The sequence below is a fragment of the Oceanobacillus sp. E9 genome, from assembly GCF_001741975.1.
GTDB lineage: Bacteria > Bacillota > Bacilli > Bacillales > Amphibacillaceae > Oceanobacillus > Oceanobacillus kimchii.
This window is the reverse complement of sequence record NZ_LSNA01000007.1, coordinates 576,716-634,386: the sequence shown is the minus strand read 5'-3', so window position 1 is coordinate 634,386 and position 57,671 is coordinate 576,716. Positions and strand designations below refer to the sequence as shown.

At 34.6% G+C, this 57,671-nt stretch carries 61 protein-coding genes (2 of these 61 running past the window's edge); 10 read left to right on the top strand and 51 right to left on the bottom strand.

What is annotated here, in order from left to right; all coding sequences use genetic code 11:
- The 20 genes from pgeF to AQ616_RS12625 all read right to left on the bottom strand — a co-directional run.
- On the bottom strand, nt 1-732 hold the 5' portion of the coding sequence (gene pgeF, locus AQ616_RS12720) for a peptidoglycan editing factor PgeF (RefSeq protein WP_069685939.1). Its footprint begins 87 nt before the window's first position; the window shows 732 of its 819 coding nt (coding positions 1-732); its start codon is at nt 730-732; its stop codon lies beyond the left edge, outside the window.
- A gap of 62 nt (nt 733-794) precedes the next feature.
- The gene (locus AQ616_RS12715) at nt 795-1,055 is read right to left on the bottom strand and encodes a YlmC/YmxH family sporulation protein (RefSeq protein WP_017796594.1); all 261 of its coding nucleotides are present in this window, start codon (nt 1,053-1,055) and stop codon (nt 795-797) included.
- 128 nt (nt 1,056-1,183) lie between these two features.
- On the bottom strand, nt 1,184-1,966 hold the full coding sequence (sigG, locus tag AQ616_RS12710; protein WP_017796593.1) for an RNA polymerase sporulation sigma factor SigG: 783 nt from the start codon (nt 1,964-1,966) through the stop codon (nt 1,184-1,186).
- Nucleotides 1,967-2,089: 123 nt separating this feature from the next.
- Nucleotides 2,090-2,809, bottom strand: a complete 720-nt coding sequence (gene sigE, locus AQ616_RS12705) for an RNA polymerase sporulation sigma factor SigE (protein ID WP_011065876.1) — start codon at nt 2,807-2,809, stop codon at nt 2,090-2,092.
- Nucleotides 2,810-2,822: 13 nt separating this feature from the next.
- Nucleotides 2,823-3,743: a sigma-E processing peptidase SpoIIGA gene (gene spoIIGA / locus AQ616_RS12700; protein WP_069685938.1), complete on the bottom strand. Its 921-nt coding sequence runs from the start codon at nt 3,741-3,743 to the stop codon at nt 2,823-2,825.
- Between the two features lie 550 nt (nt 3,744-4,293).
- Entirely contained in the window at nt 4,294-5,454 is a 1,161-nt protein-coding gene (gene ftsZ / locus AQ616_RS12695) for a cell division protein FtsZ (RefSeq protein ID WP_017796591.1), read from the bottom strand.
- Nucleotides 5,455-5,518: 64 nt separating this feature from the next.
- Nucleotides 5,519-6,805 (bottom strand): cell division protein FtsA, encoded by a 1,287-nt coding sequence (gene ftsA / locus AQ616_RS12690; RefSeq protein WP_069685937.1) that lies wholly within the window; start codon nt 6,803-6,805, stop codon nt 5,519-5,521.
- A 215-nt stretch (nt 6,806-7,020) separates the two neighbouring features.
- Nucleotides 7,021-7,836 carry a cell division protein FtsQ/DivIB gene (locus AQ616_RS12685; RefSeq protein ID WP_017796589.1) on the bottom strand — a complete coding sequence of 272 codons (816 nt, stop codon included), beginning with the start codon at nt 7,834-7,836 and terminating at the stop codon, nt 7,021-7,023.
- Nucleotides 7,837-7,991: 155 nt separating this feature from the next.
- Complete coding sequence (spoVE, locus tag AQ616_RS12680) at nt 7,992-9,113, bottom strand: stage V sporulation protein E (protein WP_017796588.1); 1,122 nt, start codon at nt 9,111-9,113, stop codon at nt 7,992-7,994.
- 73 nt (nt 9,114-9,186) lie between these two features.
- The gene (gene murD / locus AQ616_RS12675) at nt 9,187-10,536 is read right to left on the bottom strand and encodes a UDP-N-acetylmuramoyl-L-alanine--D-glutamate ligase (protein WP_017796587.1); all 1,350 of its coding nucleotides are present in this window, start codon (nt 10,534-10,536) and stop codon (nt 9,187-9,189) included.
- A complete protein-coding gene (gene mraY / locus AQ616_RS12670) occupies nt 10,536-11,516 on the bottom strand; it encodes a phospho-N-acetylmuramoyl-pentapeptide-transferase (RefSeq protein WP_017796586.1) in 981 nt (326 codons plus the stop codon). Before mraY ends, murD begins: the two co-directional genes overlap by 1 nt.
- Nucleotides 11,517-11,568: 52 nt before the next feature.
- On the bottom strand, nt 11,569-12,936 hold the full coding sequence (locus AQ616_RS12665) for a UDP-N-acetylmuramoyl-tripeptide--D-alanyl-D-alanine ligase (protein WP_069685936.1): 1,368 nt from the start codon (nt 12,934-12,936) through the stop codon (nt 11,569-11,571).
- A 5-nt stretch (nt 12,937-12,941) separates the two neighbouring features.
- Nucleotides 12,942-14,423, bottom strand: coding sequence for a UDP-N-acetylmuramoyl-L-alanyl-D-glutamate--2,6-diaminopimelate ligase (locus AQ616_RS12660; RefSeq protein WP_017796584.1), 1,482 nt, complete (start codon nt 14,421-14,423; stop codon nt 12,942-12,944).
- Between the two features lie 138 nt (nt 14,424-14,561).
- Nucleotides 14,562-16,493: a stage V sporulation protein D gene (locus AQ616_RS12655; protein ID WP_069685935.1), complete on the bottom strand. Its 1,932-nt coding sequence runs from the start codon at nt 16,491-16,493 to the stop codon at nt 14,562-14,564.
- Nucleotides 16,494-16,575: 82 nt separating this feature from the next.
- The gene (locus tag AQ616_RS12650; RefSeq protein WP_069685934.1) at nt 16,576-18,816 is read right to left on the bottom strand and encodes a penicillin-binding protein; all 2,241 of its coding nucleotides are present in this window, start codon (nt 18,814-18,816) and stop codon (nt 16,576-16,578) included.
- 16 nt (nt 18,817-18,832) lie between these two features.
- Nucleotides 18,833-19,207, bottom strand: a complete 375-nt coding sequence (ftsL, locus tag AQ616_RS12645; protein WP_017796581.1) for a cell division protein FtsL — start codon at nt 19,205-19,207, stop codon at nt 18,833-18,835.
- Entirely contained in the window at nt 19,207-20,184 is a 978-nt protein-coding gene (gene rsmH, locus AQ616_RS12640; protein WP_205634386.1) for a 16S rRNA (cytosine(1402)-N(4))-methyltransferase RsmH, read from the bottom strand. The genes ftsL and rsmH overlap by 1 nt, the downstream gene beginning before the upstream one ends.
- 42 nt (nt 20,185-20,226) lie before the next feature.
- Nucleotides 20,227-20,658, bottom strand: coding sequence for a division/cell wall cluster transcriptional repressor MraZ (mraZ, locus tag AQ616_RS12635; RefSeq protein ID WP_017796579.1), 432 nt, complete (start codon nt 20,656-20,658; stop codon nt 20,227-20,229).
- A 196-nt stretch (nt 20,659-20,854) separates the two neighbouring features.
- Nucleotides 20,855-22,486 carry a bacillithiol biosynthesis cysteine-adding enzyme BshC gene (gene bshC / locus AQ616_RS12630; RefSeq protein ID WP_069685932.1) on the bottom strand — a complete coding sequence of 544 codons (1,632 nt, stop codon included), beginning with the start codon at nt 22,484-22,486 and terminating at the stop codon, nt 20,855-20,857.
- A 108-nt stretch (nt 22,487-22,594) separates the two neighbouring features.
- Nucleotides 22,595-22,978: a DUF3397 family protein gene (locus tag AQ616_RS12625; protein WP_017796577.1), complete on the bottom strand. Its 384-nt coding sequence runs from the start codon at nt 22,976-22,978 to the stop codon at nt 22,595-22,597.
- A 217-nt stretch (nt 22,979-23,195) separates the two neighbouring features.
- Between AQ616_RS12625 and AQ616_RS12620 the strand changes: the two genes are divergently transcribed.
- A complete protein-coding gene (locus tag AQ616_RS12620) occupies nt 23,196-23,678 on the top strand; it encodes an N-acetyltransferase (RefSeq protein WP_017796576.1) in 483 nt (160 codons plus the stop codon).
- 40 nt (nt 23,679-23,718) lie between these two features.
- On the opposite strand, the gene AQ616_RS12615 is transcribed toward AQ616_RS12620, so the two are convergent.
- The 3 genes from AQ616_RS12615 to AQ616_RS12605 all read right to left on the bottom strand — a co-directional run bounded on the left by AQ616_RS12615 (nt 23,719) and on the right by AQ616_RS12605 (nt 25,050).
- On the bottom strand, nt 23,719-24,186 hold the full coding sequence (locus tag AQ616_RS12615) for an RsfA family transcriptional regulator (protein WP_017796575.1): 468 nt from the start codon (nt 24,184-24,186) through the stop codon (nt 23,719-23,721).
- A 114-nt stretch (nt 24,187-24,300) separates the two neighbouring features.
- The gene (rpmF, locus tag AQ616_RS12610) at nt 24,301-24,474 is read right to left on the bottom strand and encodes a 50S ribosomal protein L32 (protein WP_017796574.1); all 174 of its coding nucleotides are present in this window, start codon (nt 24,472-24,474) and stop codon (nt 24,301-24,303) included.
- Nucleotides 24,475-24,519: 45 nt separating this feature from the next.
- The gene (locus tag AQ616_RS12605; RefSeq protein ID WP_069685931.1) at nt 24,520-25,050 is read right to left on the bottom strand and encodes a YceD family protein; all 531 of its coding nucleotides are present in this window, start codon (nt 25,048-25,050) and stop codon (nt 24,520-24,522) included.
- Nucleotides 25,051-25,224: 174 nt separating this feature from the next.
- Between AQ616_RS12605 and AQ616_RS12600 the strand changes: the two genes are divergently transcribed.
- Nucleotides 25,225-26,427 (top strand): nucleotidyltransferase, encoded by a 1,203-nt coding sequence (locus AQ616_RS12600; RefSeq protein ID WP_069685930.1) that lies wholly within the window; start codon nt 25,225-25,227, stop codon nt 26,425-26,427.
- 219 nt (nt 26,428-26,646) lie between these two features.
- Here AQ616_RS12600 and AQ616_RS12595 read toward each other — a convergent pair whose 3' ends face one another.
- Complete coding sequence (locus AQ616_RS12595) at nt 26,647-27,663, bottom strand: SepM family pheromone-processing serine protease (RefSeq protein ID WP_069685929.1); 1,017 nt, start codon at nt 27,661-27,663, stop codon at nt 26,647-26,649.
- A 199-nt stretch (nt 27,664-27,862) separates the two neighbouring features.
- Here AQ616_RS12595 and ylbJ point away from each other — a divergent pair, with 199 nt between their 5' ends.
- Nucleotides 27,863-29,071, top strand: a complete 1,209-nt coding sequence (ylbJ, locus tag AQ616_RS12590; protein WP_017796570.1) for a sporulation integral membrane protein YlbJ — start codon at nt 27,863-27,865, stop codon at nt 29,069-29,071.
- Nucleotides 29,072-29,103: 32 nt separating this feature from the next.
- Here the strand turns inward: ylbJ and coaD are convergent, their stop codons facing one another.
- From coaD to AQ616_RS12555, 7 genes are all read right to left on the bottom strand, one after another.
- Nucleotides 29,104-29,589 (bottom strand): pantetheine-phosphate adenylyltransferase, encoded by a 486-nt coding sequence (gene coaD / locus AQ616_RS12585; protein ID WP_017796569.1) that lies wholly within the window; start codon nt 29,587-29,589, stop codon nt 29,104-29,106.
- A 2-nt stretch (nt 29,590-29,591) separates the two neighbouring features.
- Nucleotides 29,592-30,158, bottom strand: a complete 567-nt coding sequence (gene rsmD, locus AQ616_RS12580; RefSeq protein WP_017796568.1) for a 16S rRNA (guanine(966)-N(2))-methyltransferase RsmD — start codon at nt 30,156-30,158, stop codon at nt 29,592-29,594.
- Between the two features lie 332 nt (nt 30,159-30,490).
- The gene (locus AQ616_RS12575) at nt 30,491-30,766 is read right to left on the bottom strand and encodes a YlbG family protein (RefSeq protein WP_017796567.1); all 276 of its coding nucleotides are present in this window, start codon (nt 30,764-30,766) and stop codon (nt 30,491-30,493) included.
- Between the two features lie 81 nt (nt 30,767-30,847).
- On the bottom strand, nt 30,848-31,285 hold the full coding sequence (locus tag AQ616_RS12570; RefSeq protein ID WP_017796566.1) for a YlbF/YmcA family competence regulator: 438 nt from the start codon (nt 31,283-31,285) through the stop codon (nt 30,848-30,850).
- 60 nt (nt 31,286-31,345) lie between these two features.
- Nucleotides 31,346-31,579 carry a YlbE-like family protein gene (locus AQ616_RS12565; protein WP_017796565.1) on the bottom strand — a complete coding sequence of 78 codons (234 nt, stop codon included), beginning with the start codon at nt 31,577-31,579 and terminating at the stop codon, nt 31,346-31,348.
- A 12-nt stretch (nt 31,580-31,591) separates the two neighbouring features.
- Nucleotides 31,592-31,984, bottom strand: a complete 393-nt coding sequence (gene ylbD, locus AQ616_RS12560) for a YlbD family protein (RefSeq protein ID WP_017796564.1) — start codon at nt 31,982-31,984, stop codon at nt 31,592-31,594.
- A gap of 226 nt (nt 31,985-32,210) precedes the next feature.
- A complete protein-coding gene (locus AQ616_RS12555) occupies nt 32,211-33,278 on the bottom strand; it encodes a CAP domain-containing protein (RefSeq protein WP_017796563.1) in 1,068 nt (355 codons plus the stop codon).
- 185 nt (nt 33,279-33,463) lie between these two features.
- On the opposite strand from AQ616_RS12555, the gene AQ616_RS12550 reads away from it, so the two are divergent.
- Complete coding sequence (locus AQ616_RS12550) at nt 33,464-33,829, top strand: YugN family protein (protein WP_017796562.1); 366 nt, start codon at nt 33,464-33,466, stop codon at nt 33,827-33,829.
- Between the two features lie 125 nt (nt 33,830-33,954).
- Here AQ616_RS12550 and AQ616_RS12545 read toward each other — a convergent pair whose 3' ends face one another.
- From AQ616_RS12545 to cyoE, 7 genes are all read right to left on the bottom strand, one after another.
- Nucleotides 33,955-34,410, bottom strand: coding sequence for a DUF420 domain-containing protein (locus tag AQ616_RS12545; RefSeq protein ID WP_017796561.1), 456 nt, complete (start codon nt 34,408-34,410; stop codon nt 33,955-33,957).
- Nucleotides 34,411-34,443: 33 nt separating this feature from the next.
- Nucleotides 34,444-35,343: a cytochrome c oxidase assembly factor CtaG gene (ctaG, locus tag AQ616_RS12540; RefSeq protein ID WP_017796560.1), complete on the bottom strand. Its 900-nt coding sequence runs from the start codon at nt 35,341-35,343 to the stop codon at nt 34,444-34,446.
- Between the two features lie 246 nt (nt 35,344-35,589).
- The gene (gene ctaF, locus AQ616_RS12535; RefSeq protein WP_017796559.1) at nt 35,590-35,910 is read right to left on the bottom strand and encodes a cytochrome c oxidase subunit IVB; all 321 of its coding nucleotides are present in this window, start codon (nt 35,908-35,910) and stop codon (nt 35,590-35,592) included.
- Between the two features lie 3 nt (nt 35,911-35,913).
- The gene (locus AQ616_RS12530; RefSeq protein WP_017796558.1) at nt 35,914-36,540 is read right to left on the bottom strand and encodes a cytochrome (ubi)quinol oxidase subunit III; all 627 of its coding nucleotides are present in this window, start codon (nt 36,538-36,540) and stop codon (nt 35,914-35,916) included.
- A 1-nt stretch (nt 36,541) separates the two neighbouring features.
- Entirely contained in the window at nt 36,542-38,395 is a 1,854-nt protein-coding gene (ctaD, locus tag AQ616_RS12525; RefSeq protein ID WP_017796557.1) for a cytochrome c oxidase subunit I, read from the bottom strand.
- A 37-nt stretch (nt 38,396-38,432) separates the two neighbouring features.
- Nucleotides 38,433-39,485 carry a cytochrome c oxidase subunit II gene (gene coxB / locus AQ616_RS12520; protein ID WP_017796556.1) on the bottom strand — a complete coding sequence of 351 codons (1,053 nt, stop codon included), beginning with the start codon at nt 39,483-39,485 and terminating at the stop codon, nt 38,433-38,435.
- A gap of 65 nt (nt 39,486-39,550) precedes the next feature.
- Entirely contained in the window at nt 39,551-40,495 is a 945-nt protein-coding gene (cyoE, locus tag AQ616_RS12515; protein WP_017796555.1) for a heme o synthase, read from the bottom strand.
- 472 nt (nt 40,496-40,967) lie between these two features.
- On the opposite strand from cyoE, the gene AQ616_RS12510 reads away from it, so the two are divergent.
- Entirely contained in the window at nt 40,968-41,912 is a 945-nt protein-coding gene (locus tag AQ616_RS12510; RefSeq protein ID WP_069685928.1) for a COX15/CtaA family protein, read from the top strand.
- A 349-nt stretch (nt 41,913-42,261) separates the two neighbouring features.
- Here AQ616_RS12510 and pyc read toward each other — a convergent pair whose 3' ends face one another.
- From pyc to AQ616_RS12495, 3 genes are all read right to left on the bottom strand, one after another.
- Nucleotides 42,262-45,705: a pyruvate carboxylase gene (pyc, locus tag AQ616_RS12505; protein WP_069685927.1), complete on the bottom strand. Its 3,444-nt coding sequence runs from the start codon at nt 45,703-45,705 to the stop codon at nt 42,262-42,264.
- The gene (gene ftsW / locus AQ616_RS12500) at nt 45,693-46,886 is read right to left on the bottom strand and encodes a putative lipid II flippase FtsW (RefSeq protein ID WP_017796552.1); all 1,194 of its coding nucleotides are present in this window, start codon (nt 46,884-46,886) and stop codon (nt 45,693-45,695) included. Before ftsW ends, pyc begins: the two co-directional genes overlap by 13 nt.
- 186 nt (nt 46,887-47,072) lie before the next feature.
- On the bottom strand, nt 47,073-47,354 hold the full coding sequence (locus tag AQ616_RS12495; RefSeq protein ID WP_017796551.1) for an Fpa/YlaN family protein: 282 nt from the start codon (nt 47,352-47,354) through the stop codon (nt 47,073-47,075).
- Nucleotides 47,355-47,520: 166 nt separating this feature from the next.
- Here AQ616_RS12495 and AQ616_RS12490 point away from each other — a divergent pair, with 166 nt between their 5' ends.
- Nucleotides 47,521-47,970: a hypothetical protein gene (locus AQ616_RS12490; RefSeq protein ID WP_017796550.1), complete on the top strand. Its 450-nt coding sequence runs from the start codon at nt 47,521-47,523 to the stop codon at nt 47,968-47,970.
- 97 nt (nt 47,971-48,067) lie between these two features.
- Here the strand turns inward: AQ616_RS12490 and AQ616_RS12485 are convergent, their stop codons facing one another.
- The gene (locus tag AQ616_RS12485; protein WP_069685926.1) at nt 48,068-48,358 is read right to left on the bottom strand and encodes a hypothetical protein; all 291 of its coding nucleotides are present in this window, start codon (nt 48,356-48,358) and stop codon (nt 48,068-48,070) included.
- A 319-nt stretch (nt 48,359-48,677) separates the two neighbouring features.
- Between AQ616_RS12485 and AQ616_RS12480 the strand changes: the two genes are divergently transcribed.
- Nucleotides 48,678-48,881, top strand: a complete 204-nt coding sequence (locus AQ616_RS12480) for a YlaI family protein (RefSeq protein ID WP_017796548.1) — start codon at nt 48,678-48,680, stop codon at nt 48,879-48,881.
- A gap of 81 nt (nt 48,882-48,962) precedes the next feature.
- On the opposite strand, the gene AQ616_RS12475 is transcribed toward AQ616_RS12480, so the two are convergent.
- On the bottom strand, nt 48,963-49,250 hold the full coding sequence (locus AQ616_RS12475) for a YlaH-like family protein (RefSeq protein ID WP_017796547.1): 288 nt from the start codon (nt 49,248-49,250) through the stop codon (nt 48,963-48,965).
- Between the two features lie 152 nt (nt 49,251-49,402).
- Here AQ616_RS12475 and AQ616_RS19635 point away from each other — a divergent pair, with 152 nt between their 5' ends.
- Nucleotides 49,403-49,573 (top strand): DUF5325 family protein, encoded by a 171-nt coding sequence (locus AQ616_RS19635; RefSeq protein WP_017796546.1) that lies wholly within the window; start codon nt 49,403-49,405, stop codon nt 49,571-49,573.
- A gap of 6 nt (nt 49,574-49,579) precedes the next feature.
- Here AQ616_RS19635 and AQ616_RS12470 read toward each other — a convergent pair whose 3' ends face one another.
- Nucleotides 49,580-50,386, bottom strand: coding sequence for an inositol monophosphatase family protein (locus AQ616_RS12470; protein ID WP_017796545.1), 807 nt, complete (start codon nt 50,384-50,386; stop codon nt 49,580-49,582).
- Between the two features lie 112 nt (nt 50,387-50,498).
- Nucleotides 50,499-50,699 (bottom strand): hypothetical protein, encoded by a 201-nt coding sequence (locus AQ616_RS12465; protein WP_017796544.1) that lies wholly within the window; start codon nt 50,697-50,699, stop codon nt 50,499-50,501.
- Nucleotides 50,700-50,937: 238 nt separating this feature from the next.
- Here AQ616_RS12465 and AQ616_RS12460 point away from each other — a divergent pair, with 238 nt between their 5' ends.
- A complete protein-coding gene (locus tag AQ616_RS12460) occupies nt 50,938-51,555 on the top strand; it encodes a YktB family protein (RefSeq protein WP_069685925.1) in 618 nt (205 codons plus the stop codon).
- A 269-nt stretch (nt 51,556-51,824) separates the two neighbouring features.
- Here the strand turns inward: AQ616_RS12460 and AQ616_RS12455 are convergent, their stop codons facing one another.
- The 3 genes from AQ616_RS12455 to AQ616_RS12450 all read right to left on the bottom strand — a co-directional run bounded on the left by AQ616_RS12455 (nt 51,825) and on the right by AQ616_RS12450 (nt 53,560).
- A complete protein-coding gene (locus tag AQ616_RS12455; RefSeq protein WP_017796542.1) occupies nt 51,825-52,091 on the bottom strand; it encodes a UPF0223 family protein in 267 nt (88 codons plus the stop codon).
- A gap of 333 nt (nt 52,092-52,424) precedes the next feature.
- Nucleotides 52,425-52,541 (bottom strand): GapA-binding peptide SR1P, encoded by a 117-nt coding sequence (locus AQ616_RS19275; protein ID WP_017796541.1) that lies wholly within the window; start codon nt 52,539-52,541, stop codon nt 52,425-52,427.
- Nucleotides 52,542-52,684: 143 nt separating this feature from the next.
- Nucleotides 52,685-53,560: a polysaccharide deacetylase family protein gene (locus tag AQ616_RS12450; RefSeq protein WP_069685924.1), complete on the bottom strand. Its 876-nt coding sequence runs from the start codon at nt 53,558-53,560 to the stop codon at nt 52,685-52,687.
- A 327-nt stretch (nt 53,561-53,887) separates the two neighbouring features.
- On the opposite strand from AQ616_RS12450, the gene AQ616_RS12445 reads away from it, so the two are divergent.
- Entirely contained in the window at nt 53,888-54,250 is a 363-nt protein-coding gene (locus tag AQ616_RS12445) for a hypothetical protein (RefSeq protein WP_017796539.1), read from the top strand.
- Nucleotides 54,251-54,312: 62 nt separating this feature from the next.
- Here the strand turns inward: AQ616_RS12445 and lpdA are convergent, their stop codons facing one another.
- The 3 genes in view from lpdA to AQ616_RS12430 are tightly spaced (at most 23 nt apart) and all read right to left on the bottom strand, a layout consistent with a single transcriptional unit that may run on beyond the window.
- The gene (gene lpdA, locus AQ616_RS12440; protein WP_017796538.1) at nt 54,313-55,719 is read right to left on the bottom strand and encodes a dihydrolipoyl dehydrogenase; all 1,407 of its coding nucleotides are present in this window, start codon (nt 55,717-55,719) and stop codon (nt 54,313-54,315) included.
- A 3-nt stretch (nt 55,720-55,722) separates the two neighbouring features.
- Nucleotides 55,723-57,003 (bottom strand): dihydrolipoamide acetyltransferase family protein, encoded by a 1,281-nt coding sequence (locus AQ616_RS12435; protein WP_069685923.1) that lies wholly within the window; start codon nt 57,001-57,003, stop codon nt 55,723-55,725.
- A 23-nt stretch (nt 57,004-57,026) separates the two neighbouring features.
- A protein-coding gene (locus AQ616_RS12430; RefSeq protein ID WP_069685922.1) for an alpha-ketoacid dehydrogenase subunit beta crosses the window boundary here: on the bottom strand, nt 57,027-57,671 show its 3' portion. It continues 333 nt past the right edge of the window; only the last 645 of its 978 coding nucleotides appear in the window; its start codon lies beyond the right edge, outside the window — the gene reads right to left on this strand; it ends in the stop codon at nt 57,027-57,029.

Genomic DNA, 57,671 nt, shown 5'->3' with positions numbered 1-57,671 from the left:
TGTACAATATTTGGTTACTTCTATATTATGACGAAAAATACCAGATTGTAAAAGAATTTCTCTATTTAACTCCTTTAAATCTAATAAAAATTGATTATCGGATACTTGTTTCGTACATATTTGCATTTCCGTTTCAGTTAAATGCTCAATAACATTTAGATCCACTTGGTAATTCTCCACTGAAATCGATGGTCCAATAATTACTTTAATATTTTTCTTATCAGATCCTAGGTTTACAAATGACTGTACCATTTCAGTTGCAATTCTCCCTACTGTACCTTTCCAACCTGCATGCGCAATTCCAACAAATTTCGTCACCGGATCAAAAAAATACAATGGAACACAATCAGCATATAGTGATACAGCTAAGGCATTTACATTAGCAGGGATAATTAATCCATCTACCCCAGATAATGATGTTTTATTTGTATTACTTCCACAACCAACATCTTTTGGCTGGATAAGTGCCACCTTCGTATCATGTACTTGTTCACCAGCTACCCAATTAGATAAATTTACTTGCAATTGGTTACTCAGTACTTTTCTATTTTGTAGTACATTACTCTCGTCATCATTTACATGAAATCCCATATTTAAAGAACTGTATTCATCTATACTTGTACCACCATTTTTCGTAGTAAAGCCTACCAATAGTCCAGGATATTCTCTTTCCCACTCTTCCACATGAAAATAACTCGCTTCTTTTTGTATAAATATATCTTTCACTCTCATATCCCCCCGGAAAATACTATTTCATCTTGTCATAATGGTATCATATTTATGAAATATTTTCCTTATGCACTACCATAGATACCAGGTCCGTAAATCTCTTTTACTAAAATTACTTCCTCACCAATCCGAACGATCTTTTCCCAAGCAATCAAAAGTTCATCTGCTTTTGCAAACATTCCTTGTTTTTTTTCTTTGCCTTCTACAATGATCGCAAGAATCCTCCCATTATTCCCGTCTATTTCTAAATCAATTATATGACCTAACCTACTCCCATCATCTACTGCTATAATTTCTTTCATCTGTAGTTCCGATAATTTAACCATAGCTATCATCCTTTCTTTATACAATATATGCAAGCAAGCCTAATTTTTTCGTAAAATAAGTTTTCAATACAAAAAAACCTGACCTATCTACCGCGGTCAGGTTTTCTAACTGTAACATCGCCTATTTCTTATTCGAACATTTGCTTATTCATTTGACTTATTGCTGCTTTTTCTAAGCGAGATACTTGAGCTTGTGAGATACCAATTTCATCTGCTACTTCCATCTGAGTTTTTCCTTGAAAGAAACGTTTGTTTAATATCATTTTTTCACGCTCATTGAGTTGATGCATACCTTCTTTCAAAGATAGTTTATCTACCCAGCTTGAGTCTTTATCTTTTTCATCACTAATTTGGTCCATAACAAAGATTGGATCTCCTCCATCATTGTAAATTGGTTCAAAAAGTGAAACGGGGTCTTGTATAGCATCTAAAGCAAATACAACATCTGTTTGAGGTATATCCATTTCCTTCGCAATATCTGCCGGAGATGGTTCTTTTGAAGTTTTACTAATTAATTTTTCACGAACTTGCAATGCTTTATATGCAATATCTCGTAAAGAACGTGACACTCGAATTGGATTATTATCACGAAGATAACGTCTTATTTCACCAATAATCATTGGAACAGCATACGTGGAAAAACGCACATTATGTGATAAATCAAAGTTATCAATAGATTTCATTAGGCCAATACAACCTACTTGGAACAAATCATCTACATATTCACCACGATTATTAAATCGTTGTATAACACTCAACACGAGACGTAGATTACCATTTACTAATTCCTCTCGTGCAGTAAGGTCTCCTTCTTCTTGCATTCGAACAAATAGTTTCTTCATTTCGTCGTTCTTAAGTACGGGTAGCTTTGATGTATCAACCCCACATATTTCTACTTTATGTCTTGTCATTATAGTCAACCCTCCCAGTCGTTGATGCTGTTCATGGACAGTATCTCCCCTGGAAGGATTTTTTATGCAACCGACAAATGGACCCCCTATTATAAAAAATGGAAAAATCCTTAGTACATCAAGCTATACCATTTTATTAAATTCTTTTTTTAATCGACGAATTATTTTTTTCTCTAAACGAGATATATAAGACTGAGAAATTCCTAACATATCAGCTACATCTTTTTGTGTTTTTTCTTCTTCGCCTATGAGTCCAAAGCGCAATTCCATTATTTGTTTTTCTCGTGCATTGAGCTTTTCTAATGCGGATTTTAATAAAGTTTTATCTACGGTCGATTCCAAATTTTTCGTGATTATATCCTCTTCTGTACCCATTACGTCTGATAATAGTAACTCATTTCCATCCCAGTCAATATTTAATGGTTCATCAAATGAAACTTCAGATTTCAGCTTATTGTTTCGACGTAAATACATTAATATTTCGTTTTCTATACAACGTGATGCATACGTAGCTAGTTTAATTTTTTTCTCAGGGTTAAATGTATTCACTGCTTTTATTAATCCAATCGTACCAATACTGATTAAATCCTCAATATTTATGCCGGTATTTTCGAATTTTCTTGCAATGTAAACGACTAATCGTAAGTTTCGCTCGATTAACATCGCCCTAGCTGCCTTGTCTCCTTTAGGCAAACGAATTAACAGTTCTTGTTCCTCCTGTTTGGAAAGAGGCGGTGGTAGTGCTTCACTTCCTCCAATATAATAAATTTCAGTTGACTTTAAACCTAATTTCATTAACAGCTGATACCAACGCAATTTTAGTTTAACTTTCCAAACGCGCACAACCTTCACTCCTTTATGCTGAATGTATAATTGACTGTTTCATAATTTGTGGATGTAATAAACAGTGATAGCTATTATCTCGCACTAAATTTCCAAATTGAATTCCTATGATCACATTTGTAGCAAGTAATTGCTGATCATTATAATTAACTATCACTCTTTCTGGTCGAATACCAATCATCATTGAACTTCCACCATCTACACCTTGATAGGGAATAATTTGTATCTTATCCTGCCAACGTTTTGGAATTTCATCCATTTCTAAGTTATTTTTTGCATTTTCCAGTTGAAACCATTCATTTTCTGTGAACCATTCACTTAAAAACGTTCGATCACAAATAATAACTGGTCTTTTTGTCAACGGATCAATCAATTGGTTTCCACTATCAATGTAACCGGTCGTTTGTCGTATTTTTTGATTTAGAGTTAACGAGACTTCACACATTTGATCATACTTAATTTTTTCCCCAGCATGCTCGTCCATACGTCTCTTTGTGAAGTACCAGATAATTGGAAATCCAATAAAAATAAATAACCAGCTAATTGGGTCTCCAAATCCTTTATTGAATGTGATCATACCATTTGCTGTCATAGAAACAGGACTTGACAGCATAAAATGTATAGCTGTTAATCCTCCACCAATAGCAAATGATACAAAATAAAACAATAAACATAATTTCAATGTCTGATATGTACCTTTCCATCCGAAGGCACTAAATATAATCAATACGGAATAAAGGAGCTTCCCACTAGCTCCATTAATAAAAGACTCTGGATAAAAAATGGTTATCGGTACAATGAAAGATGCAATTAATGCCCCAAATAAAAGCCTCAACATATTCACAGAATCTCTTGCAAGTAGTTTTACTAACATAAGTAACATAAGATCAATCAAAAAATTCAGCATCCAGACAGCATCGAGGTAAATAGTCAATAACTCTCTTCCTTCCCTGATGCAAATGGTAGTGTGTGAAAAACATAGATTAGTAATGAAATGGAATTAATGAAAAGTATAGATGACGAGCTAAGCAAAGTCTGTCATTTCTTGTATGCATAAATAAGCTAATTTACACTTTTTATACCTAATCCTGTCAATGGGAACACAAGCTATATAAGTAAAATTTGGAGTATGTTCTATAAATACTATAATAAAATTCACGAATTCTTATAAAGAATATGTCGAAGGTTCGTTTTATTATATTAATAGGTTGTGAGAAAATCGTATTCAATTAATAAGATATTTCGTTTGAAATCCGAACGTTCGCTGTTTTGATTTTCATTACAAACGGATGCTTTTTACAAGACACGGTTTTTAGCTAACTTAAAAAGAAGAACATTTTTTCAGGTAAATACAAACCTGAGCAGGAACCGTCATCTTTCATTCCAATAAAACCCACGTTTTTGCTGTAATACGAACAAAAAAATTCCAGCTATCTAATAGCTGGAATTTTTATATTTAGCTTATTTACCTTTTTATTTACATCCTATCGATTTCTATTACGATTTCTTAAGAATGTTGGAATGTCCAATTCTTCCTCATCCTGACGTGGACGAGATTGAGTTTGCGGCTGCTGCGGGTGTTGTTGTGATTCTCTAGTACTTGCAGCTTCATTCATATCTTTAGTAGCAGTTTGTTGTGACTGACCAATGTTTGTTCGTTGCTGTTTTTGTCTTGTATCAACTTTTTTAGCATTTTCATCAAAACCAGTAGCAATAACAGTGACAACAATTTCGTCGTTTAAGTTTTCATTGATTACTGAACCAAAGATAACATTTACTTCTTGGTCAGCAGCAGAAGTTACTAGATCAGCAGCTTCTTGAACTTCATATAAGCTTAAGTTTGTTCCACCTGTTATATTCATAAGAATTCCATGCGCACCATCAATAGATGTTTCTAATAGCGGGGAAGAAATAGCTTTTTTCGCTGCTTCTGTTGCTCTTGTTTCTCCTGTAGCAATACCAATTCCCATTAGAGCAGAACCTTTATCAAACATAATTGTTTTCACGTCAGCAAAGTCAACATTAATAAGTCCTGGTTTTGCAATTAAATCAGAAATACCTTGTACACCTTGGCGTAGTACATTATCTGCTTCACGGAAAGCTTCGAGCATTGGTGTGTTCTTATCAACAATTTCAAGTAAACGATCGTTAGGAATAACGATTAGTGTATCTACAGCTCCTTTTAACGTATCAATACCAGAGACTGCTTGTGTAGAACGCCTTCTTCCTTCAAAGCTAAACGGACGAGTAACGACGCCAACTGTTAATGCACCTATGTCTTTAGCTACTTGTGCAATGACAGGGGCAGCACCCGTTCCAGTTCCACCACCCATTCCGGCAGTAACAAATACCATATCCGCACCTTTTAGTACTTCTTCCAACTGTTCTTTACTTTCTTCCGCAGCTTTTTTTCCTACTTCTGGATTTGCTCCAGCACCCAATCCTCTTGTTAGCTTACCTCCAATTTGAATTTTGGATTCAGCTTTTGACAAGTTTAATGCTTGCGCATCTGTATTTACAGCAATAAATTCAACGCCTTCAACACCATGCTCAATCATTCGGTTTACGGCGTTATTTCCGCCTCCACCTACTCCAATTACTTTAATCGTTGCAAGTTCTTCCATATTTGTATCAAAATCCAACATAGTACGTTCCTCCTAATATCCAGATTACATGTTAAACGAAATCAATTTGTAACTTTAAAATCTATTAGTCAAAGAAATATTTAAATAGATTTGCAAAGCCTGACTCTTTCTTTTTACTTTCATTTTTTTCTTTTTTCTCTTTGGATGGTTTTGCTTGTTTTTTAGGTTTTTGTGGGCTAGCTGTATCCAAGACGACTGATGGATATAAATCTTTACCTTGTATCTTCGCATTACGATAAGCAAATTGAAGAATTCCAATTCCAGAAGTAAATTGCGGTTCTCTTACTCCAATATAATCAGGAATTGCAACTCGTACATTTGAGTAAAATAAATCCTGTGCTAACTCTAGACTTCCTGGCATTGCAATTGTACCACCGGTTAATACATACCCTCCTGGAAGTTCTCTATAACCCATTTTACGAATTTCTCTTTCTACATAAGCATAGATTTCTTCTAGTCGCGCTTCAATCATATCTGCTATTTGTAATTGATTAAATATTTGTTTTTGATTACTTCCAATTGTTGATATTTCAAATGTTTCATCTTCTTGAGCATCATCATAAAATGCGTGTCCATAATTCATCTTAATATCTTCCGCTTCCTCCGTAGAGGTTCGTAGACCAATGGAAAGGTCTTTCGTAATATTATCTCCACCAAGACTAATTACACTTGAAGAGACTAAATGATCATTTTCAAAAACAGATACAGTCGTACAACCTCCGCCTATGTCAATTAAAGCTGCTCCCATATTCATTTCATCTTTTGACAGTGCTATTGTACCAGCAGCTAGAGGCTGAAGACAAATATCAGATACCTCTAAATTAGCACGCTCCACACACTTTAATATATTATGTAGAACTGTCTTAGAACAAGTAATAATCGTGCCTTCCATTTCAAGACGAACACCAATCATTCCTCGCGGATCTGTTATTTCATCCAATCCATCTACAATAAATTGTCGAGGTATGACATCAATTATTTCACGTTCTGGTGGTATAGAAATAACTTGTGCGCCATCAATGACTCTCGTAACGTCTTCATCTCCAATTTCACGATTCTCACTTTGGACCGCAACTACACCATGACAAGGCTGTAGTTGAATGTGACTGCCATTAACACCTACCACCACTCGTTCAATATGCATGCCAACCATACGTTCTGCTTGTTCTACAGCATTTCGAATGGAATGCACAGTTTGATCAATATCAACAATTGCACCTTTCTTCATACCATTTGACTTTGCTGTTCCTACTCCAATAATATTTAGAGAATCTGATTGTACTTCTCCAATAATAACTTTAATCATTGTCGTTCCAATATCTAGGCTTACTAAAATTTCACTATTATCCAATTAAAGGCACCTCCTACAGAAACATTCACTATGTTTCTTAAAACTACGTTATCCATTCATTGTAGAGTCTACTATTTTAAAAGATTTCAATGAAAAAATAAAATATATATAGGTTATTCAACATAAATAGGTCATAACCCTTTTTCACTTACCAAAAAAATGGTACATAATATAGTTTTCGTAGATAAAAACAATTATGTGACTTTATTTTGATGTTAATCCTCTTCGGCTCCATCTTCCGAATCATTCTCTGATGTTTCATCTACTTCTAGTTCGGTAACATCTTCGTCATCATGATATGATTCAAAATATACACCCACACCTATATGAATAACTCCCTCATCTTCTGGTTCTAACTGTGAGACAATGGAAGGATATACAGAAATTTTATTACTTATTTCCCTTAAGGATCCTAAAACGGTATACCCATCATTCATATATAGCATAATTTTATTAATATCTTCGTCAGTTTCGACCCAATGAATTTCAGAAATTAGACTCATAATACTCTGTGGGACATCTTTCATTTCTGTTGCTAATTGCTTTAATTGTTCTTCATTAAACCCATGTAAAAAGGGTGCATTACCAGTAAAACCTTGATTATTACCAGACAAAACCTCACCATTTCCTAATACTGGAACATAATCCGAATCTACATTAATATAACCAATTACTGGTTGTTCCTCTACTTCCATCGTTACTGTAGAGGGGAAATTTCTGTTTACTTGGATGTTTTTAATGACTGGATCTTTCGCAATAGCTTGTTCAATAGATTTCGTATTAATTGTCCATATATTCGTATCGGTTGTTAATTCACTATATTTAATAATTTTTTCTTCATTTAGAAATGTATTTCCATTTACTTCAATCGTCCTTATATGACTTAATGGAGATTGCAAGTAAACAACAATAGCTATTAGAAGAAAAAAGATAGATAGATAGAATATAAGACGCCTATTCGCTTTCTTTTTTCTTGCATGTTTCAATTTCGGAATACGATCCTCTATTGAAACTACATTTTTGTCACTCATCTCCATTTCTTCCTTTATCAACATTTTAAATATAGAAATGGTAGGTTATGTGCCATTTCTTCTATTTACAGAAATTATATCACAAAACCTACCATTAGATGTAGTGTACATCACATAGAATATGAAGTTTTTCAATAAAAGCTACTTTCTACCGACTATTTACTTTCCATACTTTTGGAGTACTTACTTATATTTAATAGAATTCCTACCGAACATAGTGTTAACGTAAGGGATGAACCACCATAACTCAAGAAGGGTAAGGTAATGCCAGTTACTGGGATCAATCCTATAACTACGCTTATATTAATCATAGCTTGCAATGCTAACATAGAAGATATTCCCACTACTAATAATCGACTAAATAAATCAGGAGCCTCAAGTGAAATTTTAATTCCTCTCCACAGCAGAAGGAAAAACAATATAATTATCATTGCTCCTCCAATAAATCCTAATTCTTCTCCAATAATCGCAAATATAAAGTCCGTCTGCGGCTCAGGTAAATAAAAATATTTTTGTAAGCTATTTCCTAAACCTAACCCCATCAATCCACCAGGACCAATTGCATATAAAGATTGTATAATCTGAAATCCATGCCCTAGTGGATCTTCCCATGGATTTAAGAAGGCAGTAATCCGATTAATTCGATATGGTGCGGAAGCAATTAAACCTATAAAACCAATGACGCCAATTCCTGCTAATCCGAAAAAATGACTTAACTTTGCACCAGCTACGAACAACATAATCATGCAAGTTAAAACGAGAACCATGCCTGTTCCTAAATCTGGTTGTAACATAATTAATCCAAACGCTGTAAAAATTAATAATAAACATGGTAAGAAACCTTTTTTTAAAGAAGTAATATACTTTTGATATTCCGAAAGTAAAGATGCCAAGAAAATAATCAATCCTAATTTCATGAATTCAGAAGGCTGAATACTAAATGCCCCTATGCCAATCCAGCTTTGCGCACCACCACGAACCATTCCCACTCCTGGAATTAATACAAGCAATAATAGTACGAAACAAATGAATAAAATCATTTTTGCATATTTTTTCCACGTATAATATGGAATAAACATAAAAAATATCATTGCAGCAACTCCAGCACCAGCGAATAGCGCTTGTCGCTTTAAATAGTAGAAGGCATCGTTAAATTTATACTCTGACCATATATAAGAAGAACTAAAGACCATTACAATTCCAGCTATTAGTAGTAATGATAAAATAATTAATAGTATATAATCTGGCTTTTGCTGCTCTTTTAGTTTATTAAACAAAGAAAAACACCCCTAATCTTTACTTAAGAATAAGGGGTGTAACATTAATCGGAAATTCATGTGTACAAGCCCCTTACTTCAGTCTATGCACGGCTTGTATAAACATGTCTCCTCTTTCTTCAAAAGTTTTGTACTGATCCCAACTTGCACAAGCTGGAGACAACAGTAAGGTATCCTGTTCATCCGTTAGAGGAAATGCTACCTCTACAGCTTGTTGAACATCAAATGCTTTCTCAATAACTGGTACGTTTGCAGCAACACCAGCATCTTTAAGTTTATTTGCTGTCTCGCCAAATACGACCATTGCTTTCACATGATGTAAATAAGGAATTAATTCTTCAAATGTATTTCCTCTGTCTAATCCCCCGGCCAGTAATACAACATTCTTGTTAAAAGCTGCTAACGCTTTTTTGGTAGCTAATATATTTGTCGCTTTTGAATCGTTATAAATATAACGCCCATTTATTACACCAACAAACTCTAACCGATGCTTTACTCCTGAAAATGTTGTTAACACTTGATAAATCCCTTCATTAGAAGCACCATTTAATTTTGCGGTAGCAATTGCAGCTAAAATGTTTTCCATATTATGTTTACCTACAAGTACAATTTCTCGAATAGCAATGATTTTCTCATCCTTAAAATACAGAAACTCATCATCCATCCATGCGCCATCAGTAAATGGACGAGAACTAGAAAACGGTACTTTTGTCGCTCTTGCGGTTTTAACTACAGCAGAAACATTATCATCATCTGCATTATAAATTAAATAATCATGTTCGTTTTGATTTTTAAATATATTACATTTTGCTTGGACGTAATTATCAAAGGAACCATGATAATCTAAATGTGCTTCGAATAAATTTAAAAGGACAGCAGTTGAAAATTGTAATTGATTCGTCCCTTGTAACTGAAAAGAAGATAGTTCCATAACCATCTTTTCTTCAGGTTGTAATGAAGAAGCTACTTCTGTTGCAACTACTCCAATATTTCCTGCCACCTTTACAGAAACATTACTTTGGCGAAGCATTTCTGTAATTAATGTTGTCGTAGTAGTTTTTCCATTTGATCCGGTTATCCCAATTACAGGCTGATTTGTTAAGTAATGAACTAGTTCAACCTCCGATATAACTGGTATCCCTCGTCGCTCGGCTTCTTCTACAATTACATTATCATAACGAATACCAGGATTTTTCACGATGATATCTTTTTCATCAAGCACAGAAAGTGGATGCGATCCTAATACTAATTCCGCTCCCATTGTTTGTAATTTCTGTACGGATGAATCTTCTAATGTTGCCATTCCATCATTAATTGTAACTTGTATATGATTTTCCAATAAAACAGTTGCTGCTGCTGTACCACTTTTAGCTAATCCTAATACAAGTACATGTTGATAAGGAAAATTTGTAAGTACATTCATTACATTCCCACCTCAATATAAACACCGAGCATGGCAAACAATAAACCAACTAACCAAAAAGTGGTAACTACACGCCACTCTGACCATCCTAATAGTTCATAGTGGTGATGTAAGGGGCTCATTTTGAATACACGTTTACCAGTTGTTTTAAATGAGATAACTTGAATAATAACTGACAATGTCTCAATTACAAAAACTCCGCCTATAATAATCAGTAAAATTTCTAATTTCAATAAGATAGAAATGGCAGCAATTGCCCCCCCAAGGGCTAGTGAGCCTGTATCACCCATAAATACTTTTGCTGGATGTGCATTGAAAACTAAAAATCCAAGCAATGCTCCTACTACTGCTAAAGAAAAGACAGCTACTACATGATCAGGCGTTCCATACCAAGCAATGATAGCAAATGCTCCAAATGCAATAGCGGCGGTTCCCGCTAATAACCCATCTAATCCATCTGTTAAGTTTACTGCATTGGAAGCTCCGACCATCATAAAAATAACTAATACGGCATAAAACCAACCTATATCAAATTGTAGTTCAGTCCCTGGGACATAAATGACCGTCGAAAACCCTTGATTTCTTAATATAAAATAAAAGACAAGTGCAATTACTATTTGACCAAGTAATTTTTGTTTAGAAGTAAGTCCAAGATTTCTTTTCATTGCAACTTTTATAAAATCATCCAAGAAGCCTAATAAACCGTACCCAAATAACACAAAAATTAACAACCATACCTGGTAACTAATTCCTTCATCCATTCTACTCGCCATTATAAGTGACGTAATGATTATACTAAATATAATCATCAGTCCACCCATCGTAGGTGTCCCTGTCTTTTTCTTATGTGACTGTGGTCCTTCTTCTCTAATGCTTTGTCCAAAATTTAATCTTCTTAAAAATGGTATAAAAATAGGAGATAGAAGAACGGTAATGAGAAATGCTACAACTATTGTAATTAATAATCCAGTTAAGTCCACTTCATTTCCTCCTCACGTATTAAACCGTCCAACTAAGTAACTAGATGTTCGATTACTGCTGTAATTCTTCAATAAACATTTCAAATTTCATCCCTCGAGATGCTTTAAATAATATTAATGTTTTATTATTTAAATGCTTACGTAACAAGGGAACGACATCTTCTCTTTGTTTTATATAATGTACATTTACTTCAGGGTGTTGCTTAACAATTTCATCATAAATATAAAAAGCGTGCTCTCCGTAAGTATAAATTTCTGAAATCCTGGGATCAATAACCTCGACAACCGAACGATGATAGTGTTCTGAATATGTACCTAATTCCAATATATCTCCCAACACTAATATCTTACTTTGAAAACCTTCCATTTCTTTTACTACTTGAATGGACGCTTTCATGGAAGTGGCAGAGGCATTATATGCATCATTTATGATATGGACACCATTTTTTCCACGTTTTAATTCAAAACGCATTCCAGTAACTTCAAGCTTATTTAAAGCTATTTGCATCTTCTCATGTGAAATATTCAATGCTTTTCCAATTGAGTAAGCGAATGCTGCATTTTTTGCATGGTGTTTACCAAGCAAATTAACGTAATAAGCCTCATCCGCTATTTGAAATGAAGTTCGATTAGGATGCACTTTTACATTGGATACAAAAATATCACTTTGTTTGGTAAAACCAATCCCGGTTATTTGAGAATGATCGATACCTATATTTTCTTTAGATAATAAAGGTTCGTCATCGTCAATAAATAATTTACCTTTTGACTTCATTCCTTCAATTATTTCCAATTTTGCTTTTGCAATACCTTGACGAGAACCTAAATTTTCAATATGGGACTCGCCAATATTCGTAATAACCGTGTAATCCGGCTCCGCGATGTTACTTAATAACTTAATTTCTCCAAACTGACTCATCCCCATCTCAAGGACAAGTACCTGAGTGTCGGATTGCATCGATAAAATAGTAAGCGGCAATCCTATATGGTTATTTAAGTTACCTTGTGTAGCTGCTGTTTTATAACTTGTTTTTACCACCGATGTAATTAAATCTTTGGTTGTAGTCTTACCATTAGAACCAGTGACACCAATTACAATAGGATTGACACGTTGACGATAGGACTTAGCTAGCTGCTGAATAGCTAAAATAGTATCATCTACAAAAAATACAGGAAAAGAATCGTCCCATTCTTCTGGTAAATTAATGGACTTATCCCATAATGTTGCGACGGCACCATTTCTGATTGCATCAAAAATGAAATCATGTCCATCAAATTTTTCTCCAACAATAGGTATATATAGGGCGTTTGAACTTGGTTGTCTCGTATCTCGAGTTACTTCTTCGATAGAAATAGTTGTATTTATTTCCCCCTGATGCTTAGGAAATAATTCCGCCAACCACTTTGCTGTGAATAACAAGGTGTCTACACCCCTTTCTGCTTAATTGCATTCCTTGCAACATCTCTATCATCGAAATCATATTTTGTATGACCAATAATTTGATATGTCTCATGACCTTTTCCAGCGATTAAAATAATATCATCTTTTTGAGCAGATTGAATTGCTTTAGCAATTCCTTCTTTTCGATCTACCACAACTTCATAACTACCACTTGTTGAATCAAGTTCAGCAGTCATATCATCTAAAATCGCTTGAGGATCTTCTGTACGCGGATTATCCGAAGTGAACACCGCATGATCAGCATAATTCAAAGCCACTTCAGCCATCAGTGGTCTTTTCTTACGGTCTCGATCTCCACCACATCCAACGACCACATAGACATTTCGTTTAGCAAAGTCCTTTATTGTCTGTAGGACGTTTTCTAAAGAATCTGGCGTATGTGCAAAATCAACTATTACAGAATAATCTTGTCCTTCTGCAATTGGTTCAAATCTTCCATTAACTCCCTCAATTGACTCTAATGCTTCTTGAATTACTTTCAAAGGAACTTTCGATGCGATAGCTGCCGCACTTGCCGCTAGCATATTATAAACATTAAACATTCCCATTAATCTACTTTGAATCGCAATTTCACCTAGAGGAGAATGTAATTTAAAACGAATACCAGATGCTGTGAGTTCAATATCTTTTGCCATAATAGTCGCTTCTTTTTTACAGCTATATGTTATTACATGTTGTGCAGTGCTTCTTTTTAATAAATGACTTGATGAATCGTCATCATTAATGATTGCATATTTTTCCTTTTCACCATTATAACCATTACCAAGTTGAGCAAACAACAAACTCTTCGCACGTAAATAATCTTGGATATCTTGATGATAATCTAAATGGTCTTGTGATAGATTAGTAAATACTGCAATATCATAATCGCACCCATACACTCTTCCCATATCTAGAGCGTGAGAGGAAACTTCCATTATACCTTGTTTTACATCTTTTTCACGCATCATATGAAACGTTTTTTGTAGTTCAAGTGCGTTTGGAGTTGTATTTACAATAGGGAAAGTTTCTTCCCCAATTTTCACTTGAATTGTCCCAATTACTCCAGCTTTTTTTTGATGATACTCAAAAATCTTATCTAACAAATAAGTAACGGTTGTTTTTCCGTTTGTTCCGGTTACACCAATAAGTGGAAAATGTTTTGTTGGGTAATCATAATACTTCACTGCAAGCATCGCTAACGCTCTATTGGTATCTTCCACTTGAATGATTGGAACCTCATAATCTTTCGTTAGAGGTTTACTAGTAAAAACTGCAGATGCTCCTTTTTTCACCGCTTGATCTACATAATCATGTCCATCTACAGTAAATCCTGTAATACATACAAATGCACTTCCGCTAGTTACTTTTCTCGAATCCATTTCTAGTGAAGTTATTTCACAATTTTCCACTTCACCATTCACATTATAAAATGTAAGACTTTCTAGTAATTTTTTTAATTCCATCATATACACCTTTTTTCTAATTAATACTATTTAGGTATTTTCAATTTTTTTAATAGGGAGAGGATGTAAATACCCCTGTTTCATTTCGATTGACCTTCCTATTATAGCAAATTTTTTCTTGTTTAACGATGATTTTCATTATTCATTTTCATCACTTAAATAGATTCTTACAGTGGAACCAGATTCTAACATGGTACCTGGTTTCGGAGATTGTTCTATAATCGTATCTCCCTCTCCACTAGTAACCACACTTAAATCAACGAGATACTCTGGTAATTTTTGTGTAGACTCTCCAACCAAATCTGGAACTTCTACTTTCGGTTGATCTGGCCAAGAATATTCCTTTGCTAATCCATCTGTACGAGGCTCAACTTCCATTGCTCTCAAACTATCACCAATAATTGTACCTACAATTGGAGCAGCTACCACACCTCCAAATTGAACGGTATTTTTTGGATTATCAACTGCCACATATACTACAATTTCAGGATCATCTGCTGGAGCGAAACCAATAAATGAGACAATATAGTTATTTTCCATATAACCTCCACTTGGGCCAACCTTTTGGGCTGTACCAGTTTTCCCACCTACTCGGTAACCATCAACATATGCGGGACGTCCTGTTCCTTGCGCGACGACGCTCTCCAATGCATATCTTATTTCTTCTGAAGTATCCTTAGAAATAACTCGATTTTGTAATTGTGGCTCAAACTTTTCCACAGTTTCTCCATTCACTGGATCTATCCATTCATCCGCAATATATGGCTTATATAAGTATCCTCCATTAACTGCAGCTGCCACCGCCATTACTTGTTGAATCGGTGTAACAGAAACACCTTGTCCAAATGACGTAGTCGCTAACTCAACAGGACCTACATTCTCAGGTTGAAATAATATCCCGTTTCCTTCTCCTTGTAGGTCTATTCCTGTTTTCTTACCAAATCCAAAAGCATCAATATAAGAAAATAATTTTTCTGTCCCCAGTCTTTGACCAAGATTAACAAAACCTGGGTTACATGAGTTTTGTACCACTTCTAAATAACTTTGGTCGCCATGTCCACCTTTTTTCCAACAATGAATCGTAGCTCCACCAACTTCAATATCCCCATCATCATGAAAACGATCTTCTTCTAAATCAACAGCTCCTTCTTCCAACGCTGCTGCTAATGTAATAATTTTAAATGTGGATCCAGGCTCATAAGTGCTCCAAATTGGCAAGTTTCTTCCAAAAATAGAAGCATCAACATCTTGGTAGTTTTCCGGATCAAAATTTGGTCTCGATGACATTCCTAATATGCCACCCGTCTTCGGGTTCACCGCAATAGCTAATGCTCCATCCGGATTGTATTTTATTGTGGCTTTATCGAGCTCTCTCTCAATAATTGTTTGCACTTTAGTATTAATAGTAGTCTGTAAATTCAACCCATCTACAGGAGGATTATATTCATCTGCTAAATCATCTAATTTTCTTCCTTTCGCGTCTGAATAAAGTGATAGACTGCCATTTTCCCCTTTTAACTTTTCATCGTAAGACAATTCCAATCCCATTAGCCCTTGGTTATCAATACCAGTAAAACCTAGTACGTGAGATAAATCATCGCCATTTGGATAATATCGTTTCGAGTCTTTCGCTAAATAAACTCCTGATAAATCTAATTCACGAATCGCTTTTTCTTGTTTGTCTGTTATTTTAATACCTTCTGGACGTATCATTACACTCGATGTATTTTTGGTGATTGTTTCCAATACACGATCTTGAGATACATCTAATATCTTTGCAAGTTGTGTGGCTGTTTGTTCTGGATTTGTTATTTGCCTTGGCATTACTATCACCGTCGGGGCTGTGACATTCTCCGCCAAAACCTCCCCTTCTGAATCAAGTATATACCCCCGTTCCGCTGCAAAAGTAATATCTCTTGTCCATAATTCATTTGCTTGTCCAGCTAAATCATCACCGAGAACAAATTGTACATAAGCTAAGCGACCAATAATAACCGCTATAATCAATGCTCCCAAAAGAAAAACAGTGACTATTCTTTTCTTTATCGTTACAGTAGATACACGTTTCATAAGCCAACTCCTTCTTAGGCTACTTTGTATCCACTATATGAATAAAGAATTTTGAATAGAACACTGTTTGTCCTACAATCGTTTACTCAGATTCGCCTTCTCCCGTTTCTTCTTCATTTTCCTCTTCTTGAGGTTCTTCATTTTCACTAGTAGAGTTTGGCTCTTCTAATTCAACTCCTAGATAATCTCCAGATCGCAACGGATTTCCAACATCGATATTTTGAGTTGTAACATATCCTGAACCAAAACTTTCTACTTGTAAATCTAATAAATTAGCTAAAATCATTACTTCACGAAGAGACCATCCTTTTATGTCTGGCATAGTGGGCTCATCTGTTACCAAAATAACTTTTTCATTAGGAAGAACGGATGATCCAGCTTCAATACTACTAGCGAGTATTTTAGAACCTTCCCCAATCACAACCGTATTTAATCCGATTTCTGACATTTCATTTTCCACTTCGGAAGTCGATTCATTAACAACCTCTGGCATCTCCATTTGATTTATATCTGGAGCTTCATTCTTTTCAGGATTAATATCCATGTAATGCAAGCTATTCTCTACTACATTTTTAAATATAAACGAGAGTGGTGTTGAACCAGACTCATCCGGCTCTAATTCTGGTTGTTGGATAGACACATAAACCATTAATTGAGGGTCGTCTATTGGCGCCATTCCTAGGAAAGAAAACACATAATTTTCTTTCCCTTGAAGATATCCACCTCCATCAGGATTTGGAATCTCTGCAGTACCAGTTTTACCTCCAACCATATAATCTTCTAATTGATATGGTTTTCCGGTTCCGTGTTCACCATTAACCACAGATGACATTAATTCCTTCATCTGCTCTGCTGTTTCTTCAGATATAGGCTGACCTACATATTCTTGTTCTGTTTCTGAAATTGTATCTCCTGATGATGAATCTACTACTTTATCTACTACATATGGTTTAACCATTTTTCCACCATTAACAATTGCAGACGCTGCTTTCATTTGCTGTATAGGGGTTACTGTTGAACTTTGTCCAAAGGCTGTACGTAGTTTATCCGATGGCCAATTATACGATATCTTTCCGACAGCTTCCCCAGGAAGGTCAATTCCAGTTGGTTCTTCAAAACCAAATGCTTGAAGATATTCATAGTATGATTCTGTATCTAATTTTTCCCATAATAATTTCGAAGCTGCTACATTCGAAGAACGCTCAAATCCTTCATCATAAGAAATCGTTCCCCATCCTTCACCATTATTGTGGTCACCTATTGGTCTTATTTTTTCATTCGGTTGGTATGTTCCTGATTTAAATCCTTCAGAGCCATTATATACTCCTTCTTCGATTGCTGCTGCCCATGTGAATATTTTCATGGTAGAACCTGGTTCGAACGGTGTAGATATTGGATCATTGTACCAATTTTCTACATCAGTTGGATTATTCGGGTCATAACTTGGCCGAGAACTCATTGCAACTATTTCTCCTGATTTAGGATCCATTATAATCGCATTCATTTTAGTCGGATTATACTTCTCATCTGCTTGTGTCATCACATCTTCAAGTAATGTTTGTATCTTTTGATCTATCGTTAAATAAATATCGTCTCCATCTTCTGGTAGTTGAATAACTTCGCTAGGATCCAATAATTTTTTATTATAAATATCTCTTTGATAGGAAATATAACCATCTTTCCCACCTAAAATGTCATTCATGACATCTTCCATTCCAGTAACTCCTGTTATGTTATGCTCAATACCTTCATCAGTTTCCTTTTCTTCTTCCCGTGCAAATCCGATAATATGGGATGCAAACATTCCATTAGGATAATAGCGCATCGGTTCTTCTTCAAATTTAATACCCGGAATATTCAAATCTTCAATTTCATCTTTCGTTTGTTTGGAAATTTGTTTGCCTATCTGTCCAAACTCTACCTGAAATCGATTATTATCTATTCCGTTTTGTAAAGGTTTTTGTATCTCTTCCTCCTCAACGTCTAAAAGAGGAGCCAGTTTCTCAGCGGTTTCTTGTGCGTTTGAAACATGCAATGGCTCCTCGGCATTTTCGGAATAAGCTTCATCTAGGATAGCGTACATTCGATAAGTCGGGCGGTCGTAGGCAAGGACCATACCATTCTTATCATAAATCTTACCTCTCTCTGAATTCATGGTATAAGATGCAGTTCGTTGTTTATCAGCCCATTCATCTAATGACACTCCACTTACTTCACCAGTTGCTTGAATATACATGAATCTTCCTGTAATTATTAAAAATAATGCTACAAAAATGATCATATATATACTAGACATAAAATGTGTCGTTCTATGTTTTTTCATCTTGTATTCCCCTTGCCTAGTTGTTGAACGATTGTACTTGTTTCACTTCTGTGTTTTGAATTTTTAGACCGTTCTCTTCAGCAATGTTAATAATACGTTCCGGGCGGGATAATTCTTCTTTTTCAAAACTCAATCCTTCATTCGCAATCTTCTGTTGGTTTACACTTTGTTCGATTTGTTGTAATTCACGATTTAAGGTATCCGTTGAAGAAGAAAACGAAACCATATAAACCGCAAAAGCGAGCATTAAAACACCTGCAAATGCGTAAATCACTTTTTCACCTTTTGTGATCCATCTTGTTCGTTTAACTTTTTTAACAACGGTTTTCGGCTGTGTTTCCGGATGATACTGCGTATTTGTTTCCCACTTCGGTGCATGATTTACACTCATTATTTTCTCCACCCTTCTTCATACGTAAATTCATGATCCCATTCATTTACTTTTTCAATTACTCTCAATTTCGCAGAACGTGATCTCCTGTTTTCATCTAATTCGGAAGTATCTGCTGTGATAGGTTTCCTTGTCACTAATTTAAATGGTGCTTTATGCGACTCAGGTACTATTGGTAAATGCCTAGGTGTAGGTTTATCTGTACTCCATTTTTTAAAAGCTTGCTTACATATTCGGTCTTCTAAAGAGTGGAAAGTTATTACAGCTATTCGGCCATTTACCGCCGTTAACCTTGCTGCTTGATGTAAGGCATTATTAAATACCTCTAACTCATCATTTACAGCAATACGCAATGCTTGAAATATGCGTTTCGCAGGGTGCCCCCCTTTTCTTCTAGCTGGTGCTGGTATAGCATCTTTTATTATTTCTACTAATTGATGTGTAGTTTTAATTTCTTTTTGTACACGGTAAGCTTCTATCTTTCTGGCGATTTGTTTTGAAAACTTCTCTTCCCCATATGAAAAGAAAATAGAAACCAAACGTTCATATGGCCATTCATTGACAACTTCATAAGCAGAAAGATTCTGTGATTGATCCATTCGCATATCTAACAAAGCGTCATGATTATAACTGAAACCTCTTTCTCCTCTATCCAATTGAGGCGAGGAAACACCTAAATCAAATAAAATACCATCTACTTGTTCAATTCCATGTTTTTTCAACTGTTCTTCTAATCCACGAAAGTTCGATTGCACAAATACAATTTCATCTGCATATGTAGATAATCTTTCTCTCGCAGCAGCTAACGCATCCTTATCTTGATCAAATGCGAACAGCTGACCATTCTCATTGAGTCTAGAAGCAATTTCTAGAGAATGTCCCCCACCACCAGTTGTACAATCAACATAAATTCCATCTGGCTTAATTGCTAGTCCTTTAATCGACTCTTCTTTTAATACGCTGTAATGCTCAAACATATCAACACCCACTTTTAATTCTTCGGTCTTATACTGGAAATTTTAAATATCAAAGTCCATTAAGTTTTCCGCAATTTCTGCAAATGATTCTTCAGACTCCGCCACATAATCTTCCCATGCTTCATTGGCCCAAATTTCCACTCGATTAGATACGCCGATAACATTGCATTCTTTTTCAAGACCTGCATAGCTACGAAGATTTGCTGGAATATTTATTCTCCCCTGTTTATCCACTTCGCATTCAATGGCACCAGAGAAGAAAAATCGAGTAAAAGCTCGTGCATCTTTCTTTGTAAGTGGGAGTTGCTTTAACTTATCTTCTAAAATCTTCCATTCTTCCATTGGGTAGGCGAAAAGACATTTATCTAGTCCACGGGTGACTACAAAGCTGTTCCCTAAATTTTCACGGAACTTGGAGGGAACAATTATTCTTCCCTTTGTATCAATGCTATGAAGGAATTCACCCATAAACATATAGTCGCCCCCCACTTTCATATTTTTTATATTACCACATTCCCCCACTATCCTCCACCACTTTTATCAAAAATCATTAAATTTCTTCATTAGCCAAGAAAACAATCGAATAAAAACATACATAAAAAAGCTGTCTTATCAGTGATTAGACAGCTTTTCTATGCAATATATTTATTTGTGGAGGATTGTGGAGGGATTATAAATGGATCATCCAATGTTCTTCATGAACAAAGGAATGATTGTTTACCAATGTAGAGAAAACATCTACCCCACAACAATTCATAACATATATCGGATTCCAAATTCGCTCTTGTAATCCATTGTTCGGTCTTAGATTCATTTCCAGCCGGTCAAATTCACTTATCTCTATTGCATAGGTTTTTTTAATTTCATTATTTAGACGTTTCCTTAAAAATTCAATATCTTTTAAGAGATAAGACAAATTACTCTCGCTCAACGCTTTTATATCATCACCCAAAGAAGCGGCTATATCTCTCAAAGGCTGATGGATATCACTAAGTTGAGTTTTTAACTCTTCGGTTACCTCGTCAATATTATAATCATTTTTTTCATTTAAGAACCTTTGCTTGTCTTCTTTAACTCCTCTATTTAAAATCTTAGGTAAATCCAAGTTATACTTATCTAAAAGTCTACTCGTATAACGGTCTAGATAAGTAAAAGAAATTCTTGGTACAATAGGCGGCATTTCTAATTCTAGTATATGAAATGCATCTTTTAATGCTGACCAGTATGTTATTTCTCCCGGTCCACCTACAAACGCTAATGTAGGTATTAATTTTTCTTGCATCATTGGTCGCGTAACAACATTATTACTCAAGAGATGCGGACTATTTATTGCAATAGATTGAAGCTCTTCTAGAGTTAACCTTATATTATGTTGTTTATCAACCCAAACACCCTCTTTTTCAACCTGTAATAACACTCTTCCTAGTTGCTCATCGTGATAAAATAGATGAGCGTCATCCTCTGTTGCATCTAAGGATATGGAATACTCTTCTGTTCTCAACTTATCTATTGTACTTTTCACTGAAGCACTAATTTCCTGTTGATGTTGAATCATCTCTAGGAAAAAGCCTGATTCAATCTCTCGGATTTCAGAAGCATGTGAATCTAACAAGATAATTCCTTGATTAGGAAACAGTTGAAAAATAAATTTAGCAAAGAATTCACTATAAGAATTCGAATTAGATAAAACTGTTTGTACAAGAGAATATATGTCTTGCGTGTAATCCGTTTCTTTTAATGAAAGAAATACATTCTCTATCCATTCACGAAGTTTATCTTTCTCAAATTCTAAATCCGATACTGATTTTCTTCCTGCATCAATAGATTTATTCTGTAGTTTTATTTTTTTCATTTTCATATTTGTTGTTGGTACATAGGTATGGTTTATTTCTTCAAAATCATGATCTTCTCCAGCAATCCAGAAAATAGGTACTACAGGAATTCCTAATTTCTTTTCTTGTTCTTCTGCCAACTGAATAACGGATATAATTTTATGGATGGAGTATAATGGTCCTGTTAACAAACCAGCTTGTTGACCTCCAACTACCGCAACGGCTTGTTCATCAAGTAATTTATTTAGTTGTACCATTGATGCTTCTGGAGCTCCCCATTTTTTATGTAATTTATGAACAGCTTCAACAAAATTTTGTCGTTGATATGTTCGATTACTTATGTATTCTAATCGTTTTTGTTCATATTGATTAGAACTGTAATCGAAATATTTCATCACAGACTTATCATTGTTTTTATAATGTGTCACTAATTTATTTGTTGTTTGTATAGAGAGTGGAGTAGTCTTCATAATAAATCTATTTCTCCTTCTACGAATTATGTACAATCAGTATTGTACATAAAAACATCCGTTAATCAAACTAATCTGTTTATATATTAATATACAATTGATAAATAGTTACCCTCCCCATACCCCATTTACTATATAAATACATCCTAAAAGAAAATATAATGTAAAAAACAATAAAAATGCTCCACGCCACACAATTCTAAATGCTTTTAGTAATTCTACATCCGTTTGTTTTTTTCTTTGATAAATTATAATTAGCATTAAAAAGATTAAGAAGAACAATAAAATAAAACCAATAAATGATTGTTGTAATAAAAGATTTAATATAATACTTACCGCTATAATATAAAATAAAGTGGACCAATGAACTGCTACATGAATTGCCTTCCAATTACTTGATCTTGTCCATTTCGATATCCAATATATACCTATTGTTACTATAAATGGAAAACTAATCGCTGTTGCAAAGGTATAGATTAAAATATCCTTCATAATCATATCCCCCTTTATATCAATTAAACAAATTTATGTTAAGAATTCGCATTTACTATTGGTTCCTTTTTCCATTATATAACTAGCTCCTTTTTCTGAACATCAAAAGTTATATTTAATTTCAAAATAATCTTTTTTGTATTATAATTAAATTTATAGGAAGCGTTATCTTTCTAATAAATATTTATTTTATTTGTTTCAATAGGGGGAGAACAGAATGGAAAATGTTAAAGTGGAAAATCTCCTAATAAATTACAAGACTTTGGAGAAGTTTAAACGGTTTCGTGAATATGGTAATCAAGAACTAACTATGATGGAAGATTTAGAAAATAATATTATCGAAAATGATAGTAAGTCTCCATTTTATGGTATTTATTTTGGGAACAACTTGATAGCTAGAATGAGCCTGTATGAAGTAAGCAAATCGTATGATTATTACTTTGAACCATCCCAAGACTATTTAACATTGTGGAAGTTAGAAGTTCTACCTGATTATCAAGGTAAAGGATACGGAAAAGTTTTAGTGGAATTTGCAAAAAGCTTTGAATTACCAATTAAAACAAATCCACGCATTAATTCACATGGGTTTTGGGAGAAAATGGGATTTATTAAAGCGCATTATGAAATGGAGAGAGATTTAGGAGAAAATCCGTTAATATGGTTACCAGAAGGAGTAAAAGAAAAGGACATGAAGGGTTAAAACTTCATGTCTTTTTTTGTAAGTATACTTCTATAAACATTCAATTCTTCACCTGAAGCCATGCAGAATTCACTTCTTCCCAAGCCCTATCATATTTTGCTAATTTTGACTTGAGTTGTTCATTTTCTTTAATTACTCGCTCTAACAGTTTCTCTTGTTCTTTTTGCTTTTCTTGAGGATATTCAGTACGCATTCTTTCCAATATTTTTATCGCCGTGTCAATTGTATGTGATTGAGAAAAATCTCCTGGGCTAGTAGTAGCGAAGATGGTTTGTTTTTTAAATCCATTCTTTCGTTGTTCTTTCGCATTTTGAATGGCTTGATGATGCTGTTTACGAATGGTTGCATTCCAACGAAAACCACAAGCAGCAGATGTACGTGATAACGTATTTGCTACTTCCTTAAAAGCTTCAAGTTGTGTTTGACCTTCTCGTATAAACCTCAAAACGGTATCTGCAAGTATTTTATCTTCATCCTCAGTCCATGCATCTTGTCTCGTTTCGTTCATAACACCCCTCCTAATATGTTTGCTATCAATGTATGCAAAAAATAGGGGTGCTAGAATCGTTTTCTTAGAAAAAATAAAACAGATCACAAATTGTGATCTGTTGTTCGTTCACTATTAGCTATTTACTACTTCTTTCCCGTCATAGTGTCCACATGATTTGCAAACACGGTGTGGTTTTGTTAATTCTCCACAATTGGAGCATTCTACCATGCCAGGTACGTGTAGTTTTTTATGCGTACGACGTTGGTTCTTTACTTTTTTGGAAGTTCTTCTTTTAGGTACTGCCATGACTTACACCTCCTTCAAATGAAAGTAAAACTTGAATAGCTATTCTTATTTTTCTTTCTGATTATTTTTAAGGAGAGATTCAAGTTTCTTCATCCGTGGATCAATAGACTTCTCTTCCTTTTCCTCTGAAATTAATTCCCATCCTTCACCAGCAGATGGTGCTGCCTCTTCAGAATCTACCTGATCAGAAAATACTCGGAATGGAATTTCCAATAATATATTTTCCTTGATATATGGCATTAAGTCAAGCACTTCTCCATCTATTGGATGAATTTCTTCTAGTTCTTCTTCTCTTCCATAGTAAGCAGAATCAGAAAACACTTCATTTGTGTTAATTTGAAAAGGATATGGGACATCTAATAAAGTACGAGCACATGGAAGGATCATCTCTCCTTCGATGGTAAATGTTACAAAGAATTGATCTCCTTGTACATCTACACGCCCATGAACATGAACAGGATCAATACGTCGAATGTCGTTATTCATTGATTCCAGTTCTTTCACATCTACATGTTCATCAAAAGAATACGGTTGATGAACGGAACCTTTTCTAATTTGACTGACTGTCAATTTCATATAAATCACCTCTAGGCAACAAGAGTTATTTTAAAAGAAAAACGGACTTTTGTCAATATATTTTCTTTACAGTTATCCTTCCCTTTATACTTTAGTTTAACCTCTAGTATATGATGTGAAACATAGCTAAATTTGCTACAATAACATTAACTGATTACATTAGGGGTGAAAAAAATGGACGCATGTGGAGTAATTGTCGAATATAATCCGTTCCACAATGGACATCAATATCATATTAGCCAAGCGAGAAAAGCTTCTCAGTCAACGTGTATTGTTGCAATTATGAGTGGTAACTTTCTTCAACGTGGAGAACCCGCAATTATAGATAAATTTCATCGCGCAAAAGCTGCTCTTAAAGGTGGAGCTGATATTATTATTGAATTGCCATATACTTTTGCAGTTCAAAATAGTGATCGCTTTGCTACCGGAGCAATTAAGACATTACATAAATTCGGTGTATCTAGCGTCTGTTTTGGAAGTGAATCGGGTAGCATATCCCCCTTTTTAACTGCTCATAAAACTATTAAGAAAAATAATCAGACATTTGATAAAATGTTAAAGCACAACTTAACAGAGGGATTATCATTTCCTGATGCTGCAACTGCTGCTTATGGAACTTTAGGGCTAACTAAAGGAAATTTGGACTTATCAAAACCAAATAATATTTTAGGTTTTAGTTATGTTAAAGCTATCCAGGAATATGCACCATCAATCAAACCATTAACGATTCAGAGAAAAAATAATGATTTTCATGATGAATCTATAAATGGCAGTATAGCTAGTGCGACAAGTATCCGCAAACAGTTGCTTCAATCAGAATCTATAGATAATGATGTGCATAACGCAATTCCAATAGAGACATTCGAGCAACTACAATCTTACAAAGAAAAAACATCTATTTGGCATGATTTTGAAAAGTATTTCCCATTTCTTCGCTATCGTGTTTTAACAATGAATATAAAAGAATTACAAGATATTCAAGGAGTTGTTGAAGGATTAGAATTCCGAATTCAGCAAACTGCAAACGACGCTACATCTTTTTTAGATTGGATGCGTAAAATTAAAACCAAACGTTATACATGGACAAGAATACAACGTATATTTATACATATTCTTACAAATACAAAAAAAGATGAAGATTATGTTGATTGCTCTCCAACATATATTCGTATACTCGCTATGAATAAACAAGGACAACAATATATTAACCACCATAAGAAGAATGTTGATGTACCGATAATCACTAGTTTAGCTAATATGAATCATTCGATGTTATCAATTGAAGAACGAGCTACAAAAGCATATTACAGTATTATTCCTGCTAATGTACAAAGAAGGATGTTCAAACAAGAATTACAGCCTCCGATAATCATTTAAATCATACCTGAACAGAGCTGGACATTTACGGGTTATCTTACCCAATTTATCCTTATCGCTTTGAAGTACAGTGATTACCTTCCGTTACACACGTATAAATTATAAGAATCAGACTGAAAAACGAACGATTGTTAGATGAATGCATCATCACCTATTCGTTCGTTTTTAATCAGTCAAAATAATTACAACTAGCTATTGTATTATATTATTGTTGTGCATTTAATTCATCTGTTGAAGATACTCTAGTGCATCTTCAAATGTATCTACTGGGACAATTTCCATAGTTGAGCCGATTTCTTCAGCAGTATCAACTGCAACTTGATAATTAGATTCCTCCGAACCGTTTTCGTTTGGAGCAAAGAAAACATCTACTCCTTCTTTATCCGATGCCACCACTTTTTTATCAATTCCACCGATTCGATAGATATTTCCATCGTAATCCACTTCACCTGTACCGCCTATTTGTTTACCTTTTGTAATATCCTCTTCCGTTAATTGATCATAAATTTCCAAAGAAAACATTAAACCAGCACTTGGTCCCCCAATATTCCCACTTGTAAAATTAACTTTAGGCTCTACAGTTACATCACGATCCGTTACTAAACTTATACCTAAACCTATTTTCTCATCGTTATCAGAAAACTGTTGTAACTGAATCTCCTCTGAAAGATTTTCATCGTCTCTTATGATTTCAACAGTTACTGTATCGCCAGCAGTTAAAGTATCAATATAATTAATTAAATCCTGGGATTCCTTTATATCTCTTCCATCAATGCCAATAATTCGATCTCCAGCTTGTAATATCTCTTCCGCAGGCATATCCTCCACAACAGAAACAACGTATACTCCCTCATAGGAAATATCTATTGACTCGCCAGCAGCTTCGTAAGCAACTACAGTAGCAGCTTCTTGAGAGCTTTCCATTACCTGTAACTGCGCATGCATATAATCATCTTGGCTCATTCCTTCTGGAAACACTTGATCAATGGGTAAAATTTCTTGATGAGGCATAATTTTGGCAAATATATAAAACAACGGTGTTGCTTGCATTCCACTGACGGTTACTAAATGCATATCTCCTGTACTTTCAAAACCATCTTCAACTTCCACAATTGGATTTAAAGCATCTGCACCACCTGGCTTTTGTATATAATAAGGCATTTTATATGTACCAAATAAATAAATTCCAATAAATAAAACAATAAATATGGCAATATTCTTTTTGGACAACCGCATTCTAGTCCTTCATCTCCTTTAACTTCACTTAATACACCATCCTATTATATGAATGGAATATTTCACCTATGTCGTCGCGTATATTGTATTAAGATACATTATTTAGCTTAGCCTCATTTTCAATAGGACAAGCTAGCATAATTCTACTACTTACATTATAAGTTGTACAGAGCTAGCACATACTTAGGGGGAAATTCGATTGAATCAAAGAATGAAAACTCTAGTCTATTCTGGACTTACTCTCTTACTCACCCTATCACTAATTGCTTTTCCTGATCAGGCACTTGAAGCAGCAATTAGAGGCTTAAATATGTGGTGGGAAGTTGTTTTTCCATCATTGCTACCCTTTTTTATTACTGCAGAATTACTATTGGCATTCGGAGTTGTAAAATTTATTGGTGTTTTATTCGAACCAATCATGCGTCCTTTGTTTAATGTACCTGGAGCAGGTAGTTTCGGATGGATAATGGGTATGGCAAGTGGTTATCCAACAGGAGCAAAGATAACAGCTAGATTACGGGAAGAAAATCAATTAAGTAAAACAGAAGCTGAAAGGTTAGTTTCATTTACGAATAATTCTAGCCCCTTATTTATCTTTGGTGCTATATCAGCTGGTTTTTTTCATGACTTAAAACTTGGACTTTTATTGGCTGTCTGTCATTATACGAGTAATGCTATTGTCGGTATTTGTATGAGATTCCATGGTACACGTCAAGAGCGATTTCGAAAGCAAGATACTAAACGCTTCTCACTTAAAAAAGCTTTTCAAGAAATGCATCGAGATCGTTTAAAAGAGGATAAGCCATTCGGTGAAATTTTAGGAGATGCTGTTATCAACTCTATAAAGACCCTAGTTATGGTTGGAGGATTCATCATCTTATTTTCTGTTCTTATCAAACTGTTATTTTTAATTCATGTAACACCAGCAGTGGCAGTTATTTTTCAATCCATACTTCAAATACTCCATTTACCTGTTGATCTTAGTCTGCCATTTATCTCTGGATTATTTGAAATTACACTAGGTGCAAATATGATTTCTCAAGTTACTACAGACACGCTATTACAAAAAGCAGTGATTGTTAGTTTTATATTAGGATTTAACGGACTATCTATTCATGCACAAGTTGCTAGTATTCTTGCCAAAACCGATATTCGTTTCTCTCCATATTTCTTTGCCAGACTTTTACATGGAAGTATTGCTGTTATCTTGACTATCATACTATATCAACCATTGTATCTTGATCGTAAAACAATTAATTTAAACGAAATTCCTGTTTCTCAATTAGATCCAAATAGTTCTATTTGGATGTCTATCTTCTATTGGATGAAAGATTATGGTCCGATGGTTACAATTATAAGTATATTCATAGCAACATGTATTCTGCTCCATAAAAAAAGAAAAAAATAGAATGACGAGTTAAAGTTCAACTCGTCATTCACTTATAAATAATTAAATTTTGATTTTAATGCTTTTTCTACCGGCTCAGGTACTAAACCACTTATATTTCCGTCATATTTAGCTATTTCTTTCACCATACTTGAACTCAAAAAAGAATATTGATTATTCGTCATCATGAACAATGTTTCAATATCTTCATTTAATTTTCTGTTCATAGAAGTAATTTGCATCTCATACTCGAAATCACTTACTGCCCTTAATCCACGAATAACCGCATGTGCTTTCTTCTCTCTAGCATAATCCATTAATAATCGACTAGACGAATCAACTGTTACATTCGGAATATGTTTGCTTGACTCCTTTAATAACTCGATGCGTTCTTCAACTGAAAATAACGGAGATTTTGATTGATTATTAAAAACGGTTACAATTACTTCCTCAAATACATTTGCTCCCCTTTGGATGATATCTAAATGTCCATTCGTTATCGGATCAAAACTTCCTGGACATATTGCTAACTTTCCCATAGTTACGCTCCTTCACGATTAACTTTATAAATGGTGATATTAATTAGTCCACCATAGTTTTCTTGTTTTATTGCTTGGAATGGGCCATATTCGGTAGGAAGATCCTGCGAATCTTCATGTTCACAATAGACAATTGCATCATCCGCTAATAGGTGATTATCGACAAGTTCATTCATTAGTTCCAGGTAATCTATCTTCCCATACGGTGGATCAAGTAAAACAAGATTAAATAATAGTTCTCTCTTTGCTGCTGCTTTGAGTGCTCGAAAAGCATCTGTTCTAAATACTTCTGCTCTATCTTCAAGCTTTAATTGCCTTAAATTTTCTCTAATAGTATGTATGGACTTCGGATGTTTATCAACAAAAATGGCCTGATCCATACCTCGACTTAGTGCTTCTATTCCTAAACCGCCACTTCCGGCAAACAAGTCCAACACTCGTCCATCAGAAAAAAAAGGACCGATCACTTGAAAAATAGCTTCTTTAACTTTGTCAGTTGTCGGTCTCGTATGTTGACCAGGTACTGGCTTTAATTGTCTTCCTTTATGTATTCCTGCAATTACTCGCATACTTTCACCTCATTAGTTGCCACTATCAGACATTATCCTACCATAAATAATATCAATAATAAAATCATTTTCATAAGTAATGTATATTATTCGTTTCGATGTCCATAATATCATAATGATTCAACTAAACATTGTTTGGTTGATGTAAAACGGAAGAAGACTTACACTTCCCCATAAGTTCTTCCTCCGGTTTCTCCTCTCCCTTTGCCTTTTTGTTTTTCATATGAAAAACAGAGGGACCTGCAGAGTTATCTCTGCAGGTTTTTTATTATCTATATTCAATTTCTTCTTACAAACTAAGCACTAAAGCTTGAGTGGATAATTCAAAATCATTAAATACCCATTTTATAATCATATTGCTTTGCCTTATCTGGTTTCGCATTTTCATAGTCTGTTCGGACAAATGGTTTTTGAGATCGTTCCACTTTAGACACGAAAGGGTAATTTATTATTTTTATTTCTACATCATCCAATTCGTCCTGATTCACATAAATCACAGCATATCGCTTTGTTTTAGAAGCATATATAACATTACCGTGCTTTCTTAATTGTTTTATGTTTTTCATATGCTGAAACCAGACAACGATTCCTTGTCTGTTCACTCTCATTCATCTATCCCCTTTGAATAGTTATATGTATGGACTGGGGAAAACTTCTCTTTAAAGAAGCTTTCTCCAATCCTTATATGTCTAGGAGGCACAGCCACAAGCACCACCGCTACCACAGCCACAGCCACTATCTGTCAGTGCTGCACCGTCTCTCGGAGCTTTCACTTGTTCGCTGACACTATTTGCAACAAAACTACTAATTTCATCTAGAAGCTTTTGCAGATTTCTTTCTGCAATTTTGAATGCAGCTACTTTATCATTCATATCCATTTCCCTTTTTGTTGATCGTACTTTTTTCATGATGTCATAGTAATCGGGATGATATCTTCCAAAACGCTGCACATCATCGTAATGCTCTTTCATTGCAGAGAATTCTCTAATCAACTTCTGTGCCTCATCATCCGTTTCCATGATGGAACGAGTAGTTTGGTAATCCTGCATGATATCCGATTGTAAAATCATCTTTCCTAATCTTTCGGATTCGTCCAGAATATTGACATACTCCATCGTAGCTATCATTCATTACACCTCCACTTTTAATACTACCATTTTATTGATGTAATGAAAATAGAATGACTTCTAATCCTTCATCGCTTTCGCCATCTCCGCTAACATCCTTGCCATTTGAATTTGTCCACTTATCGTGTTTACTTGCTGTGGAAATGTTTTCCCGTAAAATTTTTTTGCTTCTTTTTTCATTTTATCTATATTTGCTGGATCTCTCATTAAATACCGATACCACATCGGATTATATCGAATAAACTCTGCTAATTTAGGATTATCTTTTAAATACTTTTGTACAGATGGGTCCATTTTTCATCACCTCTAGTCTTTAATCCAGTGGAAAGGATCTTTTGGACTTTCTTTGGGACCCGTGCTTTTAAATTGTGATACCATTTCTTGAACACTACCGACCGCTTTACTTAATTGATCAATTTGTCCTTGTAATTTATCTACATCAATTTTTTGAGTATATTTCATCAATTGGCTAATTAAATCTTTCTCTTCATTTTCATTAGTAGATTTATGCTGGCTATGATTATCGGTGGTATCTGCTTCTGTAAATTCATTCCAATAAGGATCACTTTCTCCTAACAAGGCCCATTTCTCATAATACTCTTGCCAAGAACGACCGCTTTTCCTAATTTCTCTTACGATCTTCGGATGTTTATTAACAAAGTCTTTAAACTCTTGTACACTTGGATCTAGATTACCCATTTTGATCACCTCACTTACCCATTCATTCATACTATAACCTATGCCTAGTTCACTGATATGTGTCTATTTGTTCTCGCAATGGATATCAAAAAAATGAAGAAAATTTCCAACAAAAAATCGAATGATACGTTGGAATTATTATCCAATGTACCATTCGATTTCAAAGACAACGTTATTCTAAAAAGTTTTTTCAATAAATTAGGGATACACTTCTTAAAAGAACTATTTATAAAGCTTTACCTAAAAAATTTTGTGTATAGTAAAAGCGATAAACTCCTACTCCCAAATGATTATAATCATCACTTAACAAAGCTTCACGATGCCCTTCACTATTTAACCAACCTTCCATTGCAGATGCTGCATCTGGATACTGAGCTGCTATATTTTCACCTGCAGATACATAAAGTACTTCACCAGCTTCTAACCTTTCTTTTAGTCCATCTCCATTTAAACTAATATGAGAAAAATAATTATTATCATGCATATCTTTACTATGTTCGTATGCGACTTCACTTACGTTCTCATCCCATTCTAAGTGACTTTTTTCATGTACATGTCGAATGACATTCGAAATATCAAACACCTGCTGTTCCATGCCTTTCTGCACTGTATTCCATTGTTCGTCTGTTAATTCTGGTTGTTCTGGTAGATTTCCTCGATACTCAATTTCATATGGCCGATGTAATAATAAGGTGTTCGCAGTTAATATTCGAACAGATGACAGAGAGGAAGTAAATGTATCAAAATAAAATTGTACAAATACAGAATCATCCACTTTTACTAATGGTCGTGTCTTCATGTCTTCTTCCGTTAGTCGGAAAGTGTATGAAGACAACCCTTCATTATAACTAATTTCATTATTAAAATTGAACGTATCGTTAACTTCCTCATATGTTGTCCCAGATTGTACAGGTTCAATCTGTAAATCATCACCTGTAGCATAAACCGATATTATTTCCTCTTCTTCGACACCAAATTGAATATATTGACTCTCTGAGCCATTATATACGAGCCATTCATAGCCATACGCACTTTTGTCGACTCGGTTTGGTTCACCCAAATCTTCTTTTAGTTTGTTTTCTGATTCTCCTATCCATTGAAAGATATCCCCTTCTAATTCAATCAATGGAGATTCCTCTGGTTGTACTTTCGATTGGAGAACATGACTACTTTCTTTTACAACATTGGTTACATCTGTAATCACTTCTTCTTGAGAGTTATCAATTTGTTCTATTACAACAAAAATGACTAATGCTAAGATAGTAATAGCTAAAAATCCACGAATCACACGCATAACTGATTCTCCCATCTATATACAATTACTACATTCTATGTAAAAATTTACTATATATTCTCTTTACCCTATTATTTATAATAGTATACCTTTATTTTTTATCCGTCTATCGGTTTTTCGTTGCATCTGAAGCGTTTTCGTATTATGCTTAAAAAAGTAGAACTAATATATGAGGTGAAAAATAGATGAAACTAGAAAACACTGGTATCGAAAATACGGTCATTGATATTCAATCTTTAGACCATATTACAGCAAAACATGCATTTATTCGTGCTGGTCAGTGGGACTATGAGCGCGCAACGTATGATTACAAAATTGGTTCGAATGAAAAGAATGTTACATATTACATTCGTATTATGGCTCACTCTAAAGAGGGCGATGTTGATAAAAGAAGTGCAGTAGTCACATTACTTCCACCGCTAATCGGAAAACATTATTACCCTCATGGAGTAGAATATGGTGATGGCGAAGACTTCCCAGAATCTATCGTAGAGAGAGCAAACACCTTATTGAAAAAAGTTTCAGAAGAGCTTCAATACTACAAAAAATAAGTATAAAAAATTCCGAACAAACAAAAATGAACATATAAAAACCGAGCTATTATTCAAGTGAGACTCAAATGAATAGCTCGGTTTTTATTTTTATCTAGATTATTCTCACTAGTATAATTTTCATTTTAAAATCCAAATATAGCTTTAATCATACTTGTAGTTTCACCTGGATCGTACATAACATATAAGAATATATACACCATTACCCCAGTAATCGCTGTAAAGAACCAAATAATACTTGTAACAGGTCCAATTTTTTGGTGTTTATTAATATTCCGCTTTAATGCTAAAATTAATGTTACTATCCCAAACACAGCACCAGTGGTTGCTAAAATTATATGAAAAACAAGGAAAATAGTAAAGTACGTTTTTACTTCATCTGGACCACCAAAACTTGTGTTTCCAATGAAGACTGTTCTTGATACATAGATGATAAAAAATAATAATGCACTGACTGCAGCAGCTAACATTACCTTTTTGTGTGCACTTGCTTTTCCTTTCACAATAAGTATCCAACCTATTGCAACTAAAACAGCACTGAGTATGATAAAAAATGTACTAATTGTTGGTAATAACGGCATCTCTTAGATCCTCCAATAATAAAATAAGATTTGTTACGTTTTTGAAGATGATGGCAAAGGATCAATGGTATTACTTTCACCTTTAAACCAAGAAAATATAATTGTTCCTAATAAAATTCCATAAGTAATTTCTTGCATGATTTTCATGATAATACCACCTAATTGCTGATCATAAACTGTACTTAATGAAATAAAAGTTTCTGGACCAGACAATTGAGGAGCAAGGCCTTGTAAAACATCTTGTGGAACACAAAGGCTCAATGCTTGTAACCATGCTCCACCTTGCGAATAAGTTGCATATAGAGGTTCAGATGCAAATATTATCAATACGCATGCTGGAGTAATCAAAACACTATTTGCAAAAATATACCCGATCTTTAACAATGGCTGAAGCCTGTCCAATTCTTTAATTGGGGCTAGTAATGGAATCCATACAATAAAAGCCGAAATTAATAATACAATCGAAATAAGCGTATGTATACCAGGTGATGACTTTGCAAAGTTAAAAACTACCGGAATATGATAAATAGAAAATAACCCATTAAACAATAATAGTGAAATTAATGGTTTTGTTAAAACCTTCAATACAGGTGCAACTACAGGTGTAGCCATCAGTTTTTTCCAGATCCACTCAGGTATGCCTTTAATCAAAAGCATCGGGAAAACAAGTAAATATATAGCCATTTGTATCATATGAGCAGTTAGAGCTATATGTGAAAGCAAATCAATAGGAGCACCTTTTACAAGATATAATAACAGTAATGATATATAAAACATTATCTGTTGTTTTGCAGTTGGTTTATCATTATCCCCAAATTTACTTCGCAATGGACCTGTAATGAGATAATAAGCAATACCAAGTAATAAAACAAATATTAAAAAGTATGGGCTCCATAGCGCACGAAAACCAAAAATTTGAATATCTAACCACATACGATATCACTCCATTTATGTACCACTTTTCTTATTATAACTTAATTTATAATAGATTTCTCCTACTGCATGTGACGATTTTAAAACAAATAAATACAAAGCGAAACTTTATTTAGTGAGGATTATAGTTAAACAGATCGGACAGTATATCCCCACTTTACTATTTTATTTACTCCCATCGTCTAGAAGCGGGATAAAACATAAAAAGGCCGGGAAATGACTTCATCCCGACCTTTTTTAAATATGTTACCACCAAGTGATAACGGTAAAAGTTAAAATAACTAACATTGTAACGAATATTCCACCATAAATGATTTGTGATGGAACTTCATGTCCCTTATCTTTCATATGCATGAAATAAAAGAATTGAAATGCAATTTGTACCACTGCCAATATGAGAAGTAGTGGAATTACAAACATCTTGTCGATTTCCATCATTACTGCAAAAAATGCAATTAGAGTAAAGAAAATCATCAATGCAAATGTAACGATTTGTTTTTTCATTTCTTCTTTATTTTTAGCTTTTTGGAACGAATTAATTTTTCTGGTACTCATATTATCCGTCATAAATTAACTCACCATCCCCATTAAATAAACAACTGTAAAAATAAATACCCAAACAACGTCAATGAAGTGCCAATATAATGCAAATGTATTATATTTAGGTGCATTATAAAGATTCAATCCGCGTTTTGCATTTCGAACCATTAATGTAATAATCCAAGAAAGTCCGAAAACTACGTGACCTCCGTGAAACCCAACAAGGGCATAAAACGCAGATCCAAATGCTGAAGAACGGAATGTAAATCCATAATCATGAATATAGTGTGCAAACTCATAGATCTCAAATCCTAAGAAAGCAAGACCTAAAACTGCTGTAATCCCCATCCATAATTGCATCTTCTTAAAGTCGTTATTTTTCATATGGTATATAGCATATACACTTGTTAAGGAGCTCGTTAATAGTAATACTGTCATTAAGAAGACTAACTCAAGACCATATAAATCATGCGTAGAAGGTCCTCCAGCAGTAGAGTCTTTTAATGCAAGATAAGTTCCGAATAAACAAGCAAATAAGACGGTCTCTCCACCTAAGAATATCCACAAGCCAAGAAACTTATGCTTCCCTTCCATCGTTGCTTTTGATGGGTCTTGTGTTAAATTCTTCGGATCAATGGAATGATCATGATGACTCATATTAATCATCCTCCCTTTCTACTTCTTCTTTAGGGATATGATAACCGTGATCGTCTCTTAAAGAACGAATTAGCATACAGCCCAACCCGATTGCCATACCTACATAAACAGCGATCAACCAAGCTTTATGATCAACTTGATAAATAAACCCGTAGGATGCAATAAAGAAACCGATTGTCATAATAAGTGGGAGAATAGATCCGTTTGGCATGTGAATTTCATCCACAGGCTCAGCAGGAGTCATCTTATTATTCCCTTCCATTTTCTCAATCCAAAGAGGATCTAAACCACGAACGAGTGGCATTTGCTTAAAGTTAAAATGGATAGGTGGTGAAGCTGTTGCCCATTCTAATGTTCGACCAGAACCCCAAGCATCAGCAGGAGCTTTCTCACCTTTTTTCCATGTGTAGAATATATTTACAACAAATACCAATACCCCAAATGTCATAAAGAAAGCACCAATTGTACTAATTAAATTTCCAGTATCCAATCCTTGGTCTTCTAAAAATACCCAGTAACGACGAGGCATTCCCATTAAACCTAAGAAATGTTGGATAAAGAATGTTAAATGGAAACCAATAAAGAATGTCCAGAACGCTAATTTACCCATTCCTTCATGTAAGTAACGACCGAACATTTTTGGCCACCAGTAATGCATTGCTGCAAGTAAAGCAAATACTACCCCACCGACAATAACATAGTGGAAGTGACCAACTACGAAATAACTATCATGATACTGATAGTCTGCTACAGAAGAAGCAAGCATAACACCAGTCATTCCACCGATTGTAAATGAAGGTATAAACGCAAGTGTCCATAACATAGCTGAATTAATGGTAATACTTCCACCCCATAGCGTGAATAGCCAGTTAAATATCTTTATACCGGTTGGAACAGCGATTGCCATTGTTGCAACTGCAAAGATCGAGTTAGCAACGGGACCAAGTCCTACAGTAAACATATGGTGAGCCCATACCATAAATCCTAAGAAAGCGATTAAAAATGTAGCAAATACCATTGCTGTATATCCAAATAAACGCTTTTTTGCAAAAGTAGGTAGTATTTCACTAAATACACCAAAGGCAGGTAGTATTAGGATATATACCTCAGGGTGTCCAAATATCCAGAATAAATGCTGCCAGATAATGGAGTTACCACCAAGTGCAACATCAAAAAATGCTGTACCAAACATACGGTCAAACATCATTAAAAATAATCCAACTGTTAAAGCTGGGAATGCAAATAATACTAATATACTTGTTACAAATGTCGTCCAAGTAAATAATGGCATACGCATGTATGTCATACCTGGTGCACGCATAAGTACAATTGTAACGATGAAGTTAATACCACTCATTAATGTACCTGCACCGGATAGCTGTAATCCCATTACATAGAAATCTATCCCGTGCCCAGGTGATTGTAAAGAAAGCGGTGCGTAGTTTGTCCACCCTGCATCTGGAGCACCGGTGAACCAACTTAAATTCAACATAATTCCTCCGAAGAAGAATAGCCAAAAACCTAAAGAGTTCAAGAATGGGAACGCTACATCGCGAGCCCCGATTTGTAATGGCATAATATAGTTCATTAATCCAAAGAGTAACGGCGTTGCCGCAAAGAATATCATGGTTGTACCATGCATAGTAATCATTTCATTATACAATCCAGCACTAATGAAATCATTTTGTGGTGATATTAACTGAATTCGTATGATAAGCGCTTCTAGTCCACCTAACAGGAAGAAAAATGCCCCTGCCGCGAGATACAAAATACCGATTTTCTTATGATCAACGGTAGTAAGCCAATCCCATAAAGTAGCACCAAAACCACTCTTTTGAGCACTGTTAACACTCAATGCTTATACCTCCCTTTCATGTCTTCCATCCCAAGTCTTAATTTCCAGCACTTTCAGGAGTAATCTCTGAAGGCTGTAATTGTAATAAGTATTCTGCAATGCTTTCAGCTTCGTCTTCACTAAGAGCTGGATATTGATCGGTCATTTTATTCCCAGGTTTAACGGATTCAGGGTCTGTTAACCATTCAACAAGATGTTCTTTTGTAGGTTCTAAAATACCTGCAATAGTTGAACGATCTCCAAAATTCGTTAGGTTAGGCCCTATTGCCGCTGGGGAAGAACCAATAGCATGACAGTTCATGCAATTATTTGCTTCAAAAAGTTCTTGACCTTCTTGAGCTACAGAATCTTCAGGTACTTCCTCTGGATCTACACTTTGCATATCCGCTATCCACTGTTCATACTCTTCCGGACTTACTGCAATTACTTTAAAGTCCATTAAAGAGTGGGAAGGGCCACAAAGTTCTGCACATTTACCCCAATAAACGCCCTCTTCATGTGCTTCTATAAACATGGTGTTTACGTTTTCAGGGTTAACATCCATTTTTCCAGAGATAGATGGAATCCAGAAGGAATGCGTAACATCAGAGGATAACATGTTTAAATACACACGCTCTCCAGTAGGAATGTATAAGTCCTGACTTGTTACTACTTCTTCTCCTGCATAGTTAAAATGCCACCAATATTGATTTCCTGTTACTTCAATATTAACATGTTCATCTGCATTGGAATCATCTGCTAAATCAAACGTCCCCATCACTGTAGGAACCGCAATAACTAATACGAGTATGATTGGGATAATAGTCCAAATTGCTTCTAGTTTATGATTTCCTTCTACTTGTTCAGGAATATAGTCTTCCTGTCCCTTTTTCTTACGGAAACGAACTAGTGTAATAACATAGATTGCCATTACAACAGCAAAAACACCAATCATGATAAAAGTTGTTAGCAAGATTAAATCCATTGCACGATCTGCCCCATATCCTTTCGGTTCAAGTGCAGTTAGATTCTCTCTTCCACACCCAGCCATCAACAGTGCGATGGCTGAGATCAGGAAGAAAACTTTCGATTTTCCCATCCAACCTTTCATGTAAGAATACCTCTCTTTCTTCTTGTTGTTTCCTTTTATATGTTTTTTTAAGGAATAACATAACATTAGTTAAATATAGGTAACTTAACGATAATCATTAACGGAAATAATATAATTAAATAATTCAGCGAGAAGATAAATATTGTATTTGCCCATTTCTTATCTTCATCAACAAATAGTCCGGTAAAGGCTATTGCCAACCATCCAAGATTTAAGAGCGTTGCAATTACTGCAAATGTAATACCCATCGTAGGTAATAAAAAGAATGGTAATGGAAGCAAACAAGCTATATAGACAATGATCTGTCTTTTTGTAACTGCCATTCCCCTTACTACTGGTAGCATTGGTATTCCAGCCGCTTCATATTCATCTCGTTTCTTCATTGCTAGTGCTAAGAAGTGTGGTGTTTGCCATATGAACATAATTAAGAACATAACAAATGGTACCACATGGAAAGAAGGACTAATTGCAGCCCAGCCAATTAATGGGGGCATCGCACCTGAAAGGCTCCCTATGACAGTATTTAACGTATACCGTCTTTTTGACCACATTGTGTATAAAACGACATAGCCAAACCATCCAATAAAAGCAAATAATGTCGCATACCATGTTGTAAACATTAACAATCCTAGCCCAATTGCTGTTGTTACTAGACCAATCGTAAGAACCGTTTTTAGAGAAAAGAATCCGGTTACTGTTGGTCTATTTTTCGTTCTCGACATTTTCGGGTCGATATCGACATCGTACCAATTATTAACGATACAGCCTCCTGCAATTACTAATGCACTACCTATAATTGTAAGGAGAAATGTGCCCCAATTACTTATAAAGGAGGAACTCGTAAACGATATAGCTAATAAAAAACCTGCTATCGTTGTAATTAGGTTTGAGTTTACAATCCCAATTTTTATTAATGCCTTCACCTCTGAAATAAACATGGTTACCTTTTGTTTATTAGAGATAGAGGTATTACCTATTAACTCAGAATAGGTCATTTCTACTTTATTCATTTCATTGTATCCCCCCTTCACGTTCAGTAAGAAGACATAATAATAACCAGAATAAGAATTTATTTTTTATTCTATCCTATTCTGCTTACATTTTCATTGTATCACGTATAATCCGTACAATCTAATGAACTTCCATGTAATATTTTACAACATATTGAACATTAATATGTGACAAAAATGTGAAACAATCCGAACATACTCGTTATTATGTACCATCCGTCAAAAATTGTCTATGTTATGTTATGGCATGATTTCAAACATGCTATTCCTTACTCTATTTCTAGCAAACAAATTTAAAATATGCAAGTCTTTTTTGAAAACGCTAATGTAAACACTCCGTAATCATGATAGTATTAGAATTGTCTGTCCAATGAAAGTGTTCATATTTTGTTCATAACTATTTCATTGCAATCGCTATCTCTTTACGATTATCATGTTTATAGATAGACAAATATAAAGCGAGGCTACTTCTATGACAAAAAAATTAAAAATTCTATCCGTTATATCCACGATCTGTATGATTCCGCTGTTACTAGGTGGTGCTCTGGTAACCAAAACCGGCTCTGCTGATGGTTGTGGAAATAGTTGGCCACTATGCGAAGGGCAATTTCTACCGACTGAGATTTCATTTGAGATGTTTATAGAATTAAGTCATCGAGGAGTGACTGGAATTGTTGGGTTATTAATTGTTTATTTAACTTACCTAGTATGGAAAGAACTTCGTCATAATAATGAGGTCGTGTTTTTAGCATTTTCCGCTCTCTCTTTAATGATTCTTCAAGCCTTAATTGGTGCAGCAGCTGTAGTATGGGGACAATCAGACTTTGCCTTAGCCACTCATTTTGGAATATCATTAGTTTGTTTTGCAGCAGTCTTTTTATTAATGCTTCAGTTATTCGAAATAGATAAGAAATTACATACAGAAGATATACATATTAAGAAAAATCACAGAATTGAAATTTATGCAATCTCTATTTATACAATGTGTGTTGTGTACTCTGGAGCATTAGTAAGACATACAGATTCGAATTTAGCATGTCGTGACTGGCCACTGTGTGTCAATAATAGTTCATTCGGAATCTCTGATTACAACTTTTATCAATGGGTACAAATGGGGCACCGTCTAGCGGCTGGATTACTTTTCATATGGACCATCATCCTAACGGTACGTATGGTGAAACACTATAAAAATAGTAAAGTATTCTATTGGAGTTGGTGGATTACTTTAGGACTGATAACTTTACAAGTCCTATTCGGTGCACTAATTATCTTTACATCGCTTAACCTAATGGTGGCATTATTTCATGCATTATTTATTACTTGCTATTTCGGAATGTTATCATTTTTTATGCATCTTTCATTCCGAACAAAACGTAGGAAAAAAAAACAAATTAGTCGTACTAAAACATTCAAATAGCACCTATTTTATATAAAAAGGTTGAAGTGAAAAACTGTTTCACTTCAACCTTTTTTTGAAGATAAGAAAATATAAAGATTTGGTATTACAATCTTTCATAGACAGAAACGGCTACGTCTAACTCTAGCGCCCAGAAACTAGGGCGATTTCACGAAATCGTCCAACGATAAAGAAGATTTTATGAGGCTTAGTCGCTCTTATACTCTAGAGTATAAGCTATCATCGGTTCGTCAATTCACCGTGATTCCTTTATCTTAGGCGGAAAAGGATGTCCGACCATGCTGGAACCACCCCTAAAAAAAGAGCGCAATCGCTACGTTCTAAACGAGCGCTTACGCTTTTCTTCCTATTATTCAAATTCTACTAATAAATCATTAACCGCAATCGTATCGCCGTTTGATACATAAATCTCTTTTATAACACCGTCAAATGGTGCTTGTACCGAAGTTTCCATTTTCATCGCTTCATTTGTCATTAAGTGCTGGCCTTTTACGACTTTATCACCTTTACTACAATTTACTTCTAAAACAGTACCGGGCATAGTTGCTCCTAAGTGATTTTTATTATTTTTATCCACTTGTGGTTTGACAGCAACCAAGGATTCAATACTCTCATCCTTTATAGTAATTTCTCTTGACTGACCGTTTAAATCGAAGTAAACCACCCGTGTACCATCCTCTTTTGGCTCTGATATAGACACCAATTTAACAATAAGCGTCTTCCCTTTTTCGATTTCAACTTCGATTACTTCTCCTAATTTCATACCGTAGAAGAAAGTTGGTGTATCAAGTACAGAAATATCACCATATGCTTCTGTAAATGCTTGATAATCCATAAACACTTTTGGATACAATGCATATGAAATTAAATCAAAGCTAGTAACCGGACGGTTTAACTTTTCATATAATTCATCTCTTATTAACTTAAAGTCTATTGGCTCTAATAGCTCACCAGGACGAACGGTTATCGGTTTTTTATCTTTTAAAATGATTTTTTGAAGTTTTTCTGGGAATCCTTGATAAGGCTGCCCAATGTAACCTTGAGCAAATTCTATTACTGAATCTGGAAAATCAATAGATTCACCTTTTTCATAGATATCTTCTTCTGTTAAATCATTTTGTACCATAAATAACGTCATATCACCGATAACTTTAGATGACGGAGTTACTTTGACTATATCACCAAACATATCATTTACCGTACGGAACATGGTTTTGACTTCGTTCCAACGATTACCTAGTCCAACCGCTTTTGCTTGTTGTTGAAGGTTACTATATTGTCCTCCAGGCATTTCATGATGATAAATCTCAGTATGAGGTGCCTTCATACCACTTTCAAACTCCTGGTAATAATCACGAATACCTTCCCAATAATGACCTATACGTTCATAGTTTTCCATATTAATATTTGGTTGGAATGGCGTTCCTTCTAATGCATGATAAAGCGATTGTGCACTAGGTTGTGAAGTCATACCTGCCATTGATCCTACAGCTACATCTACTGCATCTACACCAGCTTCAATAGCACGAGCATATGTGAATACACCATTTCCACTCGTATCATGGGTGTGTAAATGAATTGGTATATCAATCGTCTCTTTTAATTTATGAATCAATTGATAAGCGGCCTCAGGTTTTAATAAACCAGCCATATCCTTAATTCCTAAAATATGCGCACCTGCAGATTCTAATTCTTTTGCCATCATTTGATAGTAAGATACATCATACTTACTTCTACCCGTATCTAAAATATCACCTGTATAACAAATAGCCGCTTCAGCAATTTTATTAGAATTTCGTACCGCATCGATTGTCAATTTCATTCCTTCTACCCAGTTCAGACTATCAAATATGCGGAATACATCAATGCCCGCCTCACCGCTTTTCTTTACAAATTCTTCAATAAGATTATCTGGATAGTTTTTATATCCTACTGCATTACTTGCTCGTAATAACATTTGGAACAGAACGTTAGGCATTTCTTCACGTAATTTTAACAGTCTAGTCCAAGGATCTTCTTTAAGAAAACGATATGCTACATCGTACGTTGCTCCCCCCCACATTTCAACAGAGAAAAGATTTGGCAGTAATTTAGCGGTTGGTTCTGCAATATGAAGCAAATCATTCGTACGAACACGTGTAGCAAATAAGGATTGATGTGCATCTCTAAAGGTCGTGTCTGTTAACAACACTTCCTTTTGTTCCTTCATCCATTTAGCTACACCTTCTGGTCCATGCTCATCCAAGATTTGTTTTGTACCAGATGGCGTTGAGTCAAGGTGCGTCGTTGTTGGAATATCTAGTGGTCTAAAATCAGGTTTCTCAATATTAGATATACCTTCCCCTCCGTTTAATGTAGTGTTTGCGATATACGTAAGCATTTTTGTTCCACGGTCTTTTCTTTTCGGGAATATAAATAACTCCGGTGTTTTATCAATAAAGGTTGTATCATATTCACCAGAAAGAAACTTTTGATGCACCATCACATTTTCTAAAAATGGAATATTCGTTTTTATTCCTCTAATACGGAATTCTTTTAAGTTTCTGACCATTTTTATTGCAGCTTGTTCAAATGTTAATGCCCATGTAGATACTTTTACTAATAAAGAATCATAGTGCGGAGAAATGATTGCACCTTGGTAGCCGTTACCTGCATCGAGTCGGACACCGAAACCACCACCAGTACGATATGCATTAATTTTTCCTGCATCTGGCATAAAATCATTTAATGGATCTTCTGTTGTTACCCTTGATTGAATCGCATATCCCTGTGTATTTATGTGTTCTTGCGTTGGAATCCCCACTGTTTCATCGTGTAATTGAGATCCATCAGCTATTTTAATTTGCGATTGTACAATATCAATGCCAGTAATCATCTCTGTAATAGTGTGTTCTACTTGTACACGTGGATTAACCTCGATAAAGAAGAACTCGTCATCTGTAACAAGAAATTCAACTGTACCAGCATTTAAGTAATCTACATTTTTCATCAAGTTTACAGCTGCCTGACAAATATCCTCCCGTAATTTATCTTTCAATGATAAACTCGGTGCTATTTCAATTAATTTTTGGTGACGACGTTGAACGGAACAGTCTCTTTCATATAAATGAATAATATTACCTGCGTTATCCCCTAAAATTTGGACTTCTATATGTTTGGGATTTTCGATTAATTTCTCTACATAAATTTCATCATTTCCAAAAGCGGCTTTAGCTTCTGATTTCGCACGATCATAAGCGCTCTCTAGTTCATTAGCATCTTTAACTACACGCATCCCTCGACCGCCGCCGCCTAAGGAAGCTTTAATAATAATTGGGTAACCATGTTTCTGACAGAAGTCTCGAACTTCTTCTAAAGATTTTACTGGACCATCGCTACCAGGTATGATTGGTAAATTAGCCGCTACGGCTTGTTCTCTCGCTTTAACCTTATCACCAAACATACTTAAGTGTTCACTAGTTGGCCCAATAAAAGTAATTCCTTCTTCTTCACATCGTCTAGCAAACTGTATATTTTCAGAAAGAAACCCATACCCTGGATGAATTGCATCAACATTAACTTCTTTTGCAAGTTCTATAATACCTTCAATATCTAAGTATGCATCAATTGGTTTTTTCCCTTCACCTATTAAATAAGCTTCATCTGCCTTGAATCGATGAAAAGACGAAGAATCCTCTTTGGAATAAATAGCAACAGTGCGTATATTTAACTCCGTACATGCTCGGAAGACGCGAATTGCAATTTCACCTCGGTTTGCTACTAGTACTTTGTTAATCTTGTTTAACTTTGCCATCTTTTACCACCTCTGTACATATTAGTTGAGTTTTGATTATGCATTGCAGGCTTTGGTGCTAACTCTTCTCTGTCCTGCTCTTGTTGATTAACTTGTTTTGCAATATTATTAAGGATTCCCATCGATATTAACATGATTAACATTGATGATCCTCCATAACTCACAAATGGTAATGGCACACCTGTAATCGGTAAAATGCCACTAATAGCTCCTAAATTAATAAATGTTTGAATTCCAACCATTGATGATATCCCAATAGCTAGTAATGAGCCAAAGCTGTCTTTACACTTTTTCGCTATATACAAACCTCGTATAACAATTGTCGCAAGTAACCCAATCACAATTACAACACCTAAAAACCCTAATTCTTCAGCAATGACTGCCATGATAAAATCGGTATGTGCTTCATCTAGGAATCCAAGTTTTTGAACACTTTGTCCAAGCCCTTCCCCTGTCAGACCACCAACTCCAATTGCTACGTAGGATTGAATAAGTTGGTATCCATTTAAATCAGGTGATTCAAACGGCTGATAAGCTCCTGTAAAACGTGATAATCTTTCTTCTGTAACCATATTAGGAGCTGCAAGTATAACTAAACTAATACCAATTAAAACGAGTATAGTTAAATGTTTCCACTTTATACCAGATGCAAATATCACGGAACAAGCCATTAAAAATATAATTGCAGCTGTTCCGATATCAGGTTGCAAAACAATTAATCCTAATAAAATAATGGTAAGTATAAGCGGAGGAAGTACTCCTTTTTTAAATTCATTTAAGTAGGATTGTTTTTTTGAATAAATAGCTGCCAAATATATTATTAACCCTAACTTGGCAAATTCAGCCGGTTGCATACTTAAAGGGCCGATGGAAAACCAAGACCTTGCATTGTTTGCAGCACTTCCAAAAATCAATACACTAATTAATAACACTATACACGATAAAATAATTATCTTCATCAATCGTTGATAGATTTGATATGGTAAAAAACAACAGGATACAAACGCGATAGACGATATAGCGAAAAATATTAACTGTCTTATGAGATAATGGTTACTTGCCATCCCATCTACAACAGCCACCACCATGCTTGCGCTATATACCATAACCATACCAAACCCTGTTAATAGCAAAGGTGTAATCATAAGTGTGTAATCATAATCTTTTATTTTATCTAGCATCATTGCTTCTCCCTACAATAGATTAAGAGATTAATATTAGTATAACACTTTTGTTAATTAGTGTGTTATATTTAATTCTCTTTTTTATCTTTTTTATAGATACCCAAATATGTAAACAAAAAAACCTTGCCGTTTATGCTGGCAAAGTTTTTGCTTTTGTACGCTACGCCAATACATGAACCTCGCTCACAATGTATTTTGTGAAGCCTCATGTAGAATGTTGAGCTTCTTCTCCAAGTTTTCAAGTAACGCCTTTCCCTCTACTTCACTGATTAATTCAAGACGCACTGCAAAGTCAATTTCACGTGATAAGCCATACATTTGCGTATCAAGTACATCCTCATAAACAGGACATTGTGGCATGGTTAAGTTTTCTATCTGAACTTCAATAAGTCGTAAAATTTTATCAGCATCAGCCTTAAGAAGGGCGTGGGCTTTTTCACGATGGTCTATCATTACATCAGGCATCAATTTAAATCCCCTCCACAAAAAAGACTTTCTTTATATTATATTATCGCTAGCAACCAAAAAATGCAAATAAAAGTAAAAAAAACTTACAATTCAAATAGATGAAAATGAAAGCGATGTCTGCTATTCTTAAATAGTAATACCTAGATAGGGGGATATATTTAATATGATAGTCTTGATAAAAGGGAATGTTCAATACCCAATAACATTGGATCCAACAGTATGGATATTTGATGATCGTAAAATTAAATTAGAAGAAGCTTTTGAATCAAAAGCAGATAAACAAGATGACTATACTGGCTTTCAAAAACCTCCAGTAAACAGGAGTATATCTAAAATGGAGGGTGAAGAATTTTTAAAAAACAGTTATGTAATGCCTTTAAAAGATTTTATCAATAACGCAGAACCTAACCATGAAGCGGCAACAGCTAAATTAATTACTGGAATTGAAGATTCTTTTGAAACTATTACTTATAAAAATCTAATTAATGGTTACTTTTTATTTTCTAAAAATGGTAAACCATTAAAAGAAGATGGTCCCGTTCACTTCTATTATGGAGATGGTTCCAATCAAGATAACCCTGTAAAATATATAAAAGAAATAGTAATTGATTAAGTATAAATAATTGAAGAGGTTGGGGATTTAATAAAAGATTCTTCTCGAGAGGCGGATTATCTCTTGATTCAATACAAGTGCCCCAACCTCTTCTTTTTTATTGTATATTTTGTTGGTGGTTCGAGGTATTTTCTTTTTTCTTTTCATTATAATATTGTACTCCAAATTGAGAACCCTCAGATACCATTTTTGAATTTTCTAATTGATCTAATTCTTGTTCAGGTGATTGATCAGGTACCCCAGCATTTTCAAATACACGATTCACTTTTTTCGCGGAATTTTTCGCTATTTTTTTAAGTTTATGACGGTTATTGCTATCGACTAAATAGTAGCTAGCAATTCCAGCTCCAACTGCACCAACAGCTGATAGAACATAACGTTTCTTCATGAAATCATCCTTTCATTAATGTTACGTGTTTTTCATGTAACTTAATTAACTTAATTCCCCTTATTTCTTGTGATTAAACATATAGTGAAAATTCATGTACTACAAGTACATTCCCTAAAGGTTCATTAACAGAGGCTAACCTTTACAGTTAGTTTATCCTCCGCTTACCTTATTTGACAAGCCTCATAGACGCATCGAGAGTGGAGTACTTCTGTTACATGCGTGATAAAAAATGTAGTTTACTTTTCATCAAATAGTTGTATGTTATACTATTATTTATATTGAACTAATATAAATTTTCCCAAATAGAGGTGAAAATATGCAGGTAAAGTGCACCATTTGTGACAAAGTTGAAGAAATAGAACATTATTCCTTACAAGCAAAACGACTTCGAAATCGAAGAAAAAATATGCACCTTTGTGAGCCTTGCTATGATCGTATTGAAAAAAACACAAAGAAACGCTTATCTACAGGTAAGTTTAAATTATATAAAGAAACTAAAAAAGTAGATGATTTTTTATGAGTGTTTCAATAAATTATTATATATAAAAAGCTATCAAGATAATTGGTTACTGACTGCAATTATCTTGATAGCTTTTTTTGATTAATCTTTTCTTTCATTATGTAATCGAAGACGGTATATACCTAATACCACTATAATAACTATCAAACACTCTACTGTAGGCATTCGCATAACCGTAGAGAAAATAGTTAATACAAAAACTCCAATCATTAATAATATGTATACAATTATATTCTTTGCAATTGGTAACTTTTTTGCAAACCCTAATTTGTACGCTATAGCTGATAAAAATAGATTGATTACATAAAAAATCCAAAAGATATTTTCTACCCCAAACGTATCAAGGATAAATTCATGCACATAACTCATACTCTTCCCCACCCTCTTCCTGACACTATATTTATCATACTAAATCTAAATCATGGATACCACTGAAATATATATTTTTTTATGTCTGATTTTTGAAGTATTATCCAATTTTCGATATACTATTCTAGGGAGATAAAGAAGGGGTTGTCAACATGAAAAATATAAACTTACCAATGTTATTACTTGCGTTCTTAGTTGTCTTAATGTTTATTTTAGTCGGTTTATCAATTGCTTTTCGAAATATATGGTTCATTCTATTATTTATACTTATTGGCTTCGGCATCTTCGGCATCGTCATGGCAAGAAAAAAAGGGAAACAGTGATTTTTATCACTTTCTCCCTTTTTTAATTATCTCTAAAATTGTTTTATGCAGGGCTGCATTGCTTGCCACGATAGATGATTTATTTAACGGATCCCATTTATTTCCGTCAACATCACTAACAACACCACCTACTTCTTGCAACAAGATAATTCCAGCCGCAACATCCCAAGGTGATAACCTCATTGATAAATATCCATCCAGCGTTCCTTCAGCTATAAATGCTAATTCTAATGCAGCTGAACCGTAAGTTCTTGCTCCACGAATTGTTCGAATAAAATCTTGCATTACTCGATAATCAACAAGACGGTTTTCACATAACCAAAAATAATTCATGCCTATAATAGATTCACTTAATTGCTTATCCTTTGATAGATTGGCTAGTTGTTGGTTATCTCTAAAAGCTCCTTCTCCCCTTTTCACATGATACAATGTATCATTCATCACATCATAAATCAGTCCAATTTCACCAACACCATTATGTAAAATACCAACTGATATTGCAAAGAATTTTTTTTGATGAACAAAATTCATTGTTCCATCAATTGGATCAATTACCCAGATCGTTCCATCCAATTCTTTTGGTTGATCACCGTAACCTTCTTCACCAATTATTTGATGATCAGGATATTTATCCTTAATCTTTTCTACAAAATATTTTTCTGTTTGTTTATCCAAAATTGTAACTAAATCATTCGCGTCTGATTTTGTTTCGATATTAAGTGGGTTATTCATCTGCTCTTTTATTATCTTTCCCGCTTCATACACCCATGCTTTAGCATTTTGGTATATTGTATCTCTGTGACGTAAGTCCATATAATCCCTCCAAACAGTGCTTAAACATATTGTATCAAAGTATACCTTTCATGAACATAATGACCCTAATACGCATTAAAAATTTATTCTCAATTCATACTAGGGTCCTCTTTTAGATAACATTTCCTTGTTCAATATCTAACCATTGCTTTCTCAACTGTTTTAAACGTTCCTTTGTTTTTATAATAAGTACCGTATCATTCTCTTGTAGTGCTTCAAACAAAGTAGCTAATTCATAATCTATTTCCAATCGAATGACAGGTAATTTTTCCTCGGCCTCTTTTCTTCGCAGAGCATCCATAACGTACTTCATTCCCTCACTCCTAGCTAACGGCATATCATTTAAATACGCCTGTCACTTATTTGTTTTATTTTATGAGTATAGCGATTATTTGTTCTTCATAATAACAAAAATAATGAAAATATTTAGGTTTCTATTCCCTGTAATAACCGCCATCAAACCTAATAAAACTACTTTACTTGACTTATTCTTCTATTTACTTAATAATAATTATTATAATCTAGACGTATGAAAGGATGAATGTTTACTAATGAACGGCTTTACTAATAAAGACTTTGAAACCTTTAATATTAACGGTCTTGACGAACGTATGGAAGCAATTCAAACAAGGATACAACCAAAGTTTCAACAAATCGGAGAATCGCTTGCTGAAGACTTATCAAAAAAAACGAATAATGATCTGTTCTTACATATTGCAAAGCATGCACGTCGTACAGTAAATCCACCAAATGATACTTGGCTTGCAATAGCTGATAATAAGCGTGGATACAAAAAACACCCTCATTTTCAATTAGGTGTATTTGATGATCATGTATTTATTTGGTTAGCATTTATATATGAATTACCGAACAAATCTAAAATAGCTAGTGCTTTAATTGATCATTTTAATGAAATAAAGGAACTTCCGTCAACTTTTGTCGTTTCCCTCGATCACACAAAAAAAGAAGCTATACCGTTAACTGATTTAAACAAAAGTCACCTCGAGCGATTTCGAGATGTAAAAAAGGCAGAGTTTCTAGTTGGCAAACACATTAAAAAAGGAGATCCTATCCTTGCCAACGGAGAAGAACTATATCAAATGACCTTGGATGTATTCGATAATCTATTACCATTATATCAATTAGCAATAGATTCTAGAGATGCATAAAAGAAAATAAGTGAAATGAGATTGGGTACAATAGTGTTTTTGATAACCTCTTCAAAATTATATTACATTAAAAAAATGGCTGGTGAACCTCCAAGTAGCTCAAGCTCCTTGAGCGGCTCACCTATGCCTTTTCCCTCAGTCATCCATATATTGCAAAAAACAGTTATACACTCACAGAGAAAAGTCTGATTATACTGATGTTACATATATTACTCTTCAACTAAGTATCGTTCGGCCATTCTGCAAATCATTTTTGTCGACTCCTACTATTACATACGTATACTGGATCCATTTGTTTCTCTCGCTTGCTTAACCACGTGGTAGCTTGAATACCCTGATGCCTCTTGAAATTGAGAGAATAATTTTTTCTCCTCACTTTTAGAAGGTACTATTTGTTTAAATCTTCTGTACAAAGCTAATACTTCTTCTCGATCCACTTGTTTTTCATATGCTTTTTCAATTAAAGAAAAAAAGTTTACTACATCAATAATTTCTTCCGTTGACCATGTTTCGTCCATTGGGTATTGATAACTCATTTCTTAACACCTCTTTATTAAAGCAATATAAATTATCCTATCATGAAAAACCAGCAGACGCTAATTCTTTCTTGAATAACCTACACAAAAAAAGGCTGGACAAAAGCATTTAATCAAAAGATAAATCCGAATGATTTGCTTTTGAAAACCCACTTCAGAAATATACTCGCTTTCCGTAGGTAGCTGATAACCTACGGTTGCTACGCAATCCAGGGTCTCACCTAGGCCTTATTCCCACAGGAGTCTCCGTATATTTCTTACGCTGATCTAGTTACCATCCGTATTTTGATCAAATCTTTTTGTTATGTCCCAGCCACTTTGCATAAATATATATTATTTCTGTTGTTTTTTTGAAGAACAGGTTGGACAAGTACTATACAAGGTCGTTACCTTCTCCCCTTCAAAGTGTTCGATAACATGTTGACAATCCTGGCATATTATTGTACCCATGAAGTCATCTCCTTTTACAGTTTATGTCGTCCTACACACATTATATTATGACATAATTAATCTGTCAATATAAATTAGTATGACACAATAAAACAAAAAAAAGAGTTAATTGGTTATCTGAACCTATTAACTCTCATCATATATTATGAAGTTTCTATTAAATGTGGATCCACTATTTCATATCCTTGATTTTGTAACCCTTCCACTATATCCTTCAATGCCTTATTCGTCCAATCACGATCATGCATTAGCAAATTTGCTCCAGGTTTTAGTAACGAATAATCCACGCCTGCCTCAGGTCCTTTACCGGTTACCATCGCTTCCGTTAATGCTTTAGGTTCCGTATAAGCGTCAAAATAATCATAACCATACGTCCAATTCATTATAGCCATATTCTCTTCTTTGGCAACATTCTTTGAATGGTCTGAATTCATACCATGTGGAGCTCTAAAGAATTTTGGACGTTCTCCAATTATCTCTTCTACACGATTATTTACAGAAACAATCTCCTCAGTTTGTTCCTCTTTTGTTAGCTCTGGAAGTACTGGGTGAGTATTTGTATGATTTCCAATTAAAAATCCCATGTCATGAATTTCTTTTAGTTTTTCTGCACCCTCATCATCATTGATAAAATGCCCATTCACAAAAAAAATAGCTCCTACTCCTAAGTCTTTTAAAGTGTGTGCCATCTCTACCGCATTTGCATCAGGAACATCATCAATCGTGAGAAGGACTATATTTTCATTTGCATTATCCAGTGGTAACACTGTTGCGGTTTCTTCAGATATGTAATATTCCGGTTCTTGCTCCTCTAATTCTTCTTCTTTCTCTTCTTCCGTTTGATCCTTATCATTATTCTCAGGTTGTTCCTTGTCTTGTGCATTGGCACTTTCATTCGTTTCATTTTCTTCACTAGGTTTTTCTTTTCCGACAGAATCCGAATCATTACTACATGCTATCAATACCATACAAAAAAACAATGTCATGTATAGATAAGTATTAAAGCGTGATACTTTCATTATGTAGTACCTCCAAGATGAATTTTAATAGATTACTAGTTTCATTATAGGATAATACATTGTTCTCATCAATCACGTAATACTAATATGTGTAATGAATTAAAAAAGTTAAACTAATTGGATTTTACTTTTACCTATAATGACTGACTATAATAATCTACAATTTTTTTCTAAGATATTTGACATTATGTTTACAAATTAACAATAAATTGTCGTATTATGTTGTAGCGGTATCATTTATTTTACTTTTTATTAACAGTGACTTTTTACTTATATTTCTTTGATAAACTCATAATTAGGTAAAATTTATGAGAGGCGTGAATAAGCATGAAAAAATATTTTATATTTATTTTCTTCATTATAATTATTACATTGCTTACGGCTTGTCAAAAAGAATCCAATCCATATGATGTCATTTCTATCGATTTAACAAATCATGAGGTTCTTTATATACAATCCAAAAAAAATCCTGATATATATTTAGATGCTATCTTTGAATTAAGAGAAAAACATCCTTACGCTTTTTCAGCTGAAAAATTAACGAAGAATAATAATTTAAACCAATACAACATAGAACATGAAAGTACAGAAAGCAGCATGTATATACTTGAAGACGGTAAAATTAAAAATGAGTTAAACGGAGATATTACGAAAGAAGAGATAGTTCAAGAAATTGAAACGTTACTTTAAATTAAGAAAAAAGCTGCCAAGTAATTGATTAGCAATTTACTTGGCAGCTTTTATTTTATTTATTACATAGTATGAATTGGTGTACCTAAAGCTACTTCTGCTGCTTCCATTGTAATCTCACCTAATGTTGGATGAGCATGGATAGTTAATGAAATATCTTCAGCAGTCATACCAGCTTCGATTGCTAAACCGATCTCAGAAATCATATCACTAGCATTTGGACCAGCAATTTGTCCACCGATTACTAAACCATCATCTTTACGAGTGATTAGTTTTAAGAAACCATCTGTGTTATTTAAAGAAAGTGCACGGCCATTCGCAGCAAATGGGAATTTACCCACTTTCACATCATAACCAGCATCTTTTGCATCTTGTTCAGACATACCAACTGTAGCTAATTCAGGTTCTGTAAATGCTACTGCAGGAATACCTACGTAGTCGATTTCAGATTTTTCTCCGCTAATAGCTTCAGCAGCAATCTTACCTTCATAAGAAGCTTTGTGGGCAAGTGCAGGTCCTTCTACAATATCACCAATTGCATAGATATTATCAACGCTTGTTTTACATTGCTTATCTATTTCAATATGGCCTCTATCTGTCACCTTAACACCCATTTGTTCTAAACCAAGCTCTTCAGTGTTCGGACGACGTCCTACAGTTACAAGTACATAATCTGCCTCAATTGTTTCTTCTTTACCATTCACTTCATAAGAAACTTTTACGCCATCTTTTGTTTCTTCCACACCTTTAGCCATTGCTTCTGTGATGATTGTAGCGCCTTTTTTCTTAAGGCCTTTTTTAACAATTTGCGTCATTTGTTTCTCAAATCCGCCTAAGATGTCTTTTGCACCTTCTAAGAAAGTAATTTCAGTTCCAAAGTTAGCATATGCTGTACCAAGTTCTGTACCTACATATCCAGAACCAATAACTACCATCTTCTTCGGTATTTCTTTTAAGTTCAATGCGCCAGTAGAATCAAGAACGCGATCAGAGAACTTAAATGATGGAATTTCAATTGGCGAAGAACCAGTTGCTAAGATACAATGCTTAAATTTATACGTTTGAGAACTACTCTCTCCAGCAATTTTAGCAGTATTTGCATCTACGAAATATGCTTCACCTTTTACGATATCTACTTTATTACCTTTTAATAAACTCTCAACACCTGAAGTAAGTTTGTTAACAACAGAACCCTTCCAGTCTTGAACTTTAGAAAAGTCGACTTCTACTTTATCTGTTTTAATTCCAAGATCTTCAGATCCATGAGCATTTTCATATTTATGGCCAGCTTCAATTAGTGCTTTAGAAGGGATACAGCCTACATTTAAGCAAACTCCACCTAAAGCTCCTTTATCTACGATTGTTACTTTTTGACCTAGTTGTGCAGCACGAATTGCCGCAACATAGCCACCAGGTCCTGCCCCAACGACTAGAGTATCTACTTCTACCGGAAAATCTCCTACTACCATTACTTACGCCTCCATCATAATTAATTGTGGATCATTCAATAATCGTTTAATTTGATTTAGTGCAAGTTGTGCTGTTGCGCCGTCAACGATACGATGATCAAAGCTTAAGGATACAGCGAGAACTGGAGCTACTACAATTTCACCATCACGAACAACTGGTTTATCAGCGATACGTCCAATACCAAGAATAACTGCTTCTGGGTAGTTTAATACTGGAGTAAACCACTGTCCACCAGCAGAACCAATATTAGAAATAGTGTTAGAAGCACCTTTCATCTCATCAGGTTTAAGTTTACCATCTCGAGCTTTCCCTGCCAATTCATTGATTTCTTGAGAGATTTGGAAAATAGATTTCTTATCAGAATCTTTTACAACTGGAACTAATAGACCTCTATCAGTGTCTGCTGCAATTCCAATGTTGTAATAATGCTTCTCAACAATCTCATCCGTATTTTCATCAATATAAGAATTCAAGATTGGGAACTTCTTGGACGCAGATACTAATGCTTTAACTACATAAGGTAAATAAGTTAATTTAATATCTTGCTCAGCAGCAACTGCTTTGAATTTCTTACGGTGAGCAACAAGTTCTGTTACATCAATTTCATCCATAAGTGTAACATGAGGTGCTTTTGATTTCGAATTAACCATTGATTTAGCAATAGATTTACGGATTGCAGTCATTTTCTCACGTGTTTCTGGATACTGACCTTGAGGTGCAGCTTTCGATTCTTGTTTATCTTCGGAAGAAGCTTCAGCTTTGTCCTCGGATACTTCACTAGATGGCTGGTCACCACTTAGATAGCTTTCTACATCTTCTTTAAGAATACGACCATTTTTACCAGTTCCGTTTACTTCTTTGATATTAACGTCGTTATCACGTGCAAATTTACGTACAGAAGGCATTGCAATTACACGAGTATCATCAGATTGCTCGCTTGACTCTTCTTCTTTTGGCGCTTCTTTTTCTTCTTTAGAATCTGTAGATTTTTCTTCTTCAGGCTCAGAAGATGAATCATCAGTACTATCACCTTCATCATCATAACCTTCTGCATCAAAAGAAATTAGTGTATCTCCTACTACTGCAACATCGCCTTCAGCAACGTGAATCTTTGTAACTTTTCCATCTACTTGAGAAGGAATTTCAACAACTGATTTGTCGTTTTGTACTTCACAAAGTACATCATCTTCTTTTACTTCGTCGCCTTCTTTTACGAACCACTTTACTATTTCACCTTCATGGATACCTTCACCAATATCCGGTAACTTAAAATTAAATGCCATGCTATGAAACCTCCTAAACTATTTTAGAAATTAATTACTTCGTTTACTTTCTCTACGATATCTTTATGGTTTGGCAACCATGTTTCTTCTGCATCAGAGAACGAATAAACTGTATCAGGAGCGCTAACTCGTAGAATTGGTGCCTCTAAGTCTAGAATTGCTCTTTCTTGAATTTCTGAAATAACTTGACCTGCAACCCCTGCTTGACGCTGTGCTTCTTGTACAACAACTACACGATTTGTTTTCTTTACAGATGCTAGGATTGTTTCGTAGTCAATTGGAGAAACTGTACGTAAGTCAATTACTTCTGCTTGAATTCCGTCTTTTTCCAATTCTTCAGCAGCTTTCAAAGATGAATGTACCATTGCACCATAGGATACTAATGTTACATCAGAACCTTCGCGTTTTACATCAGCTTTCCCAATTTCAACAGTATAGTCTTCTTCAGGAACTTCACCACGGAAAGAACGATATAATTTCATATGCTCCAAGAATACTACCGGATCGTTATCACGAATAGCAGAAATCAATAGACCTTTTGCTTCATACGGTGTTGAAGGAATAACGACTTTTAAACCTGGTTGTTGAGCCATTAGACCTTCTAATGAATCAGCGTGTAATTCTGGCGTATGGACTCCTCCACCAAATGGTGCACGGACAGTAATCGG

What these genes read in the sequence shown, in the direction of transcription:
- AQ616_RS12715 (WP_017796594.1), bottom strand. Translation starts at nt 1,055, where the DNA reads ATGGTTAAATTATCGGAACTACAGATGAAAGAAATTATAGCAGTAGAT.
- sigG (WP_017796593.1), bottom strand. Translation starts at nt 1,966, where the DNA reads ATGACAAGACATAAAGTAGAAATATGTGGGGTTGATACATCAAAGCTA.
- ftsZ (WP_017796591.1), bottom strand. Translation starts at nt 5,454, where the DNA reads ATGTTGGATTTTGATACAAATATGGAAGAACTTGCAACGATTAAAGTA.
- AQ616_RS12685 (WP_017796589.1), bottom strand. Translation starts at nt 7,836, where the DNA reads ATGAGTGACAAAAATGTAGTTTCAATAGAGGATCGTATTCCGAAATTG.
- murD (WP_017796587.1), bottom strand. Translation starts at nt 10,536, where the DNA reads ATGAATGTACTTACAAATTTTCCTTATCAACATGTACTTGTATTAGGA.
- AQ616_RS12660 (WP_017796584.1), bottom strand. Translation starts at nt 14,423, where the DNA reads ATGGAATTAAAAAAATTACTAGAAAGTCTTACATTTTATAATGTGAAT.
- AQ616_RS12655 (WP_069685935.1), bottom strand. Translation starts at nt 16,493, where the DNA reads ATGAAACGTGTATCTACTGTAACGATAAAGAAAAGAATAGTCACTGTT.
- AQ616_RS12650 (WP_069685934.1), bottom strand. Translation starts at nt 18,816, where the DNA reads ATGAAAAAACATAGAACGACACATTTTATGTCTAGTATATATATGATC.
- ftsL (WP_017796581.1), bottom strand. Translation starts at nt 19,207, where the DNA reads ATGAGTGTAAATCATGCACCGAAGTGGGAAACAAATACGCAGTATCAT.
- rsmH (WP_205634386.1), bottom strand. Translation starts at nt 20,184, where the DNA reads ATGTTTGAGCATTACAGCGTATTAAAAGAAGAGTCGATTAAAGGACTA.
- mraZ (WP_017796579.1), bottom strand. Translation starts at nt 20,658, where the DNA reads ATGTTTATGGGTGAATTCCTTCATAGCATTGATACAAAGGGAAGAATA.
- bshC (WP_069685932.1), bottom strand. Translation starts at nt 22,486, where the DNA reads ATGAAGACTACTCCACTCTCTATACAAACAACAAATAAATTAGTGACA.
- AQ616_RS12625 (WP_017796577.1), bottom strand. Translation starts at nt 22,978, where the DNA reads ATGAAGGATATTTTAATCTATACCTTTGCAACAGCGATTAGTTTTCCA.
- AQ616_RS12620 (WP_017796576.1), top strand. Translation starts at nt 23,196, where the DNA reads ATGGAAAATGTTAAAGTGGAAAATCTCCTAATAAATTACAAGACTTTG.
- AQ616_RS12615 (WP_017796575.1), bottom strand. Translation starts at nt 24,186, where the DNA reads ATGAACGAAACGAGACAAGATGCATGGACTGAGGATGAAGATAAAATA.
- rpmF (WP_017796574.1), bottom strand. Translation starts at nt 24,474, where the DNA reads ATGGCAGTACCTAAAAGAAGAACTTCCAAAAAAGTAAAGAACCAACGT.
- AQ616_RS12605 (WP_069685931.1), bottom strand. Translation starts at nt 25,050, where the DNA reads ATGAAATTGACAGTCAGTCAAATTAGAAAAGGTTCCGTTCATCAACCG.
- AQ616_RS12600 (WP_069685930.1), top strand. Translation starts at nt 25,225, where the DNA reads ATGGACGCATGTGGAGTAATTGTCGAATATAATCCGTTCCACAATGGA.
- AQ616_RS12595 (WP_069685929.1), bottom strand. Translation starts at nt 27,663, where the DNA reads ATGCGGTTGTCCAAAAAGAATATTGCCATATTTATTGTTTTATTTATT.
- coaD (WP_017796569.1), bottom strand. Translation starts at nt 29,589, where the DNA reads ATGGGAAAGTTAGCAATATGTCCAGGAAGTTTTGATCCGATAACGAAT.
- rsmD (WP_017796568.1), bottom strand. Translation starts at nt 30,158, where the DNA reads ATGCGAGTAATTGCAGGAATACATAAAGGAAGACAATTAAAGCCAGTA.
- AQ616_RS12575 (WP_017796567.1), bottom strand. Translation starts at nt 30,766, where the DNA reads ATGAGAGTGAACAGACAAGGAATCGTTGTCTGGTTTCAGCATATGAAA.
- AQ616_RS12570 (WP_017796566.1), bottom strand. Translation starts at nt 31,285, where the DNA reads ATGATAGCTACGATGGAGTATGTCAATATTCTGGACGAATCCGAAAGA.
- AQ616_RS12565 (WP_017796565.1), bottom strand. Translation starts at nt 31,579, where the DNA reads ATGGACCCATCTGTACAAAAGTATTTAAAAGATAATCCTAAATTAGCA.
- ylbD (WP_017796564.1), bottom strand. Translation starts at nt 31,984, where the DNA reads ATGGGTAATCTAGATCCAAGTGTACAAGAGTTTAAAGACTTTGTTAAT.
- AQ616_RS12555 (WP_017796563.1), bottom strand. Translation starts at nt 33,278, where the DNA reads ATGCGTGTGATTCGTGGATTTTTAGCTATTACTATCTTAGCATTAGTC.
- AQ616_RS12550 (WP_017796562.1), top strand. Translation starts at nt 33,464, where the DNA reads ATGAAACTAGAAAACACTGGTATCGAAAATACGGTCATTGATATTCAA.
- AQ616_RS12545 (WP_017796561.1), bottom strand. Translation starts at nt 34,410, where the DNA reads ATGCCGTTATTACCAACAATTAGTACATTTTTTATCATACTCAGTGCT.
- ctaG (WP_017796560.1), bottom strand. Translation starts at nt 35,343, where the DNA reads ATGTGGTTAGATATTCAAATTTTTGGTTTTCGTGCGCTATGGAGCCCA.
- ctaF (WP_017796559.1), bottom strand. Translation starts at nt 35,910, where the DNA reads ATGACGGATAATATGAGTACCAGAAAAATTAATTCGTTCCAAAAAGCT.
- AQ616_RS12530 (WP_017796558.1), bottom strand. Translation starts at nt 36,540, where the DNA reads ATGAGTCATCATGATCATTCCATTGATCCGAAGAATTTAACACAAGAC.
- coxB (WP_017796556.1), bottom strand. Translation starts at nt 39,485, where the DNA reads ATGAAAGGTTGGATGGGAAAATCGAAAGTTTTCTTCCTGATCTCAGCC.
- cyoE (WP_017796555.1), bottom strand. Translation starts at nt 40,495, where the DNA reads ATGAATAAAGTAGAAATGACCTATTCTGAGTTAATAGGTAATACCTCT.
- AQ616_RS12510 (WP_069685928.1), top strand. Translation starts at nt 40,968, where the DNA reads ATGACAAAAAAATTAAAAATTCTATCCGTTATATCCACGATCTGTATG.
- pyc (WP_069685927.1), bottom strand. Translation starts at nt 45,705, where the DNA reads ATGGCAAAGTTAAACAAGATTAACAAAGTACTAGTAGCAAACCGAGGT.
- ftsW (WP_017796552.1), bottom strand. Translation starts at nt 46,886, where the DNA reads ATGCTAGATAAAATAAAAGATTATGATTACACACTTATGATTACACCT.
- AQ616_RS12495 (WP_017796551.1), bottom strand. Translation starts at nt 47,354, where the DNA reads ATGCCTGATGTAATGATAGACCATCGTGAAAAAGCCCACGCCCTTCTT.
- AQ616_RS12490 (WP_017796550.1), top strand. Translation starts at nt 47,521, where the DNA reads ATGATAGTCTTGATAAAAGGGAATGTTCAATACCCAATAACATTGGAT.
- AQ616_RS12485 (WP_069685926.1), bottom strand. Translation starts at nt 48,358, where the DNA reads ATGAAGAAACGTTATGTTCTATCAGCTGTTGGTGCAGTTGGAGCTGGA.
- AQ616_RS12480 (WP_017796548.1), top strand. Translation starts at nt 48,678, where the DNA reads ATGCAGGTAAAGTGCACCATTTGTGACAAAGTTGAAGAAATAGAACAT.
- AQ616_RS12475 (WP_017796547.1), bottom strand. Translation starts at nt 49,250, where the DNA reads ATGAGTTATGTGCATGAATTTATCCTTGATACGTTTGGGGTAGAAAAT.
- AQ616_RS19635 (WP_017796546.1), top strand. Translation starts at nt 49,403, where the DNA reads ATGAAAAATATAAACTTACCAATGTTATTACTTGCGTTCTTAGTTGTC.
- AQ616_RS12470 (WP_017796545.1), bottom strand. Translation starts at nt 50,386, where the DNA reads ATGGACTTACGTCACAGAGATACAATATACCAAAATGCTAAAGCATGG.
- AQ616_RS12465 (WP_017796544.1), bottom strand. Translation starts at nt 50,699, where the DNA reads ATGAAGTACGTTATGGATGCTCTGCGAAGAAAAGAGGCCGAGGAAAAA.
- AQ616_RS12460 (WP_069685925.1), top strand. Translation starts at nt 50,938, where the DNA reads ATGAACGGCTTTACTAATAAAGACTTTGAAACCTTTAATATTAACGGT.
- AQ616_RS12455 (WP_017796542.1), bottom strand. Translation starts at nt 52,091, where the DNA reads ATGAGTTATCAATACCCAATGGACGAAACATGGTCAACGGAAGAAATT.
- AQ616_RS19275 (WP_017796541.1), bottom strand. Translation starts at nt 52,541, where the DNA reads ATGGGTACAATAATATGCCAGGATTGTCAACATGTTATCGAACACTTT.
- AQ616_RS12450 (WP_069685924.1), bottom strand. Translation starts at nt 53,560, where the DNA reads ATGAAAGTATCACGCTTTAATACTTATCTATACATGACATTGTTTTTT.
- AQ616_RS12445 (WP_017796539.1), top strand. Translation starts at nt 53,888, where the DNA reads ATGAAAAAATATTTTATATTTATTTTCTTCATTATAATTATTACATTG.
- lpdA (WP_017796538.1), bottom strand. Translation starts at nt 55,719, where the DNA reads ATGGTAGTAGGAGATTTTCCGGTAGAAGTAGATACTCTAGTCGTTGGG.
- AQ616_RS12435 (WP_069685923.1), bottom strand. Translation starts at nt 57,003, where the DNA reads ATGGCATTTAATTTTAAGTTACCGGATATTGGTGAAGGTATCCATGAA.